Here is a 56,590-nt window from a genome sequence, read left to right on the forward strand (position 1 = left end):
CATCGTGGACAGCCGATACCGCAGCCGGAAACCACTGATCGTCACCACCAACTTGACGCTGGACGAGATACGCCACCCACAGGATACCCCTCATGCCCGCATCTATGACCGCCTGCTGGAAATATGCGTCCCAATCTCCTGTATCGGTGTAAGTTTCCGCAAGGAAACTGCGCAGGAAAAGCTGGAACGCATGAAACGCTTGATCGGATAAACTGAAAACATTGGAAAACAAAAATTGCCGGGTGCAAAAGTCACCCGGCTACAAGGAATTGGAGGTCTGCCTATGAATTTGAATCGGCCTGACATGACCGAAACTGTGAAATCTGAAAATTATACGAATAAGTTCTTGCAAAAGGACTCGAATCCCACTACAATGGAAGTGGTCACTCAAACCAATGCCGTCAAGTCTCCAACTGACAGCCCGGCAACCACGAAACTGGTGTACACGGTGGAAGAGATCGCGCGAATGCTGGCCATCAGCCTGCGCTCTGCTTACAACCTGTGCAACAGCACCACCGAATTCCGTGTTCTGCGGGTAGGCGGAAGCATCCGTGTACCGAAGGACAGCTTCGATGCGTGGCTCAACCGGGCAGCTTGATAAGGAGGCAACAGTATGGCATATATTACAAAACGCGGCAACTCTTACAGCGTCCGCTACACCTATCAGGACGAGCACGGCAAGAGCTGCGACAAATGGGAAAGCTTTCCCACCAAAGAGGAGGCAACAAACCGTAAGAAACAGATCGAGCATGAGCTGGCGGCTGGAACCTTCCTGATTCCGTCCTCGGTGACGGTGGCAGAGTTCCTCATGGATTGGCTGCCCAAGCAGTGCAGCAAGCACAAGTGGGCACCCAAAACCTACGAATCTAACCTTTCCACCATCCAGAACCTTATTATCCCCTATATCGGCAGCATGGAGATGCAAAAACTCAAGCCCTACCACATGGAAAACCTCTACACGACCCTGAGCAAAACACCCTGCGGTTCGTATATTGAGGGCAAGAAGCAGGAACTGACCGAAAAGCAGAAGCAGCGGTTTCTATCCGGCACCACCATCCACGAGGTTCATCGGCTGCTGGGTACAGCCTTCCAGTATGCCGTAGAGTGGGGCATCCTTGTCAAAAGCCCGGTTCCCGTGGACAGCCCCAAGAAGTCCACGCAGGAGCGTACCATCTGGACGGTAGAGGAAATGCGGGCGGCTCTGGACAGCATGGAGGACCCCATCCTGCATCTGGCAGTCCATCTCACACTGGTGGGCGCGCTGCGAGAAGGCGAGATCGTTGGTCTGACCCCAGAGGATATTGACTTTGATGCTGCGGACGGTATCGGAACCTTCCGTATCAACAAATCCATGCAGCGGGTGCGAAAAGAAGCCCTGAACCAAGTGGACGATGGCTGCATCATCAAGGTATTCCCGGACAAGCTGGAGCGCAGCACCACTTCCCTCATCCTGAAAAGCACCAAAACCGCATCCTCCTGCCGCACCATCTTCATGACCTCTGCACTAAAAGAAGAATTGAAGAAGTGGCTGAATCAGCTGGCGACAGACGAGAGAAAAGACCCGACACGCTACCATGACAGTGGGATGCTGTTCCGTCTGCCCAACGGTCTGGCGGTGGAGCCGGTGCTCATTCGCAAAAAGTTCCTCAAGTGGCAGGATGCCCACCCGGAGTTCCCCCGCATTGTCTTTCACGGTTTGCGGCATTCCAGTGCCACCTATCAGCTGATGATCTCCGGCGGCGATGTGAAAGCCGTTCAGGGCACCACAGGGCACGCCACGGCGGATATGCTGGTGAACACCTACGCTCATATCCAGCAGTCCTCTCGTGTAGAACTGGGCAGGAAATTTGAGGAAGGGTTCTATGCTAAACAGGAAAGCCCCAGCCCGCAGGCTGTACCCGCCGCAGGCGAACCCACCATCTCCATGACGGCTCTCTTGGAATTGCTGAAGAATGCAGACCCCGAAGTAAAGGCGCAGCTCCGTCTGGCTCTGCTGACCTAATGCAAAATTTACCACGCATTTCAAAGTAATTCCAGCCCATGCAGAAGATTCCTATGAAAACACCAACCGTGCAAAAACCGTGCATTGACCGTGCAAGCCCCGATTTCTCGGGGTTACATAACAAAAAAGAACGCCAAATCTTACGATTTGGCGTTCAATATCTGGTGCACCTCCAGGGACTCGAACCCTGGGCCCACTGAACAAGAGTCAGTGCGCCGCACAGCAGAGAGATCAGGCCGTGGTACGCAGGGTTGGCCGAGTGGAAAAGTGCATCACGGTAAGATGCCAGTCCCTGCTTGTTCAGGAATCGAATCATGAGGATGGACAGGACGGCACTGATGATCTGGATGCCCCAGAACCATGCAACTGCATTCTTATCGCCAACTGGGCGAAGGTCCTGCTCTCCATTGTCGGCACACTGGAATGTCTTGACGGAGCTGACCAGCCAGACCATCAGAGACCCGGCAAACAGCAGCAGACCGGACAGGGCGATGATCTTGAAGATGTTCCAGATGGTATAGGTGTAGCTGCTGGCGCTCAGAGCAGTGCCAGTGGGCATAACACGGTTAAAGAAGGTCAACACACGGTTCATGACCAGCGGGGACCACCAACCAGCCATATGCGTCTCGTTAGAAACAAAGATCTGGCGGCTTCCGGTCTTTCCGCCGTAATCCTGCTCATAAACGGTCTCTGCCACGCGCTGTTCACTGGTGGTTGCGGGGTCGATACCGAAATACAGGAAGGACTGTGCACTGTTGTTGATCACATATTCTGCCGGGCTGGAAAGGTTGGCTGCATACTTGTTGGCGTCGTTGGAATAGGTACCGTTATCATTAGCTTTTTCCGAGAAGAAGAACTCGTCGTTCTTGTCTGCGAGAACTGCGACATCTCGGGCACCGTAAACATCGGTGTAGCCCTCGCTGTTACGCACGATGGGATCGCTGTGGATCAGGAAAATGGCCTTGACAACATTCAGACTGTCGTTATCGCACTGCAGTGCTTCGCCAGCTGCCTTGCCACCGCGGGAGTAGCCCAGCAGCGAAACTCGGTCGGTATCAACGTAGGGCAGAGTCACGCCGTAGCGTACCGCATCATAAAGGCCGCGGCCCTGGGTGAGCCATTCGGAGTCCGGCAGAGGTTCGCTTTCGCCCATGCCGTACATATCCACGCCGATCGCAACATAGCCGCGGCGGGCGAGCTCAATGCAGTAGTGCTGCATTTCTTCTTTGTTGTTGTTTCCGCCATGCTGTACAAAAATAGCGGGCGCAGGCGTTTCAGCGGTGGCGTTTTCCGGAATATAAACATCCATCGCAAGGGTATGACCGGATTCGGATTCAATGGTAACGTTCCGGATGGTCGTTTTGCCGGAGTTCGTCTGTAAAATGAAAGAACCGGCAATGCCTACGATGATGAGCGCGATGCTGACGATGAGACTGATCAGCGGCCTTGAAAGTTTTTTCTCGTTCATATGGGGGACCTCCTTTTTGAATCTGATTTTTCCGTAATAAAAATGGGGACACACTGCATCTGGACGATACAGTGCATCCCCATCTCACTTCTCTTGGGATGCTTCTAGTATAGCGTTTTGTAACAAAATGTCAATAGAAAATAAACAATTAAAAAATATTTTGTGCGCGAACCATAAAGTCGGGCGAAAACTATCAATGCTCTGCCCAGTCGCAGCTGCGGCCCACAGCCTTGTGCCAGCCGGAGAGCAGACGGGTGCGCTCAGCCTCGTCCATCTGCGGGGCAAAGGTCATGTTGCAGTGCCACAGGCTGCGGATCTCGTCCCGGTCCTTCCATACGCCGGTGGCAAGGCCCGCCAGATAGGCAGCGCCCAGAGCGGTCGTCTCCCGGATGGCAGGGCGCAGCACGGTCTTGTTCAGGATGTCGGCCTGGAACTGCATCAGGAACTGGTCACGGGATGCACCGCCGTCCACCTTCAACGAGGTGATGGGCACGCCGGTGTCCTTTTCCATAGCAGCCACGAGGTCTGCGCTCTGGTAGGCAATGGACTCCTCTGCCGCGCGGATGATGTGGTTCTGGGTGGTGCCGCGGGTGATGCCCACAATGGCACCGCGGGCATACATATCCCAGTACGGTGCACCCAGACCAGTAAAGGCCGGCACGATGTAAATGCCGCCGTTATCCGGCACCTTCTGGGCATAGTATTCCGCATCGCGGCTCTCCTGGATCATGCGCAGGCCGTCGCGCACCCACTGGATGACGGCACCGCCCACAAAGACGCTGCCCTCCAGCGCGTACTCCACCTTACCGTTCAGGCTGATGGCGATGGTAGAGATCAGGCCGTTCCGGCTGCGGCAGATGGTGTCGCCGGTGTTCATCAGTAAAAAGCAGCCGGTGCCGTAGGTGTTCTTGGCCTCCCCCTTGCCAAAGCAGCTCTGTCCGAACAGCGCAGCCTGCTGGTCACCGGCAATGCCGGCCACCGGGATCTGCACACCGCACAGATCGGTGGTGCCGTAGACCTCGCTGGAATCCGTCACGCGGGGCAGGATGCAGCGCGGGATATCCAGCGCTTTGAGTAGGGTGTCGTCCCAGTCCAGCGTGCGGATGTTATACAGCATGGTGCGGCTGGCGTTGGTGCGGTCGGTGACATGCACTCTGCCGCCGGTCAGCTTCCAGACCAGCCATGTGTCCACAGTGCCGAACAGGATCTCCCCTGCCTCGGCCCGCTCCCGCGCACCGGGCACATTGTCCAGGATCCACTTGATCTTCGTTGCGGAGAAATAGGCATCGGGCATCAGGCCGGTGTTCTCCCGGATGTAGTCTGCCATGCCGGGCTGCTGCAGCAGTTCATCCACCAGCGGAGCCGTGCGGCGGCACTGCCAGACGATGGCATTGTAGATGGGGCGGCCGGTGGCCTTTTCCCACAGGATGGTGGTCTCCCGCTGGTTGGTGATGCCAATGGCGGCGATATCGTGGGCATCGACACCGCTCTGGGCCACCACCTCGTTCATGACTCCATACTGGGTGGACCAGATCTCCATGGGGTTGTGCTCCACCCAGCCCTGCTGCGGATAGATCTGCTCAAACTCGCGCTGCTGCACCGCAATGATATTCTGCTCATTGTCGAACAGGATGGCACGGCTGCTGGTGGTTCCCTGATCCAACGCCAGAACATATTTTGTACTCATGCTTTTGCTACCTCCGTATCGTTTCAGGAGTGTGTATCACAGATTTCGCGTCGCCACAACGTCCACGCCGGTGCCGCACACATCTGCCAGCACCACCTGCCCGGTGCGGACGGGGGCGTGCAGGGTGACGCGGTCCAGCGCAGCCATGACCTCGGTCATCTTCTCTTTGGGCACGGCCTGCGCAGTTTTTACCGGGCAGCGCGGGTACAGCCCACCCTCTACCCGCACGGTGCTGGTGAGGATGCGGGTGGGATGGGTCAGCTCTTCCCTGCCGTAGGCGGCACCGTTGGGGCAGGCGTTTCCAGTTACATTATAATCATTTTCCGGGTCCACCTGCAAGTGGCAGCCGCAGGGACAGCAGATGCAAATGACTTCTTTGATGCTGCTCATTCTGCAATAACCTCCTCTACCGCAACGGTCAGCGGGCCGTCTGCTTTTTCCAGCAGGACTTTGGGCAGGGCGATGTGCTCCATCTCGCCGGGAGCCATGCGCTGGCGCTTGAACCGGGCCAGCTGCCTGCCGCCGCAGGTCACGGTGATCTGGCTGGGGCCGTAGTTCTGCCGCACACGGAAGGAAATGTTCACGCTCCTGTCCACATCAGCGGGGCGCACCCGCTGCGGCACGGTGTAGCCCACGCCATTGCCCGGAACAAGGTCAAGCACAACCGTATCGGAGGCTTCGCCCTTCAAAACATAGGCCGCCGCAGAAGCACCGGCAAGGTCGCTCTCGCCCGAAACGAAGTCCACCAGATCATGCACGTGCACCACATTGCCGCAGGCGAACACGCCGGGGATGCCGGTCTCCATATTCTCGTAGACCACAGCGCCCTTGGTGTGAGGGTCCATGGGGATGCCCGCCTGCCGGGTCAGCTCATTTTCCGGGATCAGGCCGACGCTGAGCAGGATGGTGTCCACATCAAATTCCATCTCGGTGCCCGGGATGGGGCGGCGGTTTTCGTCCACCTTGGCAACGGTGGCCTTTTCCACGCGGGCCTTGCCCTGAATATCCACGATGGTATGGGACAGATACAGGGGGATGTCGAAGTCCTGCAGGCACTGCACGATGTTGCGGGTCAGGCCGCCGGAATACGGCATGACCTCCACGCAGGCCAGTACTTTGGCACCTTCCAGCGTCATGCGGCGGGCCATGATCAGGCCGATGTCGCCGCTGCCGAGGATGAGCACCCGCTTGCCTACCAGATAGCCCTCCATGTTGACATAGCGCTGGGCCGCACCGGCGGTGTAGATACCGGCAGGGCGGCTGCCCGGGATGCCAATGGCACCGCGGGTGCGCTCCCGGCAGCCCATGCAGAGAATGATGCTTCTGGCTTCCAAAATCTGATAACCCTTTTCCCGGCTGACACAGTGGATCTTTTTGTCCGGGGTGACGTCCAGCACCATCGTGCCCAGCTCCACCCGGACACCGGTGGAGCGCAGCAGTTCAATGCAGCGGCCTGCGTATTCCGGGCCGGTGAGCTGCTCGCCAAAGCGGTGCAGGCCGAAGCCGTTGTGGATGCACTGGTTCAGGATGCCGCCTAGCTCGTTGTCGCGCTCTAAGATAAGGATATCGCGCAGACCATGCTGCCATGCGCTGTAAGCTGCGGCAAGGCCTGCAGGGCCGCCGCCGACGATGACCAGATCAATCATGGTGCTCTCCCTCCTGCTTGGTTTCGCACAGTAAGACGTTGGTGCCGGCCTTATCCTGCAGCACGTCCAGCGGACTGATGCCCAGCGTTTTGCTGATCAGTTCCAGCACCCGCGGCCCGCAAAAGCCGCCCTGACAGCGGCCCATACCGGCACCGCAGCGGCGCTTGACACCGTCAATGGTGGTGGCGGGGATCTCTTCGTGCAGAGCATCCAGAATTTCGCCCTCGGTGATCGTCTCGCAGCGGCAGATCACGCGGCCATAGGCGGGTTCCTTTGCAATGAGCCGGGCTTTTTCTTCGGGCGGAAGCTCCTTGAAGCGCACCCGGGTGCGGCCATCCCTGTAATCCGCCTTGGGGGCGGGCAGATCGCCGTGAGCTTCCAGAATTTTGACGGCTTCTCTGGCAACGGCCGGTGCACTGGAAAGGCCGGGCGATTTCATGCCTGCCAGATCAATGAAACCGGGCGCGCCCTCTGCTTCGCCGATAACGAAGTCGCCCGTGTCCACATTGGCACGGACACCCGCAAAGTTGCGGATGGACTCGCTGAAGCGGATGTTCGGCACGCTGCGGCGCGCTGCGGCGCTGACGAAGGCCAGCCCGGCGGCAGTGCAGGCGGTATCGTCCCCTTCCACGGGGTCGGCGTTCGGGCCGACGATCAGGTTGCCGTGGACGGTGGGGGCCACCAGAACGCCCTTGCCGTTTTCGTTGGGGCACTGGAAGATGACGTGGTGCACACGGCTGCCCTCGGATTTATCCAGCAGGTAGTATTCGCCCCGGGTGGGCTGGATGGTAAATTTGTGGGGTGCGGCCATGTCGTGCACGGCCTGCGCCGAGATGCCTGCCGCATTGATGATATAGCGCGTTTCCACAATTCCGGAGGGGGTGGTCAGTGCCCAGCCGCCGGCGGTCTTTTCGATGTGGGTCACAGGGCAGCTGCGGTGCAGCTCCACGCCGTTGCGCACAGCCACTTCTGCCATTGCCAGCGCAAACTCCCACGGGCTGACGATGGCGGCGCTGGGCGCATACAGCGCGCCAACGACAGTGGGGGCCAGATTCGGTTCCATGGCAAACGTTTCCTCTGCGGAAAGCAGCCGGATGCCCGGCACACCGTTGGCGATGCCGTTCTCATACAGTTTCTGCAGGTGGGGCAGCTCTTCCGGGCTGAGGGCCAGCACCAGACTGCCGCACTGCAGGTACGGCACATCCAGCCGGGCGCAGATCTCCTTGGCCAGTGCGGACCCCTCCACGTTGAGCCGCGCCATCCGGGTGCCCGGTTCGGGGTCGTAGCCAGCGTGCAGAATGGCACTGTTGGCCTTGGTGGTGCAGTCTGCCACGTCATTTTCAGCCTCAAAAATGGCGGTCTGCAGCGGGTAATGGGACAGCTCATAGGCGGCTGCCGCACCAATGACACCGCAGCCGATAATTGCTACATCCAGCATAAAAACCTCCTGATCGCTCCGTTTGCCGAATAAAAGAAAAAGAGCAGGACAAACAAAAGGGCCTTTCGACTCTCCCCTTGCTTGTTCTGCTCGATCCTCTGAACAAACCTTTATTGTCTTTATGATAATGCGATCTGCACAAGATGTCAAGCTTTTGTTGAAAATTTAAAGCTCATTTTTACCTGTGCGGCTTTTTCCTGCTCTTTGCGGGCGCGGAGGCTTTTGGCAGAGCACGGCCTGCTGCAGCATGGCCTGCAGCGCTGCGCCCGGCCACAAGGCCGGAGCCGAACGCCCAGTGCAGATTAAAACCGCCGCAGCTGCCTGCGCAGTCCAGCGTTTCGCCCACAAAGTAAAGGCCCGGACAGCCCTTGAACTGGAAGTGTTGATCCACCTCCCGCAGGGCCAGCCCGCCGCCGGTGGTCTGGGCCTGCTTCCAGCTGCAGGGGGTCAGCCCCTCAAAGCGCCAGTGCTTGGCGGTGTGGGCCAGCTTCTGCCACTGTGCGGCGGTGAGCACGGCAGGCGCGTCGCTGTCCTGCAGCCCGGCGGCAGACCACACAGTACAGCCCAGCTTCTGGTTCAGCAGGCCCAGCCAGAAGTCAGCGGCGCTGCCCCCTGCCGTCTGGGCGGCGTGGGCCGCAAACAGGCTGGCAAGTGCGGTTTCGTCCACTGCCGGGAAGAGGTCCAGCTCCACAGCAGGAGCCTTGGGGCCGCGGCCCGGGGCCAGCAGGCCGGACAGCTGCATGATGCAGATGCCGGAAAGGCCGTAATCGGTGAACTGTACCTCGCCGTTCTCGCAGGCAAGCACACGGGCACCGTCCAGCAGGGATGCTGCTGCCTTGGCACGGATGCCAGCCAGCGCTTTGCGGGGCTTTGCGCACTGCAGGGCGGTCAGGCAGGGGTACAGCGGCTCCACCCTGCCGCCGCACTGGGCGGCGAACCGGGTGCCAAAGCCGTCGGTGCCGAACTGCGGCCCTGCCTCACCGCCCATGGCGCAGATGACGGCATCGGCGCGCAGCGTTTCGGCAGAGCCGCCTGCCGTCTCGAACTGCACGGCGTAGCCGCTGCGGCTCTGGTTCAGGGTGCGCACGGTGCAGCCGGTGCGCAGCTGCACATGGTGCTGCGCAAGGTGATGCTCCAGCAGGGCCAGCACGTCCGCCGCCTGATTGGAGTACGGATACACCCGGCCCGCCTCGTCGGTGCGGGTATAAAGCCCCAGCGCATGGAACCAGCGCAGCGGGTCGGCGGTATTTACGGCATCCAGCAGCGGACGAAGTGCTGCCGGGTCGGCAGTGAAATACAGCTCCGGTGCAATGCCGGTGTTATCCAGATTGCAACGGCCATTGCCGGTGGCAAGCAGCTTTTTGCCCGGCTTCGGGTTGCGCTCCAGCACAATGACCTGTGCAGCGGGGGCACTTTGTGCCGCCGCCAGCGCGGCTGCAAGACCGGCGGCACCGCCGCCCAGAATGAGGATGTTCGGCATCCGGACACCTGCCTTTCTCAGTAGAATTTTAGGAGCTGTCTTCATAAGCGGGGTGCTGTGCTTATGAAAACGGCTTTTTGTATCATTGTAGCAGAACCCTGCCGGAAACGCAACGAAGAGGCAGCTTTCCGTGCAGGTCTTTTTGCGCGGGGGCGGCAGGTATAAATGGCCCGGCCTGACAGATACTAGTGCTGCAGGCATTTTTAAGGAAACGGAGGAGCAAAAACATGAAAGCAACAGGAATCGTGCGCCGCATCGACGAGCTGGGCCGGGTGGTGATCCCCAAGGAGATCCGCCGCACCCAGCGCATCCGCCGCGGCGACCCGCTGGAGATCTTCACCACGGGCGACGGCGAGGTGATCTTTAAAAAGTATTCGCCCATTGGCGAGATGAACGCAGTAGCGGCCCAGTATACCGAGGTGCTCAGCAAAAGCTTTGCGCTGACCACACTGGTGGCCGACCGCGACCGCATCCTTACGGTGAGCGGCTCCGGCCGGCGGGAGCTGGCCGACCGCAGCATCAGCCAGCCGCTGGAAAAGCTGATGGATGGCCGCAGGCTGTACCAGAGCGAGGGCATTGCCGAAAAGTGCATCCTGCCCTGCGAAGGCTCGCCCCGGGTGGTGTTGTGCGCCGCACCCATCATTGCGGCGGGCGATGTGACCGGCGTGGTGGCCCTGCTGACCGAAGACCGCACGGCCACGCCGGATGCTGCCCAGCTCAAGGCCGTGAATGTGGCAGCGGCATTTCTGGCAAGGCAGATGGAAGAGTGAAAACACCGCCGCCCGGCCTGTGGAAGCAAGCCGGGCGGCGGTGTACATGAAAGGATGAATGTGAGGATGATTATTTGATGGTCACGGGCACTTTTTTCAGGCTGTTCCATGCGCGGATGATGCGTGCATTGGTCACCTTGGTGTCCGGGCCAAAGGTTTCGCCGTGGTCGGAGAGCAGACCCTGCTCTGCGCACCAGCGGGCGGCTTTCTGCTGCTCGATAGCGTCAGCGGGGATATCGGTATACAGGGCGGTGCTTACGGGGTCGGGCTTACCGGCAGTCGTCCACAGGACGGTGGCCAGCTCCTGCCGGGTGGAGGGGATAAAGCCGTCCGGCAAAACATAGTGCAGGTACAGGGAAGAACCGCAGACATAGGTGACATAACCCAGACCTGCAGTGCCCAGCACGATGCCGAGCGCGGCTGCGCCGGAGGAGAACTCCGGGTCAAGCTCGCCGCCGGGTTCGCCCGGCGCGGGCTCCGCGGTCACCAGCACGATGGACGTCGGCTGGTATACCTCAATGGTGTAACTGCCGTCATTATTTAGCTGTACTTTATCGGTTCCCATAATGGATACGTCGCCTGCAAGGCAGTCGGTCAGTGGGGCAGCGGTCTTTACGGTAATGGTGTTGGGCTGCGCAGGTGATCCGCTGGGCACATAAAGCGTTTCGTAGCCTTCAGACCAGCCTTTGTTTACAGGCACTTGGAAGGCTCTGCCATCCTGATCGCTCACCGTGGTAAAGCGGGTGTCGCTGCCTACCGGCAGAGAGGGTTTGTTCACAAAGTAGCCGCCGTTGATGCTAAGCATGCCGGAGTAACCTTCTGCGGCAGAAACCTCGCCGTCAAACAGGCCGTCTTTGATGGTGATGGAAGAGCCAAAATTCTCGAGCTTCATACCCTTTTCAAAGGTCCCGCCCTCGATCCCAGCCGGCTTGGAGTCGGCGTATACCTCAACAGCTTCCTTAAAGGTGCCGCCGGAGATGGTGCCCCAGTTGTGCACCTCCCCTTGGAAGATGCCACCGGAGATGGTGCCCCAGTTGTGCACCTGTTCTTTGAAGATGCCGTCAAGGATGAACCCCTGATTGTTGGGGGTGGCGTCGTTGTGCACCGCTTTTTGGAAGGTGCCACCGGAGATAGTGCCGTTGTTGAAGGTTGTGCTGCCGACGGTGCCGCTGTTAAATTCGGCATCTTTATAAATATAGAGAGTGTCCTGCAATGCGCTTTCCGCCCCGGCCTCCGAGGAGGGCTGCAGGGTGAAGATGCCTTGATACAATTTCAGGTCATAGCTTGTTACGCCGCTATGTACCCAATGCTCAAGGTCGTCGCTGTCTGCGGGCTTGCCTTCGGCGTTCAGCTGGATGGTAATGCTATCGGCGGTGCCGTTTTCTGCGTCCAGATCACGGCTGCTGCGGGTGGCGGCTTCCTCCTCGGTGCTGCGGGAGGCGTCGGCCTCCTGTACAAGGGGTGCAGCCTTTTTGGCCGTGGTCTGGGCGGGTGCATCGAACACCGGGGCGGCTGCCAGTGCAGACACCGGCAGCAGGGACAGCAGCATACTGCCGGTCAGCAGGATGCTTACAATGCGTTTGGCTTTCATAGGGGTTCGCTCCTTTCGTGTGGTTTTTATACGGGGGTCTCGTTACTATAAATATACCATAAACTGGGCAAAAACAAAAGAAATTCTGCACGAATGGGGGTCGAAACTGCGCGAATGGCTGAAAAAGAGGGAAAACTAAAACACTGCTGCCCGGGGATGTTCTCTTTTGACACCAAAAGAGAACCAGAAAAGTGCCAGCGATTTCGACGCGCTGGAGCCACGAAAAAAGGGGCTGCTCGCCCCTTTTAACCCCAAAGGGGTGGGCTGCACCGGAAAAAACTGAAGATTCACGCCTGTTCGGCGTGAAGATCTTTTAACCGTTTTTTCCGGCTCCGCCGATTTGAAGCCCCTCAGTCGCTGCGCGACAGCTCCCCCAAGGGGGAGCGGGCACGCCCGCAAACTTTGCGCTTGAGCCGGAAACTGTGCCACCATGCCAAAGGCTCCCTCCCAGAGGGAGCTGGCAAAGCCGCAGGCTTTGACTGAGGGAGTTCACACCCCTTTATGACAGAATTATGAATCTTTTAAAACATTTTTCCAAGGGGCTTGACAGCACCGGAAAATTGGCTATAATGGTCTTAGCACTCAGGAACAAGGAGTGCTAAACAAACAAAGCGAACGCAAAAAGGAGGCAGGCGCTATGACGATGGATGCACGCAAGCAGCGAGTCTTGCAGGCGATCGTGGCGCTGTATGGTCTCGAAGGCGAGCCCGTTGGCAGCAGCGTGCTGGCAAACTACTTTGACATGGCAGTTTCCAGCGCAACGCTTCGCAATGAGATGGCGGCGCTGACAAAGCTGGGCCTGCTGGAGCAACCCCACACCAGCGCGGGCCGTGTGCCCAGCGCCAAGGGCTACCGTTACTACCTTGATAATCTGCTGACCGACGATCAGCCGCTGGATCGTGTGAGCCGCGCCCGTGTGGATGCGGTGTTCGCAAGCCTCGACCATGAGCCGGAAAAGCTGGCCGCAGGTGCCGCCAAGGCGCTGGCCGCCATCAGCGGCTGCACCGCCGCCATCAGCACCCCGTGCGCCGAGGATCTGTGCATCGCCCACTATGAAGTGGTTCAGGTGGGCCGCAGCGCAGCGGCTGTGCTGGCCGTTACCACGGCCGGTTACGTTCGTACCCGTGTGGCACGGGTGCGCACCGGTCTTTCCCGCGAGAATGCGGCAGCACTTGCCGCACTGCTCAACCGCAACCTTACCTTTGTAGCGCCGGTGGATCTTTCCACCCGGCTGCTGGCAGAGCTGTGCAGCCAGATCGACCCGGAGCTGGTGCCCGTTATCAGTGCAGCGGCTGCCATCCTGCAGGATTCCGTCAAGCCCCATGTATTTCTGGGCGGTGAGCAGTACCTGCTGGACTGGCCCCAGCTGGACGGCAAGGTGGGCGACATCCTCACACTGCTGAACGACGAGGAGCAGGCCGCTGGCCTGATCGCACCTCCGGCAGAACGCAGTGAGAGCGTGCTGCTGGGCGAGGATCTGGAACCGCAGATCCCGGGCCTGTGCATCGTGAGCGACCGGTATCTGGTGGGCGGAGGCCTGTGGGGCTCCATTGCATTGATCGGCCCCACCCGGATGCCCTTCCAGAAACTGATGCCGCTGCTGCATTACTTTGCAGATCAGCTGGGCGAGGGCATGAGCGGCAAACGAAAAGACACCCCGCAGGCTGCCGTACCGCGGCGGACTGTGATCTATAAGGAGGATCTGGAATGAGCGAAGAAGCAAAAAAGACGGCTCCGGCTCAGGAAGCTGAGCAGCCCGAAACGGCTCCCGAGGAAAAGGCCCAGCAGGCAGCACCCGAACAGGAACCTGCTGCTGAAGCTGCCGACCCGAAGGATGACAAGAAGAAGGATGGCGGCTGGTTCAACAAGAAGGCCCGTGAGCTGGAAGCCGTCAAGGCAAAGCTGGACGCGGCCGAAGCCAACGCTGCACAGGCCAAAGACCAGCTGCTGCGCATGGCAGCGGAGTACGAGAACTACCGCAAGCGCTCCACCCGCGAAGCCGACCAGAAGTTCAACGATGGCATTTCCTTTGCGGTGAACCAGATCATTCCCATTCTGGATACGCTGGAGATGGCAGCAAATGCCCCCACCACCGACGAGAACTACAAAAAGGGCGTGACCATGACGCTGGACAAGGCCGCCAAGGCGCTGGATGCTCTCCATGTGGAGGAGATCGAGGCGCTGGGCAAGCCCTTTGACCCCAACTTCATGAATGCAGTGCAGCAGATCCCCGCCCCGGACGGACAGGAGAGCGGCACCGTCATCACGGTCTACCAGAAGGGCTACAAGCTGGGCGATAAGATCGTCCGCCATGCGACCGTTGTAGTGGCCGAATAACAAAGCAGAAACCCGAAAGGGTTTTGAATATAACATCCGCTTACAAACATTTGAGCATCACATAAACAATACGATTTGTTCTTTCGAGAGGAGTTTTCATTATGAGTAAGATCATTGGTATCGACCTTGGTACTACCAACAGCTGCGTGGCTGTCATGGAGGGCGGCGAGCCCGTTGTTATCGCAAACTCTGAGGGTGCACGCACCACCCCGTCTGTGGTGGGCTTCACCAAGACCGGCGACCGTCTGGTGGGTCAGGTGGCAAAGCGTCAGGCCATCACCAACCCCGAGAACACCGTTGCTTCCATCAAGCGCTTCATGGGCACCGATCACAAGGTGACCCTGAACGGCAAGGAGTACACTCCCCAGCAGGTCAGCGCTATGATCCTGCAGAAGCTGAAGGCTGATGCCGAGGCTTATCTGGGCGAGCCTGTTACCGAGGCTGTCATTACCGTTCCTGCATACTTCAACGACAGCCAGCGTCAGGCTACCAAGGACGCAGGCACCATTGCAGGCCTGAACGTCAAGCGTATCATCAACGAGCCTACTGCCGCTTCTCTGGCATATGGCATCGATAAGGAAGAAGACCAGAAGATCATGGTCTACGATCTGGGCGGCGGCACCTTCGATGTGTCCATCATCGAGATGGGCGACGGCGTTACCGAGGTTCTGGCCACCAACGGTGATACCCATCTGGGCGGCGATGACTTCGATGAGCGCATCATCAACTGGATGGCAGATGCCTTCCAGACCGAGAACGGCATCGACCTGCGCAAGGACAAGATGGCTGCGCAGCGTTTGAAGGAAGCTGCCGAGAAGGCAAAGATCGAACTGTCCAGCGCAATGAGCAGCCAGATCAACCTGCCCTTCATCACTGCTGATGCTACCGGCCCCAAGCACTTGGATATGACCCTGACCCGCGCAAAGTTCAACGAGCTGACCGCTGATCTGGTCGATCGCACCATGGGCCCCGTCCGCAAGGCTCTGCAGGATGCAGGCCTGCGTCCCTCTGACCTGAAGAAGGTCCTGATGGTCGGTGGTTCCACCCGTATCCCCGCTGTCTACGATGCAGTCAAGAAGGAACTGAACTGCGAGCCCTTCAAGGGCATCAACCCCGATGAGTGCGTGGCCGTGGGTGCTGCCATTCAGGGCGGCGTGCTGCAGGGCGATGTCAAGGGCCTGCTGCTGCTGGATGTCACCCCGCTGAGCCTGGGCATTGAGACTCTGGGCGGCGTGTGCACCAAGATCATCGACCGCAATACCACCATCCCCACCCACAAGAGTCAGGTGTTCTCCACCGCTGCAGACAACCAGCCCTCTGTTGAGGTCAACGTTCTGCAGGGCGAGCGTGAGTTCGCACGCGACAACAAGAGCCTGGGTGTCTTCCATCTGGACGGCATCGCTCCGGCTCCCCGTGGTGTGCCTCAGATCGAAGTTACCTTCGATATCGATGCAAACGGCATCGTGAAGGTCAGCGCAAAGGATCTGGGCACCGGCAAGGAGCAGAACATCACCATTACCGCTTCCACCAACATGTCCAAGGAGGACATCGACAAGGCTGTGAAGGAAGCTGAGCAGTTTGCTGCCGACGATAAGAAGAAGCGTGAAGAGGTCGATATCCGCAACGGTGCCGACCAGATGGTGTTCCAGACTGAGAAGATGCTGAAGGAGAACGGCGACAAGCTGCCCGCCGACGTGAAGAGCGAGGCCGAGAGCAAGCTGGCCGACCTGAAGACCGCTGTTCAGTCCGGCAACGTGGACGACATCAAGGCAAAGCAGGAAGCTCTGAGCCAGGTGTTCGAGAAGATGTATCAGGCAGCCGCTGCCGCACAGCAGGCCGCCGGTGCACAGCCCGGCCCCGACGCAGGTGCAAACAACCAGCAGAAGCCGGGTGATGACGGCGTTGTGGATGCCGACTTCAAGGAAGTCTGATAAAAAACACAGCAGTGTGTGCCCGGCCAAACCGGCGGACGCACGCGTGGAATAGCAAAAGCCGCTCCGGTTTTGCCGGAGCGGCTCTTGCTGGTTATAGAGCGAGGAACCAACCGGGGCGTTTCCCGGATCAAACGTTCCCGGAGAGGTGAGTGGATATGGCACAGGAAAAGCGTGATTACTACGAAGTGCTGGGGGTATCTAAGACTGCGACCGATGCCGAGATCAAAAAGGCATACCGCAAGCTTGCAATGAAATACCACCCGGACTATAACCCCGGCGATAAGGACGCCGAGGAAAAGTTCAAGGAAGTAAACGAAGCAAACGAGGTGCTTTCGGACCCGAAGAAGCGCCAGCTGTACGACCAGTACGGCTTTGCAGGTGTTGACCCTGCCTATGCAGCACAGAACGGCGGCGGCCCCGGTGCGGGCGGCTTTGGCGGTTTTGGCGGCGACGGCGTGGATCTGGGCGACATTTTCGGCGATATCTTTGGCGGCGGCTTCGGCGGCTTTGGCGGCTCGTCCCGTCGGGCGAACCCCAACGCACCGCGCAAGGGTCAGGATATCCGCGTGCGCATCACCCTGAGCTTTGACGAGGCCGTGCACGGCTGCAAGAAGAACATCACCATCACCCGCCAGCAGGAGTGCACCGAGTGCCACGGCAGCGGCTGTGCCGCCGGTTCCAGCCCCGAGACCTGCCCGGACTGCGGCGGCCGCGGCTTCGTGATCCGTCAGCAGCGCACCCCCTTTGGTGTGATGCAGACCCAGCAGCCCTGCTCCCGCTGTGGCGGCAAGGGCAAGCTGGTCAAGAATCCCTGCAAGGTCTGCCATGGCAGCGGCAAGGTGGCTGCTAAAAAGACGCTGGAGGTGTCCATCCCCATGGGCATCGACGACGACCAGAGCTTTGCACTGCGCGGCATGGGCGATGCCGGTGCAAACGGCGGTCCTTCCGGTGATGTGATCGTCATGGTTACGGTGCGCCCCAGCGAGGTGTTCCAGCGCGACGGCTACGATGTGTGGGTCACCGTGCCCATCACTTACAGTCAGGCCGTGCTGGGCGACACCGTGCAGGTGCCCTCCATTGACGGCAAGGTGGAGTACACCGTGCCCGAGGGCACCCAGAGCGGCACCACCTTCCGCCTGCGCGGCAAGGGCATCCAGTACCTGAATGGCCGCGGCCGCGGTGATATGTACGTCAAGTGCGAGGTGGAGATCCCCAAGAAGCTGAACAAGACCCAGCGGGAGGCCCTGAAGAAGTTCGAGGGCACCCTGAAAGAAGAAAACTACGAAAAGCGCAAGGGCTTCTTCAAAAAGCTGAAGGACATGTTCAACAACTGAGACTGAAAACCGCATGACATAAAAAGCGGCGGCACTTCCCAAACGGGAGGTGCCGCCGCTTTTGCTTTTTCAGAACAGAGACCGGGACTTAGTTGCCGAAGATCAACAGGGCGTTGGGCACAAGGCCGATGATGGTTGCGCAGGAACCAATGAACCAGAAGCTGCAGCCGATGTCATGGATGGTGTTCGTGGGGCTTTTTTCAGCATGGGCAACCAGAGCGTTCATGCCGTTTTCCACCCAGTTGGAGTTGATATTTGCCTTGCGGTAATCGTGGATGGCAGAAACAGCCTTGTACCAGCCGTACAGCGGGAACCATGCCATGGCGGCTTCCACAACACCTACGCCGCCCTCGGTGTAGGTCATTTCTTCGCAGGACAAAACATTGTATGCAGCAGGATAAGTAATGGCGTTCGTCATAAAGCAAAACTCCTTTTTTAGGTTTGATAAAAAAAGCGGCGGCTCTTCCGTTGAAGAGCCGCCGCAAAAAGCCCTTTGGTGTACTCCTGAAAATTAGAAGTAGATGATGCCCAGAGACATAACGGCAGAAAGGCCAAAGCTGCTGATGGTCGATGCAGCATTCCAGAAGATCATGCCGGCATGGTAGAAGGTGTTGGTCACATTGCCCTTGCAGTCGGCTTTGATATCGCTCCAGACGTTGGATGCCCAGTTGTCGTGATCCTTCTTGCGTGCTTCACGGCAGGTGTTGATGCCGATAACCGTAGCGTAGCCGGGCCACAGCCATGCAGCGACAGCCTGACCGACGGTAGCACCGCCTTCGGTGTAGGTCATTTCTTCGCAGGACAGAACGTTGTAGGAAGCAGGCATCATGATTTTGTTTTCCATAATAACACTCCTTTGAATCAAAGCTATCCAGACAGTGCAAGATCGCACTGTTTAAAACCCAAAAATAAACCGGGATATGCGCTTGGAGATCGTTCTCATAAAGCAGGGCGCGCCGCCGCATGACGCGAGTAGTTGCTTGCAGGAAAAGGAAAGCAGTGCTGTTCTCTGCAGGCAAAAGACCGTTCAGACGGTATACAGTGCTCAGGCAGCCGATTTCTTATTTCTGCTTGATGAAAAGCCCGCGGCCCTCTCTGGCGGAAAAGGCCGCGGGTAAAGGGGTCTTTGGTCTCTCCGGACGGATCTTATGAGCAGGGTCAGAGCAGGACGATGGCAGCATTGACCAGAAAACCAACGCCGGTAGCGCTGGTCGCGGTGACCCAGACGATGCGTCCCAGATCACGCAGCATGTTCTGCGCACTGGAATCCATATCGCGGCTCAGAGCATCCAGACCGGTATCCAGCCAGTCGTTGGGGTGGCTCTTGCGGTAGTTGCGCATGGCGGTAACACCCATGTACCAGCCAATGGGCGGAATCCAGTTCAGCAGAGCTTCCGTAAAGGTAGCACCGCCCTCGGTGTAGGTCATCTCTTCGCAGGAAAGAACGTTGTAGGAAGCAGGCATCATGATCTTGTTTTCCATAATAACACTCCTTTGAATCAAAGATCGTATCAGCACATTCTATGCACTGTTCACACCAGATCGAACCATCGATGAAGAACAACTGCTCTATATCGCCATTGTACAACACCCGTTGATTTTTTGCAAGGGGTGAATGGGCAGAGTGCGCAAAAACTGGAGAGACTTCCGAAAAGAACTAGAAAAATTTGTGAAAAAAGACTGCAATAATTTGACATAAAACAACAGCGCCCTTTCCTTTGCGGAAAAGGCGCTGCCATGTTTACCCGGCCACACCGGCACGGTAGAGGTACGGGTCGCTCTTGAAGCTGTCAAAACTGTAGAGCACAAGGATCTGGTCATAATCGTTATCCGCGATCAGCTGATCCAGACCGTAGTTGTAGTTGCGGAAGTCCACCACATCGATCTGGGCGTAGTTTGCCGTCAGATACGGTGCAAAGCAGTTGGCGTAGCTGTCCTTGATCACCAGAATGCGCCCGATGCCGTCGCCCTCAATGCGGCTCAGGCCGTTGTTGCCATGCAGGAACATGGCGTACTTATCGTACACGTTCAGCTTGTCCGTGTCGTACAGGCCGGTGGTCTGGCCGTCTGCGGGCTGACCTGCAGCGGTGACATTATAGATGGTCAGGCTGTTCGGCAGGTCGTAGTAGGTGATAGTATCCGGCACGGCATTCCATGTGCGTGCCTTGGAGTAGTGGGTGCCGTAGAAATTTTCGGCGGTCAGAGCCGTGTGCGCGGCGGGGTCGAAGGGGGTCAGGCTCAGCGTACCGCACAGCTGCTGGTAGGCGTAGTATGCGCCAAGGCTCGTCCAGTGATGGTCGGTGCGGTAGTAGATATATTCGTCCTTGTGCTCGGCAAGGGTCTGCCGCACATCCACAAAGCGCCCTCCGGCGGCCTGTACGGCGGCGGAAAGCTGGTCGAGATAGGCATCCTCATCCAGCAACGGCGCGTTTGCAGGCACGTTTTCCGGGTAAATGACCGATGCTGCCGGGGCCAGCAGCACATCCACCTTACCCGGGTGGCGCTGGCACAGTGCTTCCACGGCGGCGGTGTTCTTGGGCAGGGTGCGGTTCTCGCTGTCCAGCAGGCCGAAGGTGCGGGGGAACATCATGTGCTCTTTGCCCAGCAGGATGCCGCCGTTCTGCTCCTTCTGCAGCAGGGTGGTCTCCACTACGCTCTGCAGGCTGATCCACTCATCGCGGCCGAACACCTGATCCTTCACGTACTTTGTGTAGGCGGTAAAGTAGCTGTTCAGCCCCTTGGCGGAAAGCTGGGTCAGCGCCGGGCGCTGGGAAAGGGTGGTGTTTTCCATCTCGCTGTAGGCGCGGTCCGGTGTAATAAGGTCCAGTGCGAACAGACCAATAAAGAACAGGCTGAACACCACCAGCACCGGGTAGTGCAGGAGCGAGGAAGATTTTTTGGAATGCTTGTCCATCTTCACGCCTCCTTAAAAGTTGAAATAGAGGAACGGGCTGTTGGTGCTGCCCACCACATAGGCGGTGGAGACCACCAGCAGCGCCAGAATGGCGGCACAGCGGGTGACGGCATTCTTTTTGAGCAGGTTCCAAATCTTCTCAATGAACGGGGTGCAGCAGAGGATGCTGACCACCAGCAGCACACCGTAGTTGCGCAGGAAGTACAGCGGCGAAACACCGCCGGAAGGAACGAACAGCTTGTGGAACAGCAGACCGAAGCTTACGCCCGTATCGTTGCCCACGAACATGGCCCAGCCCACCACAACGAGGAACAGGGTGTAGATGTGGGGCCACACTCTGCCCTTTTGCAGGTGGGGCAGTAGGAACAGCTTTTCTACAGCCAGCAGCACAAAGTAGTACAGGCCCCAGCAGATAAAGTTCCAGTTCGCGCCGTGCCAGATGCCGGTGAGCAGCTCCACCACGAACAGGTTGAAGATCTGGCGCTTCAGGCCCTTGCGGTTGCCGCCGAGAGGGATATACACATACTCCCGGAACCAGCCGGAAAGGGTCATGTGCCAGCGCCGCCAGAACTCGGTGATGGATGCGGAGATATAAGGGTAGTTGAAGTTTGCGGGGAAGTCGAAGCCCAGCATCTTGCCCATGCCAATGCCCATCATGGAGTAGCCGGAAAAGTCAAAGTAGAGCTGCAGGCTGTAGGCGATGATGCCCAGCCACACCAGCGGGGTGGATGCATTGGCAAGGCCCACAAAGGTGGTGGAAGGGCTGTTCGCAACGCCGATGATGTCTGTCCACAAAGCACCGATGGCATCCGCCAGCAGCACCTTTTTGGCAAGGCCAAAGGTGAACAGGGTCATGCCCTCTTCGATCTGCTGCAGGCTGTAGCGGTGCCGGTATACGTGCAGCTGGTTCGAGACATCGCGGTATTTCACGATGGGGCCGGCAATCAGCTGAGGGAACATGACCACATAGGCACCAAAGTCGATGATATTACGCTCTGCCTTTACATCCCGGCGGTAAACATCGATGGAGTAGGAAAGGGTCTGGAAGGTGTAAAAGCTGATGCCCAGCGGCAGAGTGCCAATGCCCTGGATCTCGGCAAAGGCGGTGCCCAGCAGGGCGTTTGCGCTGCGCAGCACAAAGTTTGCGTATTTGAAGTAGAACAGCATCCCAAGGCTGCCAATGAGGGCCACCAGCAGAAATGTCCTGCGCAGGGCCGGCTTTTGGTCGAAGTGCTCGATGCACAGGCCGCTGATGTAGTTGATGAGGATGAGGGCCACCATGACCGGGAAAAACCGTACCTCGCCCCAGCAGTAGAACACCAGACTGCAGAGGAACAGCACGGTGTTCTTGAGCTTTGCGGGCGCAAGGTAATACAGCGCCAGCGTGATGGGCAGAAACCGGAACAGAAAGATGATGGTGCTGAAAACCAAAGCGTCAGCCTCCTTTTAGCCGAAAAAAGCCGATGCCGCAAATGGCACCGGCCTTGGGTGGATCCAGATTCAGTCTGCCAGTGCGCTGTCCACGGCGCTGTCCAGATCGGCAGTGCACTCGTTGGATGCGATCACCATGACAATGGTGTTGCCCTTGAAGGCGATGACAGCGTTCTCCACGTTATCCTGCGCCTGAGCAAACTCGGCGTAGTTGCCGTAGAAGGCCACCTGATCCTGCTGGTAGGAAGCCAGCTGGTTGGCTACGTCCTCGGCCTTGCCGTCGGCAGCTTCGAGCACCAGCACCAGACCGGCATCGCCGTTGTCGTTGCTCTTCACGCCCTTGTAGCTTACCACATCATCTGCCTGCAGGCCGAAATCGTACTCAATGTTCATGGCTGCGATCTCGAACTGGTTGGAGATGGGGTCGGCTTCCAGCAGAGCATTGAAAACACCGTCCAGTGCATCAGAGCCGTTCTCGGCAGCATTGTCCACAACAGCGGATGCGGCGGCGCTGGAAGCGGGAGATTCCGCAGCAGTGGTGGAAACGGAGGAGGGAGCGGCCGAAGAGCTGGCGGAACCGCCGCAGCCGGTAAGAGCGACAGCAGCCAGCGCGCCGGTGAGAGCAATTGTAAAGATTTTTGTGCGATTTATCATAAAATATTCCTTCTTTTGTTCAAAACATTTTTGCAGCTGCCCAAAGCGGTCCTGCATCAGGGCAGACTATTGTTATCTTACCATAACTGTGTGCAAAATGCAACGAAAAGCCCCTCGGTTTTACGGATTTTTAACCGGTGATCTTCTCCCCTGCAGCAAGCTTCTGCAGCACGGCAACGGCATCCTCAAAGCACAGGCCGCTCTGCTGGATCAGGGCCGCATTTTCCGGCCCCACATAGCGCCAGTGCCACGGCTCGTAGGTGATCTCGGTAACGGCTTCTGCGTTTTTGGGGTACCGCAGGATGAAGCCGTATTCCACGGCATGGGCGCTCAGCCAGCGGAAGGCCTCGGTGTTTTCAAAGCCCTCGGTCAGGTCGGTGTGCTCCGGGCTGTTCAGGTCGGCAGCAAGGCCGCAGTTGTGCTCCGAGTAGCCCGGCGGGTTCACGATATTTGCCGCCTGCTTTTTCGCTTCGGCTTCGCTCAGGCCCTTATTGCGGAAATACTGGGTCTTTTGGTCGTAGAGGTTCTTCTGGTAGTCCACGCTGCGGTAGCCGCTCTGCATCCAGATGGTCACGCCGTCCTTTGCGGCGGCGGCCTGCATGGCGAGGAACGCATCGGCGGCTTCGGTCTGCAGGGTCTTGTTCACAGCGGTGGCCGAGCCGCACGCCTTGGTGGTAAAGGTATGATCGTCCGGCATTTTGTTCGTGTGGTTCACCAGCACCATGCGGGGATCATCCAGAATGGCCTGCGCCTGCCGGGCGGTCAGCAGACTGCTTTCTGCCTCTGATGCTGCCGAGGCGCTGGACGTGGAAGTTGCCGAGGCGGCAGGCACAGCGGAACGGCTGTGCAGCACGAACGAGGCCCCGCCCACGGCAATGCAGGCCACGACGGTAACGGTGAGCACGCGCCGCACGGCGGGCCGCAGATGGCGGCGGTGATGAGGATGGACAGACGGATTCATCTGGAATACCTTCTTTCCGGTGGATGTGCATAGAGTTTGCTTCCTATGGGCAAGCTATGCCCGGAGGGGAAACAATATGAAAATGACAGCACAGGAATATGCGCGCCGGGTGCGGCGCATCGGGCCGCACTCGCCTTTGGGGCTGGACTGCCTGTGGGCTTTTGGCGTGGGCGGCGGCATCTGCCTGCTGGGCGAAGTGCTGCGCCAGAGCTATCTTGCCATGGGCGTGGAAGCCGACCTTGCCGGCACCCTGACCAGCTGCAGCCTGATCGTGCTCTCAGCGGTGCTTACCACGCTGGGCTGGTACCAGAAGCTGGCCGCAAAGGCCGGGGCCGGGTCGCTGGTGCCCATCACAGGCTTTGCCAATGCGGTGGTCAGCGCGGCCATCGAGTTCAAGGCCGAGGGCCGGGTGCTGGGTACCGGGGCCAAGATGTTCACCATTGCCGGGCCGGTGATCGTGTACGGCACGCTGGCGGCGGTGGTGTACGGCGCGGTGCTGTGGGTGCTGGGCATGGCGGGTGTGCCTGTGCTGTCATAAACACGGGCAAGTGTGCCATAAGATTGCAGCATGATGTTATTATACAACATTTTATGGAACGTTTTTCATCTATTTTCCACGAAGGAGAAATTTTGCCTATGACGGTCCGGTGCGGGGATACCCTGCTGTTCCAGACACTGCCGGTGATCGCTGCGGGTGCAGCGGTGGGCGGCAAAAAAGAGAGCGAAGGCCCGCTGGCGGCAGAGTTCGACGAGCTGAGCGCAGACAACCGCTTTGGCCAGTCCAGCTGGGAAGCTGCGGAAAAATATCTGCAGCTGCGCGCTGCGCGGCTGTGCCTGCAAAAGGCGGCGCTTCCGCAGGAAAAGGTGCAGCTGGCCCTCGCCGGGGATCTGCAGGCCCAGTGCACGGCATCCAGCTATGCCATGCGGGAGCTGGGCGTGCCCTTTGCCGGGCTGTTCGGGGCCTGCAGCACCATGGCCGAGGGCCTTGCGCTGGGCGCTGCTCTGTGCGAGGGCGGTGCTGCGCGCAATCTGCTGGCCATGGCTTCCAGCCACTTCTGCGCGGCAGAGCGGCAGTTCCGCACGCCGCTGAGCTACGGCGCGGTGCGCACGCCCACGGCCCAGTGGACTGCCACCGCTGCCGGATGCTGCCTTTTGCAGCCGCAGGGCGAAGGCGTTGGCATTGCCGCTGCCACCTTTGGCCGTGTGCAGGATTATCAGGTAAAGGACATCAACAATATGGGGGCTGCCATGGCCCCGGCAGCGGCTTCCACCCTGCTGCACTATTTTAAGGATACCGGCACCGAACCGCAGGAGTTCGACTGCATCTATACCGGCGACCTTGGGCAGGTGGGCAGTCAGCTGCTGCGGGAGCTGCTGGCCGCAGAAGGCTTGCTGATCAAAAACCATGTGGACTGCGGGTGCATCCTGTTCGATGCAAACGAGCAGAGCGTAAAGAGCGGCGGCTCCGGCCCGGGCTGCTGCGCGGCGGTGCTGTGCGGGCACATCCTGCCGCGCCTGCGCCGGGGCAGCCAGAAGCGGGTGCTGTTCACAGCCACCGGGGCCCTGATGAGCCAGACCACCTTTTTGCAGAAGGAGACCATCCCGGCGGTGGCGCATCTGGTGGAGCTGCGTGCGCCGGAAAAGGAGAAGTAAGATGAACTATTTCTGGGCTTTCTGTGTGGGCGGGGCCATCTGCGTGGCGGGACAGCTGCTCATCGACCTGACCGGCCTGACCCCGGCCCGCATCCTGACCGGATATGTGGTGGCGGGCGTGGTGCTTTCGGCCATTGGGTGGTATGCCCCGCTGGCCGAGTTTGCCGGGTGCGGGGCCACGGTTCCCCTGCTGGGCTTCGGCCATCTGCTGGCAAAGGGCGTGCGCACTGCGCTGCAGGAAGAAGGCGCTGTGGGCATCCTCACCGGCGGGCTGACCGCCGCTGCGGCCGGTGTTACCACCAGCCTTGTGTGCGGCGTGGTGTGCAGCTGGGTGGGCAAAAGTCACGACCAGAACTGAAGAAGAAATACACCAGAACATTGTCACTTTGTCCGCCACCCTTCGCCCTGTTTTTCCACCGCACTGCGGTAAACTGTGCAAAACGGGAGGTGATGCGGATGAAGCACCGCTGGACGACCCTTTTGTGGGAGCTTTGGGCTGCACAGGCCTTGTGCGCGGTGGCAGCCCTGCCGCCGGGCAGTGCGTTCCATACATGCCCGGCACTGGCGCTGCCGGGGCTGGCCCTTGCGGCGGCGGTGCCCACGGCATGGGCTGCGTGGGCGCTGCTGGCCGAGCCGCCCGACGGCCTGCCGCCGGAGCAGCTTCTGGAGCAGGCACCGGGGTTCGATTTTGCCACCCTGTGCGATTTTGAGCGGCCTGCTGCCGTGCTCTGAAAAGCGGGCAAAACAAAAACCCCTGTGCCGGGAACCCGGTACAGAGGTTTTGTTCGTCAATCAGAAAGCGATCAAGCGTTCTTGTTAGCACGCTTTGCCATACGGCTGATCTTGCGGCTGGCGGTGTTCTTTTTGATGACACCCTTAGCGCGAGCCTTGTCGATCGCGGAAACAGCAGCCAGGACGGTTGCGTCCTTGTCAGCGGCATTCGCATCGATGGCAGCGTCTGCCTTCTTGACGACTGTTTTCAGGTTGGTCTTAATGGCCTTGTTGTGAGCCTGCTCTGCAGCAGCCTGCACGACGCGGTCCTTCTGAGATTTGATGTTAGGCATTCGTTCCACCTCCTTGGCTACCTATAACAGCGCACCCTATGATACCATATTTCGCGTACCAGCGCAAGCGTTTTTTTGATTTTTGTTTAGAAAAGTTTTATTTTTTCCATACTTTCTGCGTGCAGAGGGGGCATTTGGCCCCGAAACAGGCAGGAGGAGCAGAAAAATGCGTTTTACCGATATGGCAGACGAGATGTTTGGCGCGGCACAGGGGGCGCTGCCTGCCGGGGTAAGGCTTGCCACAGCAAAGCGCGGCGGGGTCACAATAACGCGGGTGGAGATCGCGCGCGAAGGGCTGGCGAAGCCCCGCGGACGGTATGTCACGCTGGAAATGCCCAGCGTCAGCGTGCTGGATGAGCGGGACGCTGCGGTGATCGAGACCTGTGCGGCAGAACTGCGCGCCCTGCTGCCGCCGGAAGGGCCGGTGTTGGTGCTGGGCATCGGGAACCGGCGTGTCACGGCGGATGCCCTCGGCCCGCGCACGGCGCAGAAGATTTTAGTCACCATGGGGCCGCAGCACACGCTGCCGGTAAAAGGCATCCGGCCGGTGGCCGCCATTGCGCCGGGGGTGTCGGCCTCCACCGGGCTGACTCTGCGCCAGCTGGCCGGGGCCATGGTGGAAGCGGTGCGGCCGGCGGCCCTGATCTGCGTGGACAGCCTTTGCAGTGCCGAGGGTGCGCGGCTGGGCCGCAGCGTGCAGTTCTCCGACACCGGGCTGTACCCGGCGCAGGCGGATCATGCAAAGCATCTGGACGCGGCAGCGCTGGGCGTGCCGGTGATCGCGGCGGGCATCCCCACCTTGATGGATTCGGACGAAGGAGCAGATCTTGTGGTCACGCCCCGGGCGCTGGACAGCGTGATCGCCCACGGCTCGGCTCTTCTGGCCGGTGCCATCAACCGGGCCTTGCAGCCAAGGCTCAGCGTGGCGCAGCTGTTCTGGCTGGCGGGGTAACACCGGTGGGCCGGAAGGGAGGTTATTTTATGCGCAGCAAAGCACTGCCGCCCGCCCGGGCGCAGGGGCATATCGTGCCGTTTCTGGAAGCGGCTGCTCTGTTTGCCGCACTGTGCATCTTTGCCCGCACGGCGGCACTGATGCTGGCTGCGGCCATTACTGCACCGCTGCCAATGGCCGAAACTCTTTTCTGGCTGGGGCGGCAGTCCGCACAGGAGCAGCCCGCATCATCTGTGCAGGTGGAAGCCGCACCGGACAGCACACCGGAAGCGGCGGCATCCTCTCTGCCGCAGGCCGTGCAGGCGCTGACCGGGAACATTGAGGACTACCTTGTGCCGCTGCTGGGCGAGGAAGCCCGCCCGGCGGATGCGGGTACTGTCATTGAAAAAAATTATCCGCAGGGCAGCGGCGAAAAGTACATTCCCTGCGGGGCGGGCAGCATCAAAAACAATACCCGGCAGACGGCGGCAGACATTGCGGCGGAGATCGAGAATCCGCTGCCCTTTGCCATTGAGCCGAACAGTCCCGACCCGCAGGTGCTGGTGATGCACACTCACGCCACCGAGGACTACCGCCTTTCGGCCGGGCTGTGGTTTGCCCCCGGCGATGGTGCCCGCAGCACCGACTGCAGCGTGAACATGTGCGCGGTGGGCCGTGTGGTGGCCGATACCCTCAATGCGGCAGGCATCAACACCCTGCACGACGAGACCCTGAACGACTACCCCAGCTACACCGGCAGCTATGCCAACAGCCGGGCCGTGGTGCAGCAGTATCTGGCCCGGTATCCCAGCATCAAGGTGGTGCTGGATGTCCACCGGGATGCCATCGAGACGGAAAGCGGCAGCCGCTATGCCCCGGTGTGCACGGTGGACGGGAGGCAGGCCGCACAGGTCATGATCATCTGCGGGTGCGACAACGGCACCACCGTTCAGCTGCCGGGCTGGCGGCAGAACCTGCGCTTTGCCGCTGCGTGGGAGCGCAGCATGGAAGGAATGTACCCCGGTTTTACCCGGCCGGTGCTGTTCAGCTACCGGTTCTACAATCAGGATCTGACCACCGGCAGCCTGCTCATTGAGATCGGCGGGCACGGCAATAACCTGAACGAGGCTCTTTATGCCGGGCAGCTGGCGGCAAAGGGCCTTGCTGCCGCATTGCTGGGCGGTGCTTGACAAAACGCCGCCAAAGTGCTATTTTTTAAAGGTAAAATGCAAAGATCGGGAAAAGTAGCGCGGGCCGTCCGGCCCAGAGAGTGCGGCACAGCTGAGAGCCGCGCCCGCACGCCGCGTGAACGAACACCCGGGAGCAGCAAACTGAACATGGCAGCTGCCATTAGTAGGTGCGCCGCAGGCCCTGCGTTACAGGGGCAGCGCTTTTATTGAGCGCGTGAGCGACCGGACACTTCCGGTAATTCAGGTGGCACCGCGGACATTACAAGACAGCTTGTTCGCCCTGAACTTTCAGGGAGAACAAAGCTGTCTTTTTCATTTTATATCGAAAGGGAGAACAAACACTATGGAACGCACTGAGATCGTTTCGCTGTTCAAAAACACCCCCGCCGACGGCACCGAGATCACCGTCTGCGGCTGGGCAAAGAACATCCGCGACTCCAAGAACATCGGCTTCATCGCCCTGTCGGACGGCGGCTGCTTCAAGACCCTGCAGGTCGTGCTGGAAGCAGGCAAGCTGGCAAACTACGATGAGGTGATCCACACCGGTCTGTACAGCAGCCTGCGCGTCAAGGGCAAGCTGGTGCTCACCCCGCAGGCAAAGCAGCCCTTTGAGCTGAATGCCGACAGTGTGGAGATCCTGGGCGACTGCCCGGCGGACGAGTATCCGCTGCAGAAAAAGAAGATGAGCATGGAATATCTGCGCACCATGCCCACCCTGCGCCCCCGCACCAACACCTTCAACGCCGCTTTCCGCGTGCGCAGCGCCGCTGCCTACGCCATCCACAAGTTCTTCCAGGAGAACGGCTTCGTTTACTCTCACTCTCCGCTGCTCACCTCTTCCGACTGTGAGGGCGCAGGCGAGATGTTCCGCGTGACCACGCTGGATCTGGAGAATGTGCCCAAGAACGAGGACGGCACTGTGGATTACACCCAGGACTTCTTCGAGAAGCCGGTCAATCTGACCGTTTCCGGCCAGCTGGAAGCCGAGGCCATGGCCATGGCATTCGGCAAGGTGTACACCTTCGGCCCCACCTTCCGTGCCGAGAAGAGCTTTACCACCCGTCACGCCGCCGAGTTCTGGATGATCGAGCCGGAGATGGCATTCTGCGACCTGTCCGGCTACATGGACACCGCCGAGGCCATGACCAAGTACGTCATCCGCTATGTGCTGGACAACTGCCCGGATGAAATGGCCTTCTTCAACCAGTTCATCGACAAGGGCCTCATCGAGCGTCTGGAGCTGGTGGCAAACTGCGAGTTTGGCCGCATCAGCTACACCGAGGCCATCGAGATCCTGAAGAAGAACAACAAGAAGTTCCAGTTCCCTGTGGAGTGGGGCGTGGACATCCAGACCGAGCACGAGCGCTACCTGACCGAGGTGGTGTTCAAGAAGCCTGTGTTCGTCACCGACTACCCGAAGGAGATCAAGAGCTTCTACATGAAGCAGAACCCGGACGGCAAGACCGTGGCAGCCGCAGATATGCTGGTGCCCGGCATCGGCGAGCTGATCGGCGGCAGCCAGCGTGAAGAGAACTACGACAAGCTGGTGGCCCGCATGGACGAGCTGGGCATGGACAAGACCAACTACGACTGGTACCTGAATCTGCGCAAGTTCGGCGGCGTGGAGCACGCCGGCTACGGCTTGGGCTTCGAGCGCATGATCATGTACCTCACGGGCATCCAGAACATCCGTGACGTGCTGCCCTTCCCCCGCACTGCATACGGCTTCTGAGTATGACGATTTGAATGCCCTCCGCTTGCGCTTTGGGCATATTCAGCGGAATGAATTTTTAATATTCGTGTTTGTCGCGGCCTGCGGGCCGCTCCAAACACATTTTCACGCAAGGGGCCGTATCCGGAAACTGCTGCTTTAAAATGATACAGCTGTTGACCGCGGCGGCCTTACCTGTGAAAGTGCGATCCCGGAAAGTCCGCAGACTTTCCGGGATCGCTTTCTATAAAAATTTTACCGCTATGATTGCCAGAGCAAAGCGGAGGCAATTCTAAATCAGAAAGATGCCCGACTTTTCAACAAGGAGCACAAAAGAAGTGGAAAACATTTCCTCTGCCCTGCTGGACTGGTTTTACAAAAACCACCGCATCCTGCCCTTCCGCACCGACCCCAGCCCCTACCATGTGTGGCTCAGCGAGATCATGCTGCAGCAGACCCGGGTCTCGGCGGCACTGCCCTACTACGAACGCTTTCTCGCCGCCCTGCCGGACATTCCGGCCCTTGCCGCCTGCGAAGAGGAAAAGCTGCACAAGCTCTGGGAGGGTCTTGGCTACTACAGCCGGGTGCGCAACCTGCAAAAGGCTGCACGCATCGTCTGCGAGCAGTACGGCGGACAGCTGCCCGCCGACTATGATGCCCTGCGGGCCCTGCCCGGCATCGGGGACTACACGGCGGGAGCCGTTGCGTCCATCAGCTTCGGCATCCCGGTGCCCGCCGTGGACGGCAATGTGCTGCGGGTGTTCTCCCGTTTGTACAACGACCCCGCTGCCGTCACGGAACCAGCAGTGAAAAAAGCGTTCACCGCCCGCGTGATGGAGCACCAGCCGCCGGATGCGCCCGGCGACTACAATCAGGCCCTTATGGAGCTGGGAGCGCTGGTCTGCGTGCCGAACGGTGCGCCCCTGTGCGAAAAATGCCCGCTTGCCCACCTGTGCGCCGCCCGTGCTGCGGGCACTGCATTGGAGCTGCCCCGCAAAGCAGCGCCCAAGCCCCGCAGACTGCAGCCTGTGACGCTGGCCCTGCTGGAAAGCCCGGCAGGCTTCCTTTTGCAGCAGCGGCCCCAAAAGGGCCTGCTTGCCGGGCTGTGGCAGCCGGTACTGTGGGAGGGTGAAACCCTTGCCGCCGGAGAGGTCCTTGCCCGCCTGCAGGCCATGGGAGTGGATACCGGCACCGCCGCGCCGGAAGCGCTGCCCGCTGCAAAGCACATCTTCAGCCACATCGAGTGGCATATGAACGGCATCCTGCTGCATGTGCCCGCCCAAGATGCCCCGGCAGGCTGCGTGTGGGCAAGCCGGGAAGCCCTGCAGGCCGAGTATACGCTGCCCGGCGCATTCAAGGCATACAGGAAGCTTATAGTATGAAATTTTGGCCTTTTTGACCTGAATGGTTGTAATTTTTGACAGGAACGGGTATAATAAAAGCCAACAAGCACTGGAATGAAAGCTGAAACATCGTTTCAACGAAAAAAGGAGTGTATTGAACCTATGAAGAAATCTTGTCTGGTCGCTGTGATCACTGTTCTGGCCGCTGTTGCCGGTGCCCTTGCTGCTGTTGCTGTTTACCTGCACCGCCGTGAGAAGGAGCTGGACGAGTACGAGCGTCTGCTGTTCGGCGAGGACGATGCTGCAACGGTGGAGCCGGAGGCTGCTGCCGAAGAGGCTGCCCCTGCAGAGGATGCTGCAGAATAAAAACACGAACCGTAAACCTTCGGGCGCACCGGCAGTCTGCAAAAGGCTGTGCCGGTGCGCCCTTTTTGCTACATAGAAGGAGTGCATCATGAAGCGTTTTCTGCTCTGGCTCGTGGGTGTGGTGCTGGGCGTAGGCATCTTTCTGGGCGCGGTGATGGGCGTGAGCTATGCCTTTACCACCGAGGGCGGCTGCCCGGACAGCACCGCGCAGTTTGGCACCGAAGCGCTGGAACCCAACGGCTGGTGCTGGCAGGTGCCGCTCATCGGCGGAAAGCTCGATAAGGTGTTTGCCAGCCCCGCCACCCTCACGGTGCAGAAGCTGGGCACGCTGTACACGGCCCACCCGGCCATCACCCTGCCGGACTGGGCCAGCTACACCACCCTCACCATCCAGAACGCCTATGGCAGCATTGTATTTGTGGGCAGTGTAAGCGATTATCAAAGCTTTTTGTTCCCGACCAACGGCGAATATAAGGCAGAGCTATCGGTCTGGCGGGTGCCGGAGGGCGGCATGGCCACCCAATTTGAGGGCGGCAGCACCGGCTCAGTGCGCAAAAATCTGGGGCTGGAAAAGCCCGCAAAGCCCACCGGCTGGTATCGTTATGCCTTCCGGTTCACCCTGCAGGCCAGCGCGGAGGTGGAGCTTTCCGCCGAGCGGGTGGAGCAGGGCGGCATTGTGGGCCTGCGCATCTCCGGCATGACCGGCGATGCAGCACCCACTGTGGAGACCGACCTTGGCAATGTGCAGTGCGTGCGTGCAGCCGATGGCTGGCGGGCCTACATCCCGGCGGCATACAACGCTTCCTCCGGCGGGCATGAGGTGAACATTACCGTGAATGGCGAGACCATCACCCGCAGCATCATCGTGCTGCCCAAGGATTTTGGCACGGTGGACGTGGAGCCGGAACCGGATGCATCGGATGCGGCAAACACCCAGTTCCGCAATGCAGTCTGGGGCCTGTACGAAGCGCCCGCCCGGGAAAAAATGTGGCAGGGCGGTTTTGTGAACCCTGTGGAAAGCTACACCACGCTGGTGGATTACGGTCAGGTCAGGGTGGTCAACGGCCGGCAGGGCAGCCGTTCCAACTCCACAAAGCTTTATACCATCCCCGGTGAACCCTGCCGTGCCCCTGCAAACGGTGTGGTGGTGCTGGCCGCAGAGCTGGCCCTTACCGGCAACACGGTGGTCATCGACCATGGCTGCGGGATGCGCAGCTACCTGTACGGGCTGCAGACTCTTTCCGTCTCTGCCGGGCAGACGGTGGAAAAGGGGCAGGCTGTAGGCGTGCTGGGCGAGGAGCTGACCATGGACTTCAAGCTTGGCAGCAAGAGCGTGAACCCGTGGATGCTGTTCCAGACCAGCGGCGGATTGTTCTGGAAGGAGAACAGCTGACGATTTTAAATGGCCTCCGCTTTGCTCTGGCAATGTTTATAGGAACTATTCTTTTATCTGGGGTTCTGAAAAGCCTGCGGGCTTTTCAGAACCCCCCTTTTCACGCAAAAGGTCGAAACCGGCAGATGATGCTGTTTTTCTTTACGCCCCTTTCTGTGAAAATGCAATGCCGGACAGCCCGCAGGCTGTCCGGCATTGCTCTTATAAAAATAAAAATTCCGCTGTTTATGGCCAGAGCGAAGCGGAGGCTGTTCCGATGGTCAAACCATCAGGAAATGGCATCCACGTCCCACTTCATGCGGACGGCATCGGCACCGTCCAGTTTGATGTTCAGCGCACCGGCGTTGTCCATCACCTGCTGCGGGGTGCGGGCACCGCACAGCACATGCAGGCCGGGGATCATGCGGGCGGTCAGGGCGATCACCAGCTGTGCCAGAGAGCAGTCGTATTTCTCGGTCAGGTCGCCCCACTTTGCCAGCATGTCCAGCGCCTGTGCCCGGCGGGCGGGCTGGAAGCTGGGGTTGGAGTTGCGGGTGCTGCCCTCGGGATAGGTGGTGTCCATGGTCACCTTGCCGGTCAGCAGGCCCTGCTCCAGCGGAGAGTATGCCTGCACGGATACGCCCAGCTCCCTGCAGGTGGGCAGCAGCTGCTTTTCCACACGGCGGGTGAGCAGGCTGTACTTTTCCTGAATGACATCCAGCTGACCATACTTGCAGTAGCCGCGGATGATGTCCGCAGTGACGTTGGATGCACCGATGGCACGGATCTTGCCCTGCTCCTTCAGCTTCATCATGGCCTCCACCGTCTCTTCCAGCGGGTAGATGCCGAAATCGGGGGTCTGCCAGTGGGTGTACAGCACATCCAGATGATCGGTGTGCAGGCGGCGCAGGCTGTCCTCCACATCCTCGATGATGCTCTTTGCAGAAAGGTCGCGGTAAACGGTGGTGCCGTCCACGACCTTGTGCAGCACCGGTGTTTCATGCCGCCACTCCAGACCGCACTTGGTGGAAAGCACCACCTTGTCGCGGTCGATGTGCTTCATGGCTTCGCCCACCACGGTCTCGCTGTGGTACAGGCCGTAGATGGGCGCGGTGTCGATCCACTGGATGCCCTGCTCCACAGCAGTCTGGATGGCCTTGACTGAAAGGCTGTCGTCGTTGTCGCCCCACCAGGAGCCGCCGCCGATGGCCCAGGTGCCCATGCCGAGAAATGGCACCTGAATGCCGCTTTTGCCAATATTGATATTCTGCATATACTTTACCCTCCATGCCAGCAGTGTTCCCCGCAATGGGAACCTCTCATTCAAAAGCTGGCATTTTTCGTTGTATTTTTTGTGTTTTATAAAAAAGAGCCGCAGCCGCGGGACATTCCCGCACCGCAGCTCTCTTTCAACTCAGATATTACCGAACTCGCTCAGTTTCAGCGTTTCGTTGTGGGTCTCAGCCCAGCGCACCGCCCAGTCGGAGGTGAACAGCAGCAGGCGGTTGCCCTTCATATCCTCCACAGCCTTGGTGTCGCTGGTCAGGTCCAGATCCCGCAGGTTGTAGGTGTCGGGGTCGTTCTGCACCCAGCGCAGCTGCTCAAAGGGCAGCTGCTGCATCCGGATCTCCACGTTGTACTCGGTGTTCAGGCGGTACTCCAGCACTTCCAGCTGCAGCACGCCGACCACGCCGACCACCACTTCTTCCATGCCGCCGCCCACTTCGCGGAAGATCTGGATGGCACCCTCCTGCGCGATCTGCTCCATGCCCTTCACGAACTGCTTGCGCTTCATGGTGTCCTTCTGCTCAATGCGGGCAAAGTGCTCCGGCGAGAAGGTGGGGATGCCTGCGAACTGGACCTTCTTTTTGCCGGTGCACAAGGTGTCGCCGATGGAGAAGATGCCCGGGTCGAACAGGCCAATGATGTCGCCGGCGTAGGCCTCGTCCACGATGGCGCGGTCCTGCGCCATCAGCTGGGTGCCGGTGGCCAGCTTGATGTTCTTGCCCTCCTGCACATGGAAGGCCTCCATGCCGCGCTCGAACTTGCCGGAGCAGATGCGCATAAAGGCGATGCGGTCGCGGTGGGCCTTGTTCATGTTGGCCTGAATTTTAAAGATGAAGGCAGAGAACTCGTCGCGGCAGGGGTCCACGGTCTCGCCGGTCAGGCTGTCCACGCGGGCCAGCGGGGTGGGGGTGAGCCGCAGGAAGTTCTCCAGAAAGGGCTCCACGCCGAAGTTGGTCAGAGCGGAACCAAAGAACACAGGGCTCAGCTCGCCGCGCAGCACTTTGTCGAGGTCAAATTCCTCGGCAGCGCCGTCCAACAGCTCGATCTCATCCACCAGCTGCTGGTGCAGATACGGGGTGAGCAGCTCGTCCAGTGCGGGATCGCCCAGCTCGGCCTCGGTCTCATCCACCTTCTTCACGCCGTTGGCGCGGCCATCGCTGGAAAATGCCAGCACCTTGCGGGTGTTGCGGTCGAACACGCCCTTGAACTCCTTGCCGCAGCCGATGGGCCAGTTCATGGGGTAGGTCTTGATGCCCAAAATCTCCTCAATGTTCTCCATCAGCTCAAAGGGGTCGCGGGCTTCGCGGTCCATCTTGTTGATGAAGGTGAAGATGGGGATGTGGCGCAGGGTGCACACCTTGAACAGCTTGATGGTCTGGGCCTCAACGCCCTTTGCGGCATCGATGACCATGACGGCAGAGTCTGCCGCCATCAGGGTGCGGTAGGTGTCCTCCGAGAAGTCCTGATGGCCCGGGGTGTCCAGAATGTTCACGCACTTGCCCGCGTAGTTGAACTGCAGGACAGAAGAGGTGACGGAAATACCGCGCTGCTTCTCAATGTCCATCCAGTCGGACACGGCGTGCTTTGCGCTCTGCTTGCCCTTGACGGAGCCTGCCTGATTGATGGCTCCGCCGTACAGCAGCAGCTTTTCGGTCAGAGTGGTCTTACCGGCGTCGGGATGGCTGATGATCGCAAACGTCCGGCGGCGCTCGATTTCTTCACGATTTGTCATAAACTAGTATTTCTCCTATACGGATAAAACTCCTTCCGTCATCGCTCCGCGATGCCACTGCTCCCCTTTTTGTCACTTGCGTGACATCTTCCCCCGACCGGGGAAAGTCTTTCTCAAGGAGGGAGGCTTTTGCCTTCCCGCAGCGTCAAAGGCTCCCTCCCAGAGGGAGCTGTCGAGCGAATGCGAGACTGAAGGAGTTCGTTTTTACACATACGTACCCTATTTTATCCGAAAACGCTCCATAATGCAAGTGTTTTCGTTATTTTTTCAGGATGATGCAGGGCAGAGGGGCGGTTTCGGCCCAGTTGGCAAAATCACACACCAGAACGGTAAAACTTTTGAGCGGAAGTGCCCGGAGATATTCCAGCACCGTCTGCTTTTCATCCGTGCCGATGACCTGCCCGCTGTAGAGGATGGCGCTCACCACGCCGCCGGGGCGCACGGCTTCCAAAGCCGCCTGCAGGGCGGGGATGCTGCTCTGCGCGGTGGAGAACACTGCGTGGTCGGCCCCGGGCAGCCAGCCAAAGTTGAACATCACCGCATCTGCCGTGCCGGGCTGCACAATCTGTAAAAGGTCTGCGTGGCTTTGGCAGTGCAGCTCATACCGGGCGGCAGGCACGCCCAGCTGCTCCAGATGCTTCCGGGTGGATGCAATGGCAGCTTCCTGCACGTCAAAGCCGACTACCTTTCCTTCCGGCGCGGTGATGCCGCACAGGAAGGCCGTGTCGCCGCCGTTGCCGCAGGTAGCATCGATGCAAAGGCGCGGCTGTGCCAGCCGCGCGGCCAGAAAGTCCTGCACGAACTTGACGGCGGTCAGGTCCGGCGTGCGGCGGCGCACCAGCTGCCTGTCTTCTGCCGCAAAGCCGAACTTTGCCCAGAACGCAAGCTCTGCGGCATCGGCGGGCAGCGGGGCGGTAAATACGGTAGCCGTTTCGCGGTCGTATCCGGCGTAGGCGCGCAAAGCTTCTTTTAATAGATAGGAGCCGTAGCCTTTGCGCCGCCACTGCGGTTCGATGCCAAACGCGGTGATGGCAGCCCCCTTTGCGGCGGGCGTGAGCGCGCAGAAGCCGATCTGTGTTTTTTCCTTATAGAGGGCAAAGCCCTCGTCTGTGCGGTGCAGTTCCATGGTGTGTTCCTCCTGAATTTACGCTTTTACAATAGCAAGCGCAAAGGCCGCTGTCAAGGGCGGAAAGCGCGTCTTTATTTCACAGTTTCTTCACGGCGCGCGCGATTGATTTTCACAATTGACGGTTACAATAGGAGCAGTTCAAAGGAACAGGGCTCCTGTGGACGTATCCCTTACGGAAAGGAAGTATCAGCATGGACAATGAGAACAAATGGGAATATGATTATTCCTCTCAGGATAAAAACGAAAGCGGAGATACCGGTTATCCCAATGTGGGCAGCAGCGGCATGAACACCGCCAACCAGTACAACGACCCGCAGCCGGAACCGGAGACCGCTTACACCGCCCCGCAGACAGACAACGGCGCAGGCGGTGCAACGCCGCCGGTACATCCAGTACAGCCGCAGGACGCGCAGCCCCCTAAAAAGAAGAAAAAGTTTAATGGCAAGCGCGTTGCACGCAGCGCCGTGGCGCTGGTGCTGGCCGCAGCCATGGGCTTTGCGGGCGGCTTTGTGGGGGCAAAGTTTGGCGGCAGCGGCAAGGTGGTCATTCAGCAGGTGGCACCTTCCTCTACGGCCGACAGTGCATCCGGTTCGGATAGTTCCATCACCGCAGCATCCAGCAGCGGCAGCAGCCTGACCACTGAACAGGTGGCTGATCTGGTCAGCCCCAGCGTGGTGGTCATCACTACGGAGCAGGTGGTCTACTCTCAGTGGTCGTGGTACGGCCAGAATCAGGTGGAGAGCGGTGCCGGCAGCGGCGTGATCATCAGCTCGGACGGCTACATCCTCACCTGTGCACATGTGGTGGACGGCGCTTCCACCATCACCGTTACCATTGGTGACAAGGACTACACCGCCACCCTCGTGGGCGAAGATACCACCAGCGATATCGCGGTCATCAAGATCGATGCTGACGGCCTGACCCCCGCCACCGTGGGCAACAGCGACAGCCTGAAGGTGGGCCAGAGCGTGATGGCTGTGGGCAACCCGCTGGGTGAGCTGGGCGGCACCGTGACCGGCGGCATGATCAGCGCTTTGAACCGCAGCGTCACCATTCAGGGCAGCAGCTCTGTGAACACCATGTCCCTGATCCAGATGGATGCTTCGGTCAGCCCCGGCAACTCCGGCGGCGGCCTGTTCAATATGAACGGTGAGCTGGTCGGCATTGTGAATGCAAAATCCTCTTCCAGCGATGCAGAGGGTCTGGGCTTTGCCATCCCCATCAACGATGCCATCAAGGTGGCACAGGAACTGCTGGAGAACGGCTATGTGACCGGACGGCCTTATTTGGGCATCACCTATCTGGCCGTGACCGACGCACAGACTGCTTCTCAACTGGGCGTGAATGCCTACGGCGTTTACGTTGTGGAGGTGGTCAAGGGCGGCCCTGCCGAAAAGGCAGGCCTGCAGGCCGGTGACCGCATCGTGAGCGTGGACGGCACCGAGATCGCCTCCAAGGACGACCTTGGCACCCTGATGCAGAAGCACGCAGCAGGCGATACGCTTTCCATCACCATTGCGCGTGAAGGCCAGATGCAGACGGTCAATGTGACGCTGGGCGAAAAGACGGCTTCCAACAGCTGAACAAAATAGAAAACAGGAGCGGATGAGAACTTTCCATCCGCTCCTGTTTTTATATCTGTCCAAAGATGGTGGCACTGTAAGGCATCAGCACGGCCTCGTGCTCATACACTCTTGCCGGGCCGCGCCACAGGCTGGACGAGATGCCGTCGCTCAGCATCTGCCAGCGCCCAACCGGCAGCGGCACGACCTTGCTGGTCTCGGTAGGGTTATAGAACACGCACAGCGCCTGCCATGCTGCGCCGTCGCCCCACTGGGCGGGCAGCTGCCAGCCCACCAGCGGCTGCTCCAGTGAGAAAAAATACAGGGCATCCGGCGCGTGGGGGTCGGTGCTGGAAAGCTGCGGGAATCTTGCCCGCAGCGCCAGCAGGCCGCGGTAGTAGTCCACCAGTGCATGATATTTTTCGGCCCGCTCCCAGTCCAGCCGGTTCAGCGCAGGCGAAGAGCAGTAGCTGTTGCCCTTCCCTTTTTTGGTGCGGGCAAACTCCTCGCCCGCCTGCAGGAAAGGCAGGCCGAAGCTGGTCAGGTAAATGCCCGCCGCCAGCCGGTTCTGGGCAAGGGCTGTGCTGTCTGCCGCCGTGAACTCCGGCTTTTCGTACCGCACCAGCAGCAGCTTGTCCCACAGGGTGAAGTTGTCGTGGGCGGAAACATAGCTCACGATCTGGCTGGGCGCGTGGGGCGGCAGACGGTCGCTGCGGCACCATGCCGCCACCGCGCCGCCGATGTCCCAGAAACTGCCGGGCCTGCCCTCCACATAGCCCGGCTCCCGGGCGTTGAAGCAGCCGCCCTTGATGGTGTCGCGGGTGTCGTCGCAGAAGATGCCCACCTGCTCGTCCAGCATCGCCAGATTGGCCTTGTTGGCCTCGTACCGGTGCAGCTGGCTCCCGCCGCCCTGCCACGGCTCGCCGTACATCAGGATATCCCGCCCGCCGGGCAGAGCATCCAGCGCGGCACGCACTGCGTTGATGGTCTCCACGTCGTACAGACCCATCAGGTCAAACCGGAAGCCGTCGATGTGGTATTCCTGCGCCCAGTAGAGGATGGAATCAATCATATACCGCCGGGCCATGGGACGCTCGCTGGCAAATTCGTTGCCGCAGCCGCTGCCGTTGGAAAAGCTGCCGTCCTCGTTCTGGCGGAAAAAGTAGCAGGGCACGGTGTCGTTCAGCGGGTTCTTATTGCGGTACATGTGGTTATACACCACATCCATCACCACACCGATGCCCGCCGCGTGCAGGGCTGCGATCATTTCCCTGCACTCCCGGATGCGCACCTCGCCGCGGGTGGGGTCGGTGGAATAGCTGCCTTCGGGCACATTGTAGTTGGTGGGGTCATAGCCCCAGTTGTACTGCCGCAGCAGCGGCTTTGCCTCGTCCACGCTGCCAAAATCAAAAATGGGCATCAGCTGCACATACTTCACGCCCAGACGCCGGAGGTAGTTCAGGCAGGTGGGGTGGATGCCGTCCCCGTGCAGGGTGGTGCCCTGCTGGGTAAAGGCCATGAACTTGCCCCGCCATGCCGGGCGCACGCCGCTGGCAGCGTCCTGCGAGAAGTCGCGCACGCTCACCTCCCACACCGCGCGCTGCTCCGGCGGGATGACCGGACGCACATCATGCTCCCACCCGGAGGGGGCGATGCGGGCAAGATCTACGATCATGCTGCGGGTGCCGTTCACGCCTGCCGCCCGGGCATAGGGGTCGCCGGTCTGGCGCGAAATGCCATCCACCGTGACCGTATAGGTATAGTATCGTCCGTGCTGGTCGCCGGGCAGATAGATGCTCCACACCCCCTGCTGCCCCCGCTCCAGCGGCAGAGTGCCTATGGGCTCACCGCCGCTGCCTTTGCGGTAAAGGCTGACCTCCACCCTCTGCGCCGTGGGTGCCCACAGGCGCAGATGGGTGCCGGAAACAGCATATTCCTGCCCCAGCGGGCCGGTGTAGGTGGTTTGAAGGTCAAAGGAGATGCTCTCGTACAGCGTTTTCAGTTCGGCGGGCGTTTTGACGGTCATAGTTTCTTCATTCCTTCTTGCAGATTTCCTATCAGATATAAGTGTAAACACCGGCGGTCTTTTTTGCAAGAGGGAATTGCAAAACCTGTCCGGGTACACTATACTGGAAGAAAACGACAAAAACGGAGGGCAAACCATGGCATATACCGACGATTGGGAAAACCTTATGAACGGTGTGTTCGGTGCAGGGGGCAGGCCGCGCTTTGGCGGCACCGCCCAGCCGGAGGCAAAGCCACAGAAATCCGGGACCTCAGCCGTGCCGGACCTGAACGCTGCTCTGCTGGAAAACCAGAAGCAGCTGGATGCCCTGCTCAAAAAACAGAACGCCCAGCTGAAAACGCAGGACACTGCGGTGCAGTCTGCTCTGGAGGACAGCCGCCAGATGCTGCGGGATATGGAAGCGGACGGCCTGCTTGCCAAGGGCACTGCCGATGTGACCGCAGAGCACCTTGGCAGCTTTGAGGGCCTTGCCGCCGAGGTGAAAAAGACCGTTCTCGGGCAGGATGCCTTTGTGGACAGCGTGGTGCGCGCCATGCGCCGGCCCTTTGTGCTGGGCACCGAGCGCCCGGCAGCACGCAATGTGATCCTGCTGTGCGGCGGAGCCGGTACGGGGCGGCATTTTGCGCTGGCAGAGACCGCCCGCATCATGGCGGCGCGGGGCCTTTTGCAGAGCGACAAAACCGCGGTGGTGGACCTTGCCCTCTACCCCAATTCCGGTGCGGAAAAGCTGTTTTTGCAGGATCTGTATGCGGCCCTGCACGCCCCCGGGGAGATCGTGATTTTTGAGCATTACGAGAGCTGCCATGCGGCCTTCCTCAAGACCCTTGCAGACCTTGCTGTGAAGGGCAGCGCACCGCTTTCCAGCCGGTATCTTGTGAACAAGGAGGGCATCCTTGTGGATGCAGGCACGGCGCTGGCACCGGGCGCTGTGAGCAGTATCACGCCCTGCGGCAAGTACCTCATCTTCTTTTCCCGCAAGGGCCGGGACGTGCTGGCAGATAAGTTCGGTGCGCCCTTTGTGGCGGCGGTGGGCGATGTGTGCGAGACCAGCGCCTTTGCCCGCGGGGACCTTGCAGCGCTGGCGGCGCAGCAGCTGAATGCGCTGGCCCAGAAGGTGAGCGCACGCCTTGGCCTGACCCTCTCTGCCGGGGCCGATGTGCGGGACTATGTAGCCGCCCAGTGCTCTAAGGAAAAGGGTGCGGCGGGCCTTGCGGAAGCCTGTGATGAGATCTTCCGTGCCCTGAGTGAATACTGCCTGCAGACCGATGCAAAGCTTACCGGCACCGTCACCCTGACCGCAAAGCCGGAGGGCGTATGGTTCAGCCTGAACGACCAGCCCGAGCAGGAGCTGTCTGCCCTGCTGCCTGCCGAGTACACGGGCGCTGTAGATGAAATCCGCGCCGAACTCAACGGCCTTGTGGGCCTTGGGGCGGTCAAGGAGTATGTGTTCGGTCTGGCGGATAACCTGCAGGTGCAGCAGCGCCGCGCGGCGGCAGGTTTCAAGACCGCCAGCCTTTCCATGCACATGATCTTCACCGGCAACCCGGGCACCGGCAAGACCACCATTGCCCGGCTGGTGGCAAAGTACCTCAAGGCCATCGGCGCGCTGAAGGGCGGCCAGCTGGTGGAAGTGACCCGCGCCGACCTTGTGGGCCGCTACACCGGTCACACCGCCCCGCTGACCAATAGCGTCATCGAGAGTGCCCTCGGCGGTGTGCTGTTTATCGATGAAGCCTACAGCCTCTACCGCGGCGAGCAGGACAGCTTTGGGCTCGAAGCCATCGACACCCTTGTGAAGGGCATGGAGGACCACCGGGACGAGCTGGTGGTGATCCTTGCAGGCTACACCCGGGAGATGGAGACTTTTCTCACTGCCAACAGCGGCCTTGCCAGCCGCTTCCCCAACAAGATCGAGTTCCCGGACTACACGGCAGACGAGCTGCTGGACATCACCAACGTGCTGGCAAAGGGCAAGGGCTACCGCCTTGCCGAGGGCTGTACCTTCCCGCTTTTGGGCTACTACAAGCGCCGTCAGGCGCTGGACAGCCGCACCGCCGGCAACGGCCGTCTTGCCCGCAACACGCTGGAAAAGGCCATCTTCCACCAGAGCCGCCGCCTTGTGGCAGAACCTGCCGCCGAGCTGGATCTGATTTTGCCCGGCGATCTGGAATTTGAGGAGTGAGAGATTCAGAATGGCCTCCGCTTCGCTCTGGCCATGCTCAGCGGAAGAATTATTTATAGGAACAGCAAACCCCGGCAGGCTGCGGCCTGCCGGGGTTTGCATTTTTCACGGATGGAGTCGTATCGGAAAGCAGCATCTGGCGCTCTGGCTCCACAGGGCAGGACGGTGCCGTGAAATTATTTCCTGCCGGAAACGCTGCATCTCCCGGTCCGGGCCTTCCCTGTGAAAAAAGGTTCCGGAAAAATCCGCAGATTTTTCCGGAACCTGATTATAAATATCATTTCATCTGATGATGGCCAGAGCGAAGCGGAGGCCATTTTAATCGTGCTGCTTCGCAAGGGCCTGCACCATATCGTGTATCCCCTTGCGCACCTCGGCGGGAGCCGTTACTTCTACCTTGCCGCCAAAGCCGCACACCCAGCCGTAGAACTGGGGGCTGACGCATACCGGCACATCAAAGTGAAAATATGCACCGTCTTCCTCCGGCACGAACAGCGGCGTTTTGCCAAAGCGGTCGCGCATGGCGCTTTCCAGGTCGGCGGTGCAGCGCAGAGTGACCCGGTACTCCGGCCCGCCGAACATGTTGAAGTGCTTGCGCAGATAGGCGGGCAGGTCGAACTGGCGGAACTCGGCCTTGCCCCGGCGGGCATCGCCCAGCACCGTCACGGAAGACATGCGGTCCACGCGGTAGTTGCGGATGCCCGCAGGCTCTTTCTCGTCCTGATAAGCGATAAGGTAGTAGCAGCCGTTTTCCCATGCCAGCTGCCACGGGCTGACGGCGCGGGTGCCGCCGTCCTTGTAGCGGAACCGCACCATTCTGCCCGCATTGATGGCGCTGTGCAGCGCATCGATGCTGTAAAGCAGGGTGTGGCTGTCGCTTTTGGGGCGGCCATCCACGTACACCTGACGCTGCAGCTGGGTGCCCTCGTAGTCGGAGCAGAGGGCTTCCAGTTTATGGATGAGTTTACTGCTGGTGCGTGCCGACACAACCTTGCTGGCCTGTACGGCATCCACCAGCAGCTTCAGCTCAGAAAGCTCAAAGGTGCGGCTGGCCAGCCAGTAGCCGCCGCCGCGCCCGCGCCGCAGCTGGATGTCATACCCCAGACTGCGCAGGGTGTCGATATCGCTGTAGATGCTTTTGCGCTCGGCAAGAATGTCCTGCTGTTCCAGCAGCTCTACCAGCTGCGGTACATTGAGCAGGTGTTCTTCATCGGTCTTTTGTTCCAGAATACGCAAAAGGGTCAAAAGCTTGGATTTCTGGCCTTCCTGCTTGGGCATGGGAGCACCTCCGGTTTATTCGGGCAGTTTTTTGTCGAACGCCGCGCGGCGTTGGGTGGAAAGACGGAACATCTCTTCCAGCTTGTTCCGGTCGTCGGCCACAAGGGCAGCGCGCATCTGCTGCAGCGCAGCATCGAACTGGTCAATCTCGCTGATGAGGTTTTCCTTATTCCACAAAAACAGCTCTGCCCACATTTTATCGTTGATGCGTGCAATGCGGGTCAGGTCACGGAAGGAGTCGCCGGTGTACTCGCACAGCGAAGAGTTATCGTTGGCGCACATCAGGCTCACGGCGATGGCGTGGCACAGCTGGCTCACATAGCCGATCATCTTGTCGTGCTCCTGCACCGTCAGGGTGCAGATGTGGTGGAAGCCCAGCACTTCGGCCAGGTCCTTTGCCCACTGAATGGCCTCTGGCGTGTTCTTTTCCGTGGGGGTGATGATGAAGTTGGCCGGGGCAAAGTTCACCTCGGCGGCGTGCTCCACGCTGGAAGTCTCACGCCCTGCCATCGGGTGGCTGGCAATGAACTCCACGCCCGCCGGGCACATGGCCTGCACCGGCTCCACAAGGCCGGTCTTTACGCCGGAAACATCGGTAAAGATGCAGCCGGGCTTGAGCAGATGGCCGTAGGTGCGGAACCACTCGATGAGGGCCGTGGGGTACAGACCAAAGATGATGTGGTCGGCGCTGCTCACAAGGTCCTCAAAATCGTGGGTCTTGCCGCTGGCGATATAGCCGTGCTCTAGCGCGTACTGCAAATGCCCTTCGCTGCGGTTGATGCCGTCCACATGGAAACCGGCTTTCGTCAGTTCCAGCGCGTATTTGCCGCCCAGCAGGCCAAGGCCCACCACGAGATAACGTTTTGTTTTATCAAGCATATTCCACCTCCGCGCCCAAGGGCTTGATGGCTTCAAAGAAATTCGGCCAGCTTTTTGTAATGGCTTCGGCATCGTCCACGGTCAGGGGGATGCCCGTACTCAGGGCCAGCACCGCAAGGCTCATGACCACACGGTGGTCATTGTGCCCATGCAGAACACCTGCCGGGGCGTGCAGCCTGTTCGCGCAGCCGTGCACCGTAATGGTGCCGCCCTCGCTTTCCAGCACGCCGCCGCAGGCACGCAGCTCGGCCTCCATGGCAGCGATGCGGTCACTCTCCTTCAGGCGTAAACGCTCTGCGTTGCGGATGACTGTAGTGCCCTCGCACAGCAGGCCCAGCACCATGAGCACAGGGCCAAGGTCCGGGCAGTCCGCAAGGTCAATGTCCACACCGTGCAGGGGGGCCTTTTCAAAAGAGATGCCCTCTGCCGTGCGGGTAAACACCGCGCCGCACCGGCGCAGGATGTCCAGAATGGCGGCATCGCCCTGCAGCGTTTCCGGGGCAAGGCCGGTGATGGTCACGCCGCCGCACGCGGCCCCCAGCACCGCCGGGAACGCGGCCTGACTGTAATCGCCCTCCACGGTGTAATCGCAGGGGCGATAGTGCTGCCCGCCCGGGATGGCAAGAGTGTTTTCGTCCAGCCAATGGCTCTGCACACCGAAGGCTGCCTGCACAGAGCGGGTCATATCGATGTAGCTGCGGCTCTCCACCGGCGGAATGAGGTGCAGCGTGCTGTCTCCGGCCAGCAGCGGCAGAGCAAACAGCAGCCCGCTGATGAACTGGCTGGATACATTGCCTGCAAGGCGGTATTCGCCGGGGGTCAGTGCCCCTTCCACGGTCAGCCCGGCAGCGCTCTGCTCAAACCGCAGGCCCTGCTCCCGGTACAGAGCTTCATACACCGACTGAGGCCGCTCCATCAGCCGCCCGCGGCCGGTGAAGGAAACTGCCTGTCCGGTCAGGCTGGCGATGGGGATGAGAAAGCGCAGGGTGCTGCCGCTCTCGCAGCAGTCCACCGGCGCGGCAAGGGGCACAAAATGCCCCAGCCCTTCCACCACAGCATCGTCTGCGCCGGTGCGCACACGGGCGCACAGCTGTGCCGCTGCGCCCAGCGTGGCAGAGATGTCCTTGCTGAATTCCAGATTGGTGATGTGGCTGCGGCCCTCGGCCAGTGCCGCACAGAGCACAGCACGGTGAGCCATGCTCTTGCTGGGTGGGGCAGTGATGGTGCCGCCCACGGAACGCGCGTTCTGAATCGTTACCAGCATAGGCCGTTACATATCCCGGCCAATGGCCCATGCCACCTGACGGCACTTTGCCATGGCCTGTGCGAAGGAATCCGGGGTCAGGCACTGTGCGCCGTCGCTCCATGCGTGCTGCGGGTCGTAGTGGACCTCCACTTCCAGACCATCGGCACCGGCGGCCACGGCAGCGATCATCATGGGCTCGACCAGATTGGCCTTGCCGGTGGCGTGGCTGGGGTCCACGATGATGGGCAGGTGGGTCTTTTCGTGGATGATGGGCACTGCAGAGAGATCGAGGGTGTTGCGGGTGTACTTCTCGAAGGTGCGGATGCCGCGCTCGCACAGAATGACCTGCTCGTTGCCGCCGGCCATGATATACTCAGCGCTCATGATCCACTCCTCGATGGTGTTGCACAGGCCGCGCTTGAGCAGCACCGGCTTGTGCATCTTGCCCACGGCCTTGAGCAGCTGGAAGTTCTGCATGTTGCGGGCACCGATCTGCACCACGTCCACGTACTCCTCAAACTCCGGGATGCGGTCCTCGCTCATCAGCTCGGAGACGATGGGCATGCCGGTGGCCTCGCGGGCCTTTACCATATCCAGAATGCCCTCGGTCTCAAGGCCCTGGAAGGAGTAGGGAGAGGTGCGGGGCTTGTAGGCACCGCCGCGGAACAGGGTGGCACCGCCGGCCTTCACGCCCTGTGCAATGCGCAGAGCCTGCTCTGCGCCCTCGATGCTGCAGGGGCCTGCCATGACGGCGATCTTTTCCTTGCCGCCGATCTTCACGCCGCCGCAGTCGATCACGGAATCTGCCGGGTGGAACAGGCGGTTTGCACGCTTATAGGGCGCGGACACGCGGGTGACGTTGTCGATCCACGGGTTTGCCAGCACATCCCGTTCGTCGATCTTGGTGGTGTCGCCCACCAGACCGAACACGTTGTAGTCCTTGCCGGTGATCAGGGTCACGTCCAGACCCTGCTTCTCGAATTTGTCAACGATCTTTTCCAGTTCGTCCTTCGGAGTCCCTTTTTTGGTGGAGATGATCATAGTGATAATTTCCTTTCGTTTTTACATCACGATATGCGCCTTGCTGGAGCCGTCGGTGCGCAGCAGCTGGGCCAGATAGATGCAGGCGTGCAGGTAGCCCTGCGGGCCTTCCCCGATGAAGTGGCCCTGACAGCCAAAGGACACCACGTCCGTCTTGCGGAAGGGCTCCCGCTCGTCCGGGGCGTGCAGCATCACTTCCACGGCGGGTACGCCGCACAGGCGCAGCGCGTCCAGAATGGCCACGCTGTAGTGGGCGTAGGCCCCGGGGTTGAGCACGATGCCGTCCACCCGGCCCGCTGCAGCCTGAATTTCGTCCACGAGGTCGCCCTCGTGGTTGGACTGGCAGCAGTCGGTCTCAATGCCCAGCTGTTCGCAGCCTGCCTGCACATAGTCCATGATGGCGTTATAATCCAGCTCACCGGGTACGCCCGGCTCCGACCAGCGCATGATGTTGAGGTTCGGGCCGTTAAGAATCAAAAATTTCATCCAGTGCCTCCATGGCGGCATGCAGGGCATCGTCCAGCGTGCCGTTGTTGGGAATGACGGCATCTGCCGCTGCCAGATACAGCGGACGGCGCTGTGCTTCCATCTGGCGCAGTGCGTCCATGCTGGAAGAAAGCGGCCTGCCGCCGCCCACGGCTAGCGCATCCACCGGCCGGTCGATGAACAGAATGACACCGTTCTGGTGCAGAGCACGCAGATTCTCCGGCTTTTTTACAATGCCGCCGCCGCAGGAAATGAGCTGCCGGCCCTCTTTGCCAAAGCGCTGTGTTTCGGCAGTTTCCTTTGTGCGGAAGCCGTCCTCGCCCTCGGCTGCAAAGATATCCGGGATGCTGCGGCCATCGGTCTTTACGATCTCCTCATCCAGATCCACAAAGGTACGGCCAAGGCTCTTTGCCAGCATCCTGCCGAGGGTGGTCTTGCCGGAAGAGGGCATCCCGATCAGGGCAATGTTCAGCATATCCCGGCGCAGTGCGGCAGTGATGCGCCGAATTTCAACCGGCGCATCCTCGAACTTGCGGTCCAGAAAATATTCTGCGGCATACACCGCCTGCGCCACCAGCATTTCAAGGCCGCCCACAGCCACCGGCACGCCCGCTTCCTCGGCGCGGAGGATGAGCTCGGTCTTGTCGGGGTTGTACACCACATCCACTACAGCCTCGAGGTCCGGCATGGCGGCAACGTCCAGATTGCACACACCTACATTCGGGTACATGCCCGCCGGGGTGGTGTTGATCACAATCTGCGCCCCGCTGGAAACGGCCTCTGCATAGCTCAGTTCGCCCTTTTCCGGGTCCGGATGGCGGCTGACGGTGAGCACCTTTGCCGCGCCCTTGTCCCGGGCCACAGCGCTGGTGGTGTTGTGGGTGCCGCCGGTGCCCAGAATGAGCACGGTTCTGCCTGCAAAATTCACGCCGTGGGCGTCGCACAGGTGGGCAAAGCCCATATAATCGGTGTTATAGCCGTAGAGCAGGCCGTTTTTGTTCACCACCGTGTTCACCGCCCCGATGGCCTTGGCCCGCGGGTCAATGTAGGAGCAGTATTCCATCACCAGCTTTTTATAGGGGATGGTCACATTGATGGCCTTGAACTGCCGCTTTGCCAGAAAGGCCCGGGCCTCTTCCTCGGTGGGCAGAGGGCACAGGTCGTAGTGGTAGCCGCAGAGCATCTCGTGGATGATCTTGGAGTAGGAGTGGCCGAGTTTTGCGCCGATGAGTCCGTATTCCATTTTACTCGTCCTCCTTCCGGAAGCTGGTGGGGTGGGTCATCCATGCCGCGCCGTAGCGTGCCGTGAGCAGGTCGCCCACAGCCAGTGCGGCGGCGCAGGTCTGTACGATGGCGGCTCTGGGCACGATGCAGGGGTCGTGACGGCCCTGAATGGACAGCTGTGCGTCCTTTTTGGCAAGATAGTCTACTGTATCCTGCTGCTTGTAGATGCTGGGTGTGGGTTTGACCACGGTGCGGAACACCACCGGCATCCCGTTGGCGATGCCGCCGTTGATGCCCGCATTGTGGTTGGTGGCAGTGACGACTGCTCCCTGCGGCGTCATGCGGAAGGCGTCGTTTGCTTCGGAGCCGCGCATTCCGGCAAAGCCGAAGCCGGTGCCGAACTCGATGCCCTTGACGGCGGGCACCGAGAACGCCAGATGTGCGATCTCGCTTTCCACGCTGTCGAAATAGGGCTCACCGATGCCTGCCGGCAGGCCGAGGATGGCGGTTTCCAGCATCCCGCCCACGCTGTCGCCATCCGCACCGGCGGCACGGATGGCGGCTTTCATGGGTTCTTCTACGGTTTCATCCAGCACCGCAAAGCCCTCGGGCTTGCTGGCAAGGGCTTCCACCTGAGCAGAGAGCTGTGCGGCATCATCCTGTGCAAAGCGGGTGTCCGCAATGCCAGCGCACTCTGCGATATGGGTGGTGATGTCGATGCCCGCACGGCGCAGTGCGCTCAGCACAATGGCACCGCCCGCCACAAGGGCGGCCGTCACCCGGCCGGAGAAGTGCCCGCCGCCGCGCGCATCCTGAAAGCCGTGGTACTTGGCGTAGGCGGTGTAGTCTGCATGGCCGGGGCGCAGAAGGTCTGCCGTTTTGGCGTAATCGCCGCTGCGGGTGTTGGTATTTTCGATCATCAGGGCAATGGCGGTGCCGGTGGTGCGGCCGTTCACCACGCCGGACAGCAGCTGCACGGCATCTGCCTCCACCCGGGGGGTGGACAGGCCGTCGCCCCGGGCACGGCGCTTGTCCATGCAGGCGGCGAGAAATGCCTCGTCCACCGGCAGGCCTGCGGCCATGCCGTCCAACACCGCGCCGATGGCGCGGCCATGGCTCTCGCCGAAAATGGTCAGCGAAAGGTCGCTGCCGAATGTATTTTTCATGGCTTACTCCTCAATGCCCAGCAGGGGACGCAGACCCTCCACCGGGATGGTCTCGGCGCGCCAGCAGCCCAGACCCGGCACCTTGATAATGGTGATCTGGCCGCTCTGTGCCTTTTTGTCGTGCAGCATTTCAGCCAGCACCTTTTCCTTATCGTAAGTAGTGCGGGTGGGCAGGCCGAGGCGGCGGTACACCGCGCGCACCCGCTTCTGCAGTGCCTTGGATTCGATCATGGGCAGCATGCCCAGAGCCACGCACTCGCCGTGGTAAAGGCCCACGGTGCGGCGGCCCTTGATGCCCTTGACGGCCTCGATGCCGTGGCCGATGGTGTGGCCGAAGTTGAGGGCCTTGCGCATGCCCTGCTCAGTCTCGTCCTGCTCCACGATGTTCTTCTTGAACCGCAGGCTGCGGCAGATGATCTCGCCGATCTGGGCATCCACGTCGCCATTTTCAAAGATCGCGAACAGCTCGGGGTCTGCCAGCAGGCTTGCCTTGACGGCTTCTGCCAGACCGTTGATGAAGTGGCGGCGGGGCAGGGTGGAAAGGGTGTCCGGATCCACGATGACGAGCTTGGGCTGCCAGAAAGCGCCCACGATGTTTTTGGTATCGCCCAGATCCACGGCGGTCTTGCCGCCGATAGAGGAATCGATCATGGAAAGGGTGGTGGTGGGGCAGTTGATGAAGTCGATGCCCCGCATGTAGATGGAAGCGGCAAAACCGGCCAGATCGCCCACCACGCCGCCGCCCACGGCGATCACCAGATCGCCGCGGCCCATGCCGAATTCCAGCATCTGCTTGAGGACGGATTCCAGAATTTTAAAGCTCTTGCTGGCTTCGCCCTGCGGCACCGTGATGATGTGGGCATCCTTGCACTGGTCGGCCACCATCTGGGCGTACTGTGCGGGCACACCACTGTCGGTCACAACGGCCACACGGCGGTCCAGCCGGGCGAACTGGTACAGGTTTTCCAGCGAGCCGCTCTTGACGATGATGTCATAGCTGCGCTCGCCCAGATTCATGGTCAGCTTGGTTCCGATAAATTCACTCATTTGGTATACACTCCTAACAGCCGCACGGTACGGCAGGTGCGGTCAAGCTCACGCAGCAGCGCGGCGGTCTCGTCGGCGGTGGGGTCGCCCACCAGCTCCACGTAAAAATAATATTCAAACGGCACATGAGGCATGGGCCGGCTCTTGATGGACTCCATATTGAAGCCGCTGGCACCGATGATCTGGATCACCTCGCCCAGCTTGCCGGGTTTGTTGTCCACCGTGAACAGCAGCGAGAACCGGTTGCCGCCGGTAGGCTTTTCGCGGCTGAGCACGATAAAGCGGGTGGTGTTGTCGCCGTCGGTGTTGATGCTGGGCACCAGCACCTCCAGCCCGTACAGTGCCGCCGTCTCCACGCTTGCAATGGCCGCTTTGGAGGAGTCGCCGCTTTCGGCCACGAACTTTGCGGCCATGGCGGTGTTGGCCATGGCGGTGGCGGGCAGGCCGAACTGCCTTAAAAAGGTTTCGCTCTGGGCGATGGCCTGCTGGTGGCTGTAGACGCTTTTGATCTGGTCGAGTTTTGTACCCGGCAGCACCAGAAGATTCTGGGAGATGGGCAGATCGTACACATCCACCACCCACAGCGCCGGATGGTTATAGCACAGATCCAGCACGGCGGAAACATCGCCCGCATGGCTGTTCTCAAAGGGAACGACGCCCCGGGCAGCATCGCCGCGTTCCACCGCGTCAAATACCTCGTCCCAGGTGGGATAGCTCACAGCCTCGGCGTGGGGGAACAGCGCCCGGAGGGCAATGTGGGCAAAGGCGCCCTCCACGCCCTGATAGGCGGCGCGGTTTTGGCCCAGCACCACGGCTTCGTACTGCTTTGCCACGTCCATCAGGTTCTGCACGTGGTCTTTATAGTAGGGCCGCAGGGCCGGGTCCTGAATGCGGGCCGCAGCCTTTTCCAGCACTGCCGTCTCGCGGGCGGCATCGTAAACGGGCAGGCCATGGGCTCTTTTGTATTCGGCCACCTGCAGCACGGCGGCCATCCGCCGCTCAAACAGCGCAGCCAGCTGGGCATCCACCGTGTCGATCTCGGCGCGCGCCTGTTCCAGTGCGTCCATGGGTTCACATCCTTTTGTATGTATGATAAATACCATCAAGATAATAGATACCCAGTAAGTATACCATAACTGGGACGGAGAAACAACAAAACCTCCGGCGTTTCAAAGGGGAGAATATTTCAAATCAGATATGTGTAAAAAGAACAAAATAGAAAACGAACTCCCTCAGTCAAACCCTTGCGGGTTTGCCAGCTCCCTCAAAGAGGGAGCCTTTGACAAAGCGGAAAAGTTTCCGGTTCTGCCAAAGGCCCCATCCCCGAGGGGGCTGTCGCCGAAGGCGACTGGGGGAGTTCTATTTGCATATTATCTGTTTTTCAGCAGTTCTTCCCGGCTCCTTGCTTTGCCGTAATATCTCCCATAGGGATTATCCAGCGCCTGTGCAAGGGAGACCGGCTTTTCCGGCTCTGGCCTTTGCACCGGCTTTGCTGTGCGGTCAAATGTGAACCCGGCGGCAGGCCCGCCGCGCTTTACCCGGAACCGCATGGCTCAGCCCTCTGCACTGGCGGTAGAAACAGCCCCGGCGGTCAGCTTGTTCCACAGTTCTTCGCCGCCCTCAAGCAGGCCGGCGGAGTCCTTGTTCCATGCGCCGCGGATGCCGATATAGTACCGGCTCATCAGCTCCTGACTGGAGCCGCTTTCGCTCTGCACAGCATCAGAAGCGTAATCGCCCAGATCAAGGCCCGCCAGCACCGGGCAGTCGGTCCAGCGGTAGACCATGTTCCACCAGTCACTGTCTGCGTCGGACTGCGGCAGGCTGCCGTCGAGGTAGCGCAGGGTGCCGGTGGTCTGCTGGAACCCGGCTGGGTCGTACAGGATGAAGATGGAACTCAGCGCGCCCTGAATGTCGGTGGAAAGTTTGGTGGTGCCTGCCATGTCAAGGTAGGCATCCGAGTCCTCGTTGCCAAAGTCCATGGTGTAGAGGTTCAGCTTTACCACCACCTTGCCGTCACCGTTCCGGTCTTCGCCGTAGGCGGCAAGGGCGTCCTGCAGGGCGGTCTGGGTGGCTTCCGGCAGGTAGTGGGGTGCCACAACGGCCACGTTATAGTCTGCATGGACGGTAAAGAAATACTGCCCGATGAAGTTGTAGCCGAAGAACACCACGATGATGCCGATGATGATGACCCACTTGAGGTTATAATCCCACCAGTTGGCCCAGCGTTCCTTGCGGGTGTACTGGCGCTGTTTGCGGGGCTGGAGGTCTTTGGGGTCGATATCGCGTTCGTAACGGTAGCTTGCCATGGGGCAGTTCCCTCCAAGTTCTGATTTACAGCTGTGCCAGAATGGCCTGACGCACAGCGTCCGGCAGCTGCTTCTGCTCGGCCTTGCTCATGCCTGCAGTCCGGATGGGCGGCAGCACCTTGATATGCACGCTGCCCGGATGGCACAGGTTGCCATTGTTCTCGAACAGGGCACGTGCACCGGTAATGGCCACCGGAACCACCGGTGCGCCGGTCTTGACGGCAATGCGGAATGCACCGGCCTTGAACTCACCGGCACCGCCCTCTTCCCCTTTGTAGCGGGTGCCCTCCGGGAAAATGACGAAGCTCTTGCCGCTCTCCACAATGGCAGTGGCATCGTTCAGGGCGCGCACGGATGCCCGCAGGTCGTCGCGCTGCACGAACACGCAGCCCAGCAGCTTCATCCAGCGGTTCAGCAGCGGGATCTTTTCCAGCTCTTCCTTGGCAAGGATGCCGTGGGGCTTATCCAGACTGGCCAGCAAAAGCGGGATGTCGTAGTAGCTGCGGTGGTTGCCCACGAACACGCAGGCCGTATCTTTGGGGATATTCTCAAGGCCCTCCACGCTCAGGAAAACGCCGGTCACCTTTAAAATGCCCCGGCTCCAGTGCGGGATATGCTTGTTGACGAGCTCTTCCACCAGCTGCATGTCGCCTGCAGCCAGAGCGCGTTCCGCCCGGCGCAGCACGCCATAATGGACGATCATATAACCAAATAAGTAAATAAACATCGCAATCGTGCGAAAAATGCTCATTGCGTTTTCCTCCCTTCGGCAAAATATGCCATTGTCATTGTATCACACTTTTTGTAAAAAGGGGAGAAATAACACTTTTTTTACAAATCGGAGGATCTGCGGTCTTGCAAAATTGACAAAATGCGGGTATATTTATAGTTGTAAAGCCAGCACAATGGCACTTTCTGCACGAAATGCTTTCTGCCGGCCCAATGGATGAAGAGAGAGGTACCATACGAACATGGGTTTATTTCCTTCCGCAAATGACTTCAAGGCCGGTAAGGGCGTTGAAAAGGATGCTCCCCGCAAGACCGGCATAGGCCGTTTTTTTGAGCTTGTGGGCCGCGATATGAACGGCATGTTCCTTGCAAACCTGCTGGCCTGCATCGGCTTTCTGCCGGTGATCTGTCTGGTGTACATCGGCTTTCTGGCAAACAGCCTGCCTGTCATGCTGGCAAGCGCGGTGGTAGGCGGAATTCTGGCCGGGCCTGCGCTGGCCGGCATGTACGATACCGTGCTGCGTGCCCTGCGTGACGAAGCCGGTTACTGGTGGGTGACCTATCGCCGTGCCTTCAAGCGCAACTTCAAGGCCAGCATTGCGCCGGGCATCTTCTACTGTGTGGTGGTCACGGCGCAGATCTTCCTTGTGTATTTCTGCTTCAATATGCTGAGCAAGGGCATCAATGTGGGCGTGCCGCTGTGGGTGGCCACGGTGCTGAACCTGCTCATCTTCCAGATGCTGTTCGCCTACATGTGGCCGCAGGTGGTGCTGCTGGATCAGCCCTTCAGCCTGACCGTGAAAAACAGCATCAACTGCATGATCGCGTTCCTGCCCCATGCACTGGCGGCGGCCATCGTGCAGATCCTGTTCTGGGGCGTGGTGATCCTGTGCATGCCGCTGGGCCTGCTGCTCATGCTGATCTTCGGCTTCTGGTTCGTGACCGAAGTATCCTGCCAGATCATCTACGGCGATATTGAAAAGGTGTTCCACATTGAGGAGAGCATCCGCAAAATGAAGGATGCCGAGCTGGAAGCCGCCCTCAAAGAGGACTACGGCGAAAGCACCGACGACACCGAAGAGTAAATTTGAACTTCCGCAAAGGAGAGGTGCTCCATGGAACAACGGAATAATCTGGTTTTGCAGGGCACCGAGACCTTCTCCCGCGGGCAGCTGGACAATGTGGCACTGGACGGCGGTGCACTGGTGCTGGACAGCGTGGCGGGCCGCTGCCTGCAATACGGCAGCTACACCACGCCGGAATTTGCCATGCCGGCCTTCTGCAACCTGAATGTCAGCTGGAACGCCTTTGCGCCCCACAACACCATGGTGGAGGTGCGCTGCCGGGTATATGCCGGAGGAAACTGGACCGGCTGGATGAGCTTTGGCAAGTGGGCACCGGGCTACCCCCGCTGCAGCTGCAATTCCCAGAGTGACGACGGCATGATCTTCCTCATGGGCGATACCGTGACCGTGGCAACGCCCGGCGGCGGCACCGGCGTGCAGCTGCAGGTGAACCTTTCCACCAACGATGACAAGGTCTCGCCCGCAGTGCGCCTGCTGGCCGCGGCAGTGCGGCCGCTGGCGTGGGAGAAGCACAACGGCCACCCGCTGAACCGGCAGCTCTATCTGCCGGAATACTGCCTTGCGGCCCACGATCCCAGCTTTGGGCGCACCATGGATCTGCCGCTGGTCATGGCGGCACTGATGAACTGCTGGGGCGAGGATGTCCTGCCCGAAGAAGTGGCCTATGTGATGGAGGACATGGCCCACAGCACCACCGCCAATGCGGCCTTTGCGGCTGCAGCCGCCGGCTGCTGCGGCTACCCCTGCTGGCAGGCATGGATGGACCTTGCCGACCTGCGTGCCCAGATCCACGATGACTGTTGTGTGGCAGTGCAGGTGGAGCGGCGCATCCGCGGCCAGCGGGACCCGGTGCGGGTCTGGATGGGCCTGCGCGGCTTTGGCCACGACGATGCCGTAATGGCAGATTA

The 56,590-nt window shown here is 60.0% G+C and carries 52 protein-coding genes, 1 tRNA gene and 1 pseudogene (1 of these 54 cut by a window edge); 23 read left to right on the forward strand and 31 right to left on the reverse strand.

Annotated elements, in window-relative coordinates; all coding sequences use genetic code 11:
• The 3 genes and pseudogenes from GKG36_RS10090 to GKG36_RS10100 all read left to right on the forward strand — a co-directional run.
• A pseudogene (locus GKG36_RS10090) lies at positions 1–211 on the forward strand (DNA helicase); the annotation flags it as partial.
• 72 nt (positions 212–283) lie between these two features.
• Positions 284–598, forward strand: a complete 315-nt coding sequence (locus GKG36_RS10095) for a helix-turn-helix domain-containing protein (protein ID WP_097773129.1) — start codon at positions 284–286, stop codon at positions 596–598.
• A 15-nt stretch (positions 599–613) separates the two neighbouring features.
• A complete protein-coding gene (locus tag GKG36_RS10100) occupies positions 614–2,002 on the forward strand; it encodes a site-specific integrase (RefSeq protein WP_154260536.1) in 1,389 nt (462 codons plus the stop codon).
• 162 nt (positions 2,003–2,164) lie between these two features.
• Here GKG36_RS10100 and GKG36_RS10105 read toward each other — a convergent pair.
• A tRNA-OTHER gene (locus GKG36_RS10105) sits at positions 2,165–2,230 on the reverse strand.
• Positions 2,231–2,261: 31 nt separating this feature from the next.
• Between GKG36_RS10105 and GKG36_RS14860 the strand changes: the two genes are divergently transcribed.
• On the forward strand, positions 2,262–3,383 hold the full coding sequence (locus GKG36_RS14860; protein WP_243139053.1) for a hypothetical protein: 1,122 nt from the start codon (positions 2,262–2,264) through the stop codon (positions 3,381–3,383).
• 280 nt (positions 3,384–3,663) lie between these two features.
• Here GKG36_RS14860 and glpK read toward each other — a convergent pair whose 3' ends face one another.
• The 5 genes from glpK to GKG36_RS10135 form a co-directional block, all read right to left on the reverse strand.
• Entirely contained in the window at positions 3,664–5,157 is a 1,494-nt protein-coding gene (glpK, locus tag GKG36_RS10115; RefSeq protein ID WP_120080356.1) for a glycerol kinase GlpK, read from the reverse strand.
• 36 nt (positions 5,158–5,193) lie between these two features.
• Positions 5,194–5,547, reverse strand: coding sequence for a DUF1667 domain-containing protein (locus GKG36_RS10120; RefSeq protein ID WP_005943592.1), 354 nt, complete (start codon positions 5,545–5,547; stop codon positions 5,194–5,196).
• A complete protein-coding gene (locus GKG36_RS10125; RefSeq protein WP_097781179.1) occupies positions 5,544–6,803 on the reverse strand; it encodes an FAD-dependent oxidoreductase in 1,260 nt (419 codons plus the stop codon). The genes GKG36_RS10120 and GKG36_RS10125 overlap by 4 nt, the downstream gene beginning before the upstream one ends.
• Positions 6,796–8,241, reverse strand: coding sequence for an NAD(P)/FAD-dependent oxidoreductase (locus GKG36_RS10130; RefSeq protein WP_154260538.1), 1,446 nt, complete (start codon positions 8,239–8,241; stop codon positions 6,796–6,798). Before GKG36_RS10130 ends, GKG36_RS10125 begins: the two co-directional genes overlap by 8 nt.
• 178 nt (positions 8,242–8,419) lie before the next feature.
• A complete protein-coding gene (locus GKG36_RS10135) occupies positions 8,420–9,721 on the reverse strand; it encodes an aminoacetone oxidase family FAD-binding enzyme (RefSeq protein ID WP_154260540.1) in 1,302 nt (433 codons plus the stop codon).
• Positions 9,722–9,948: 227 nt separating this feature from the next.
• On the opposite strand from GKG36_RS10135, the gene GKG36_RS10140 reads away from it, so the two are divergent.
• Complete coding sequence (locus tag GKG36_RS10140; RefSeq protein ID WP_005943582.1) at positions 9,949–10,491, forward strand: stage V sporulation T C-terminal domain-containing protein; 543 nt, start codon at positions 9,949–9,951, stop codon at positions 10,489–10,491.
• 70 nt (positions 10,492–10,561) lie between these two features.
• Here the strand turns inward: GKG36_RS10140 and GKG36_RS10145 are convergent, their stop codons facing one another.
• Positions 10,562–12,082 carry a hypothetical protein gene (locus GKG36_RS10145; protein WP_154260542.1) on the reverse strand — a complete coding sequence of 507 codons (1,521 nt, stop codon included), beginning with the start codon at positions 12,080–12,082 and terminating at the stop codon, positions 10,562–10,564.
• Positions 12,083–12,719: 637 nt separating this feature from the next.
• On the opposite strand from GKG36_RS10145, the gene hrcA reads away from it, so the two are divergent.
• The 4 genes from hrcA to dnaJ all read left to right on the forward strand — a co-directional run bounded on the left by hrcA (position 12,720) and on the right by dnaJ (position 17,687).
• Complete coding sequence (gene hrcA, locus GKG36_RS10150; RefSeq protein WP_120120417.1) at positions 12,720–13,793, forward strand: heat-inducible transcriptional repressor HrcA; 1,074 nt, start codon at positions 12,720–12,722, stop codon at positions 13,791–13,793.
• Positions 13,790–14,419 (forward strand): nucleotide exchange factor GrpE, encoded by a 630-nt coding sequence (locus GKG36_RS10155; RefSeq protein ID WP_005943579.1) that lies wholly within the window; start codon positions 13,790–13,792, stop codon positions 14,417–14,419. The genes hrcA and GKG36_RS10155 overlap by 4 nt, the downstream gene beginning before the upstream one ends.
• A 101-nt stretch (positions 14,420–14,520) precedes the next feature.
• Positions 14,521–16,350, forward strand: a complete 1,830-nt coding sequence (gene dnaK / locus GKG36_RS10160; protein ID WP_005943578.1) for a molecular chaperone DnaK — start codon at positions 14,521–14,523, stop codon at positions 16,348–16,350.
• A 158-nt stretch (positions 16,351–16,508) separates the two neighbouring features.
• Positions 16,509–17,687, forward strand: coding sequence for a molecular chaperone DnaJ (gene dnaJ / locus GKG36_RS10165; RefSeq protein ID WP_005943577.1), 1,179 nt, complete (start codon positions 16,509–16,511; stop codon positions 17,685–17,687).
• A gap of 88 nt (positions 17,688–17,775) precedes the next feature.
• Here the strand turns inward: dnaJ and GKG36_RS10170 are convergent, their stop codons facing one another.
• The 7 genes from GKG36_RS10170 to GKG36_RS10200 form a co-directional block, all read right to left on the reverse strand.
• Positions 17,776–18,105 carry a hypothetical protein gene (locus GKG36_RS10170; RefSeq protein WP_005943576.1) on the reverse strand — a complete coding sequence of 110 codons (330 nt, stop codon included), beginning with the start codon at positions 18,103–18,105 and terminating at the stop codon, positions 17,776–17,778.
• A 93-nt stretch (positions 18,106–18,198) separates the two neighbouring features.
• On the reverse strand, positions 18,199–18,531 hold the full coding sequence (locus GKG36_RS10175; RefSeq protein WP_097781182.1) for a hypothetical protein: 333 nt from the start codon (positions 18,529–18,531) through the stop codon (positions 18,199–18,201).
• A gap of 314 nt (positions 18,532–18,845) precedes the next feature.
• Entirely contained in the window at positions 18,846–19,169 is a 324-nt protein-coding gene (locus tag GKG36_RS10180) for a hypothetical protein (RefSeq protein WP_005943572.1), read from the reverse strand.
• Positions 19,170–19,428: 259 nt separating this feature from the next.
• Positions 19,429–20,601 carry a DHHW family protein gene (locus GKG36_RS10185; RefSeq protein ID WP_154260544.1) on the reverse strand — a complete coding sequence of 391 codons (1,173 nt, stop codon included), beginning with the start codon at positions 20,599–20,601 and terminating at the stop codon, positions 19,429–19,431.
• Positions 20,602–20,613: 12 nt separating this feature from the next.
• Complete coding sequence (locus GKG36_RS10190) at positions 20,614–22,032, reverse strand: MBOAT family O-acyltransferase (RefSeq protein WP_154260545.1); 1,419 nt, start codon at positions 22,030–22,032, stop codon at positions 20,614–20,616.
• Positions 22,033–22,101: 69 nt separating this feature from the next.
• Positions 22,102–22,686, reverse strand: a complete 585-nt coding sequence (locus tag GKG36_RS10195; RefSeq protein ID WP_173012952.1) for a DUF4358 domain-containing protein — start codon at positions 22,684–22,686, stop codon at positions 22,102–22,104.
• Positions 22,687–22,816: 130 nt separating this feature from the next.
• Positions 22,817–23,647, reverse strand: coding sequence for a M15 family metallopeptidase (locus GKG36_RS10200; RefSeq protein ID WP_120020013.1), 831 nt, complete (start codon positions 23,645–23,647; stop codon positions 22,817–22,819).
• 76 nt (positions 23,648–23,723) lie between these two features.
• On the opposite strand from GKG36_RS10200, the gene GKG36_RS10205 reads away from it, so the two are divergent.
• The 4 genes from GKG36_RS10205 (at position 23,724) to GKG36_RS10220 (ending at position 26,032) form a co-directional block, all read left to right on the forward strand.
• Positions 23,724–24,185 (forward strand): SpoVA/SpoVAEb family sporulation membrane protein, encoded by a 462-nt coding sequence (locus tag GKG36_RS10205; protein ID WP_097774624.1) that lies wholly within the window; start codon positions 23,724–23,726, stop codon positions 24,183–24,185.
• A gap of 98 nt (positions 24,186–24,283) precedes the next feature.
• A complete protein-coding gene (locus GKG36_RS10210) occupies positions 24,284–25,300 on the forward strand; it encodes a stage V sporulation protein AD (RefSeq protein ID WP_044953883.1) in 1,017 nt (338 codons plus the stop codon).
• A gap of 1 nt (position 25,301) precedes the next feature.
• Entirely contained in the window at positions 25,302–25,658 is a 357-nt protein-coding gene (locus GKG36_RS10215; protein ID WP_005943559.1) for a SpoVA/SpoVAEb family sporulation membrane protein, read from the forward strand.
• A 98-nt stretch (positions 25,659–25,756) separates the two neighbouring features.
• A complete protein-coding gene (locus tag GKG36_RS10220) occupies positions 25,757–26,032 on the forward strand; it encodes a peptidoglycan synthetase (protein WP_243139054.1) in 276 nt (91 codons plus the stop codon).
• A gap of 71 nt (positions 26,033–26,103) precedes the next feature.
• Here GKG36_RS10220 and rpsT read toward each other — a convergent pair whose 3' ends face one another.
• Positions 26,104–26,364, reverse strand: a complete 261-nt coding sequence (rpsT, locus tag GKG36_RS10225) for a 30S ribosomal protein S20 (RefSeq protein ID WP_005943554.1) — start codon at positions 26,362–26,364, stop codon at positions 26,104–26,106.
• A gap of 166 nt (positions 26,365–26,530) precedes the next feature.
• Here rpsT and gpr point away from each other — a divergent pair, with 166 nt between their 5' ends.
• The 6 genes from gpr to GKG36_RS10255 all read left to right on the forward strand — a co-directional run bounded on the left by gpr (position 26,531) and on the right by GKG36_RS10255 (position 33,298).
• Positions 26,531–27,316: a GPR endopeptidase gene (gene gpr, locus GKG36_RS10230; RefSeq protein ID WP_005943552.1), complete on the forward strand. Its 786-nt coding sequence runs from the start codon at positions 26,531–26,533 to the stop codon at positions 27,314–27,316.
• Between the two features lie 29 nt (positions 27,317–27,345).
• Positions 27,346–28,485 (forward strand): stage II sporulation protein P, encoded by a 1,140-nt coding sequence (locus tag GKG36_RS10235; protein ID WP_005943550.1) that lies wholly within the window; start codon positions 27,346–27,348, stop codon positions 28,483–28,485.
• A gap of 343 nt (positions 28,486–28,828) precedes the next feature.
• Positions 28,829–30,217 carry an asparagine--tRNA ligase gene (asnS, locus tag GKG36_RS10240; RefSeq protein ID WP_005943546.1) on the forward strand — a complete coding sequence of 463 codons (1,389 nt, stop codon included), beginning with the start codon at positions 28,829–28,831 and terminating at the stop codon, positions 30,215–30,217.
• 317 nt (positions 30,218–30,534) lie between these two features.
• On the forward strand, positions 30,535–31,578 hold the full coding sequence (locus GKG36_RS10245) for an A/G-specific adenine glycosylase (RefSeq protein ID WP_173012953.1): 1,044 nt from the start codon (positions 30,535–30,537) through the stop codon (positions 31,576–31,578).
• 123 nt (positions 31,579–31,701) lie between these two features.
• Positions 31,702–31,905 (forward strand): hypothetical protein, encoded by a 204-nt coding sequence (locus GKG36_RS10250; protein ID WP_044953882.1) that lies wholly within the window; start codon positions 31,702–31,704, stop codon positions 31,903–31,905.
• A gap of 88 nt (positions 31,906–31,993) precedes the next feature.
• A complete protein-coding gene (locus tag GKG36_RS10255; protein ID WP_154260553.1) occupies positions 31,994–33,298 on the forward strand; it encodes a M23 family metallopeptidase in 1,305 nt (434 codons plus the stop codon).
• Positions 33,299–33,566: 268 nt separating this feature from the next.
• Here the strand turns inward: GKG36_RS10255 and GKG36_RS10260 are convergent, their stop codons facing one another.
• The 3 genes from GKG36_RS10260 to GKG36_RS10270 all read right to left on the reverse strand — a co-directional run bounded on the left by GKG36_RS10260 (position 33,567) and on the right by GKG36_RS10270 (position 37,422).
• Positions 33,567–34,550, reverse strand: a complete 984-nt coding sequence (locus GKG36_RS10260) for an aldo/keto reductase (protein WP_154260555.1) — start codon at positions 34,548–34,550, stop codon at positions 33,567–33,569.
• Between the two features lie 141 nt (positions 34,551–34,691).
• Positions 34,692–36,296, reverse strand: coding sequence for a peptide chain release factor 3 (locus tag GKG36_RS10265; protein WP_005943533.1), 1,605 nt, complete (start codon positions 36,294–36,296; stop codon positions 34,692–34,694).
• 259 nt (positions 36,297–36,555) lie between these two features.
• A complete protein-coding gene (locus GKG36_RS10270; protein ID WP_154260557.1) occupies positions 36,556–37,422 on the reverse strand; it encodes a GNAT family N-acetyltransferase in 867 nt (288 codons plus the stop codon).
• A 194-nt stretch (positions 37,423–37,616) separates the two neighbouring features.
• On the opposite strand from GKG36_RS10270, the gene GKG36_RS10275 reads away from it, so the two are divergent.
• Entirely contained in the window at positions 37,617–39,008 is a 1,392-nt protein-coding gene (locus GKG36_RS10275) for a trypsin-like peptidase domain-containing protein (protein WP_097774629.1), read from the forward strand.
• 49 nt (positions 39,009–39,057) lie between these two features.
• On the opposite strand, the gene pulA is transcribed toward GKG36_RS10275, so the two are convergent.
• Entirely contained in the window at positions 39,058–41,013 is a 1,956-nt protein-coding gene (gene pulA, locus GKG36_RS10280; protein ID WP_154260558.1) for a type I pullulanase, read from the reverse strand.
• Between the two features lie 136 nt (positions 41,014–41,149).
• On the opposite strand from pulA, the gene GKG36_RS10285 reads away from it, so the two are divergent.
• Positions 41,150–43,195: an AAA family ATPase gene (locus GKG36_RS10285; RefSeq protein WP_154260560.1), complete on the forward strand. Its 2,046-nt coding sequence runs from the start codon at positions 41,150–41,152 to the stop codon at positions 43,193–43,195.
• A gap of 318 nt (positions 43,196–43,513) precedes the next feature.
• Here the strand turns inward: GKG36_RS10285 and GKG36_RS10290 are convergent, their stop codons facing one another.
• The 12 genes from GKG36_RS10290 to GKG36_RS10345 form a co-directional block, all read right to left on the reverse strand.
• Positions 43,514–44,473: a WYL domain-containing transcriptional regulator gene (locus GKG36_RS10290; protein ID WP_154260562.1), complete on the reverse strand. Its 960-nt coding sequence runs from the start codon at positions 44,471–44,473 to the stop codon at positions 43,514–43,516.
• Between the two features lie 15 nt (positions 44,474–44,488).
• Positions 44,489–45,352, reverse strand: a complete 864-nt coding sequence (locus GKG36_RS10295) for a prephenate dehydrogenase (RefSeq protein WP_097774633.1) — start codon at positions 45,350–45,352, stop codon at positions 44,489–44,491.
• Positions 45,345–46,616, reverse strand: a complete 1,272-nt coding sequence (gene aroA / locus GKG36_RS10300) for a 3-phosphoshikimate 1-carboxyvinyltransferase (protein WP_154260564.1) — start codon at positions 46,614–46,616, stop codon at positions 45,345–45,347. Before aroA ends, GKG36_RS10295 begins: the two co-directional genes overlap by 8 nt.
• A 6-nt stretch (positions 46,617–46,622) precedes the next feature.
• Entirely contained in the window at positions 46,623–47,639 is a 1,017-nt protein-coding gene (gene aroF, locus GKG36_RS10305; protein ID WP_097781196.1) for a 3-deoxy-7-phosphoheptulonate synthase, read from the reverse strand.
• A 21-nt stretch (positions 47,640–47,660) separates the two neighbouring features.
• Positions 47,661–48,125, reverse strand: coding sequence for a type II 3-dehydroquinate dehydratase (locus GKG36_RS10310; protein WP_097774636.1), 465 nt, complete (start codon positions 48,123–48,125; stop codon positions 47,661–47,663).
• Positions 48,106–49,368 carry a shikimate kinase gene (locus tag GKG36_RS10315; protein WP_154260566.1) on the reverse strand — a complete coding sequence of 421 codons (1,263 nt, stop codon included), beginning with the start codon at positions 49,366–49,368 and terminating at the stop codon, positions 48,106–48,108. The genes GKG36_RS10310 and GKG36_RS10315 overlap by 20 nt, the downstream gene beginning before the upstream one ends.
• Before the next feature lies 1 nt (position 49,369).
• On the reverse strand, positions 49,370–50,515 hold the full coding sequence (gene aroC / locus GKG36_RS10320) for a chorismate synthase (protein ID WP_154260569.1): 1,146 nt from the start codon (positions 50,513–50,515) through the stop codon (positions 49,370–49,372).
• A 3-nt stretch (positions 50,516–50,518) separates the two neighbouring features.
• Positions 50,519–51,562 carry a 3-dehydroquinate synthase gene (gene aroB / locus GKG36_RS10325; RefSeq protein ID WP_097776946.1) on the reverse strand — a complete coding sequence of 348 codons (1,044 nt, stop codon included), beginning with the start codon at positions 51,560–51,562 and terminating at the stop codon, positions 50,519–50,521.
• Positions 51,559–52,629, reverse strand: a complete 1,071-nt coding sequence (locus tag GKG36_RS10330; RefSeq protein ID WP_120020030.1) for a prephenate dehydratase domain-containing protein — start codon at positions 52,627–52,629, stop codon at positions 51,559–51,561. The genes aroB and GKG36_RS10330 overlap by 4 nt, the downstream gene beginning before the upstream one ends.
• A gap of 303 nt (positions 52,630–52,932) precedes the next feature.
• A complete protein-coding gene (locus GKG36_RS10335) occupies positions 52,933–53,112 on the reverse strand; it encodes a hypothetical protein (RefSeq protein WP_005943509.1) in 180 nt (59 codons plus the stop codon).
• Between the two features lie 3 nt (positions 53,113–53,115).
• Positions 53,116–53,868, reverse strand: coding sequence for a hypothetical protein (locus GKG36_RS10340; protein ID WP_154260570.1), 753 nt, complete (start codon positions 53,866–53,868; stop codon positions 53,116–53,118).
• 25 nt (positions 53,869–53,893) lie between these two features.
• Entirely contained in the window at positions 53,894–54,619 is a 726-nt protein-coding gene (locus GKG36_RS10345; RefSeq protein ID WP_154260572.1) for a lysophospholipid acyltransferase family protein, read from the reverse strand.
• Positions 54,620–54,839: 220 nt separating this feature from the next.
• On the opposite strand from GKG36_RS10345, the gene GKG36_RS10350 reads away from it, so the two are divergent.
• Together GKG36_RS10350 and GKG36_RS10355 are read left to right on the forward strand one after the other, a co-directional pair.
• The gene (locus GKG36_RS10350) at positions 54,840–55,682 is read left to right on the forward strand and encodes a DUF624 domain-containing protein (protein ID WP_154260574.1); all 843 of its coding nucleotides are present in this window, start codon (positions 54,840–54,842) and stop codon (positions 55,680–55,682) included.
• A 30-nt stretch (positions 55,683–55,712) separates the two neighbouring features.
• Positions 55,713–56,590 carry the 5' portion of a hypothetical protein gene (locus GKG36_RS10355; protein ID WP_154260576.1) on the forward strand. Its footprint extends 487 nt past the window's final position, so only the first 878 of its 1,365 coding nucleotides appear in the window; the start codon lies at positions 55,713–55,715; its stop codon lies beyond the right edge, outside the window.

This window comes from Faecalibacterium sp. BIOML-A1 (assembly GCF_009679715.1).
Taxonomy (GTDB): domain Bacteria; phylum Bacillota; class Clostridia; order Oscillospirales; family Ruminococcaceae; genus Faecalibacterium; species Faecalibacterium taiwanense.

Bases quoted from the DNA above. Each gene is read 5' to 3' on its own strand.
- GKG36_RS10095 (WP_097773129.1), top strand. From the start codon at position 284: ATGAATTTGAATCGGCCTGACATGACCGAAACTGTGAAATCTGAAAAT.
- GKG36_RS10100 (WP_154260536.1), top strand. From the start codon at position 614: ATGGCATATATTACAAAACGCGGCAACTCTTACAGCGTCCGCTACACC.
- glpK (WP_120080356.1), bottom strand. From the start codon at position 5,157: ATGAGTACAAAATATGTTCTGGCGTTGGATCAGGGAACCACCAGCAGC.
- GKG36_RS10120 (WP_005943592.1), bottom strand. From the start codon at position 5,547: ATGAGCAGCATCAAAGAAGTCATTTGCATCTGCTGTCCCTGCGGCTGC.
- GKG36_RS10125 (WP_097781179.1), bottom strand. From the start codon at position 6,803: ATGATTGATCTGGTCATCGTCGGCGGCGGCCCTGCAGGCCTTGCCGCA.
- GKG36_RS10130 (WP_154260538.1), bottom strand. From the start codon at position 8,241: ATGCTGGATGTAGCAATTATCGGCTGCGGTGTCATTGGTGCGGCAGCC.
- GKG36_RS10135 (WP_154260540.1), bottom strand. From the start codon at position 9,721: ATGCCGAACATCCTCATTCTGGGCGGCGGTGCCGCCGGTCTTGCAGCC.
- GKG36_RS10140 (WP_005943582.1), top strand. From the start codon at position 9,949: ATGAAAGCAACAGGAATCGTGCGCCGCATCGACGAGCTGGGCCGGGTG.
- GKG36_RS10145 (WP_154260542.1), bottom strand. From the start codon at position 12,082: ATGAAAGCCAAACGCATTGTAAGCATCCTGCTGACCGGCAGTATGCTG.
- hrcA (WP_120120417.1), top strand. From the start codon at position 12,720: ATGACGATGGATGCACGCAAGCAGCGAGTCTTGCAGGCGATCGTGGCG.
- GKG36_RS10155 (WP_005943579.1), top strand. From the start codon at position 13,790: ATGAGCGAAGAAGCAAAAAAGACGGCTCCGGCTCAGGAAGCTGAGCAG.
- dnaK (WP_005943578.1), top strand. From the start codon at position 14,521: ATGAGTAAGATCATTGGTATCGACCTTGGTACTACCAACAGCTGCGTG.
- dnaJ (WP_005943577.1), top strand. From the start codon at position 16,509: ATGGCACAGGAAAAGCGTGATTACTACGAAGTGCTGGGGGTATCTAAG.
- GKG36_RS10170 (WP_005943576.1), bottom strand. From the start codon at position 18,105: ATGACGAACGCCATTACTTATCCTGCTGCATACAATGTTTTGTCCTGC.
- GKG36_RS10175 (WP_097781182.1), bottom strand. From the start codon at position 18,531: ATGGAAAACAAAATCATGATGCCTGCTTCCTACAACGTTCTGTCCTGC.
- GKG36_RS10180 (WP_005943572.1), bottom strand. From the start codon at position 19,169: ATGGAAAACAAGATCATGATGCCTGCTTCCTACAACGTTCTTTCCTGC.
- GKG36_RS10185 (WP_154260544.1), bottom strand. From the start codon at position 20,601: ATGGACAAGCATTCCAAAAAATCTTCCTCGCTCCTGCACTACCCGGTG.
- GKG36_RS10195 (WP_173012952.1), bottom strand. From the start codon at position 22,686: ATGATAAATCGCACAAAAATCTTTACAATTGCTCTCACCGGCGCGCTG.
- GKG36_RS10200 (WP_120020013.1), bottom strand. From the start codon at position 23,647: ATGAATCCGTCTGTCCATCCTCATCACCGCCGCCATCTGCGGCCCGCC.
- GKG36_RS10205 (WP_097774624.1), top strand. From the start codon at position 23,724: ATGAAAATGACAGCACAGGAATATGCGCGCCGGGTGCGGCGCATCGGG.
- GKG36_RS10210 (WP_044953883.1), top strand. From the start codon at position 24,284: ATGACGGTCCGGTGCGGGGATACCCTGCTGTTCCAGACACTGCCGGTG.
- GKG36_RS10215 (WP_005943559.1), top strand. From the start codon at position 25,302: ATGAACTATTTCTGGGCTTTCTGTGTGGGCGGGGCCATCTGCGTGGCG.
- GKG36_RS10220 (WP_243139054.1), top strand. From the start codon at position 25,757: ATGAAGCACCGCTGGACGACCCTTTTGTGGGAGCTTTGGGCTGCACAG.
- rpsT (WP_005943554.1), bottom strand. From the start codon at position 26,364: ATGCCTAACATCAAATCTCAGAAGGACCGCGTCGTGCAGGCTGCTGCA.
- gpr (WP_005943552.1), top strand. From the start codon at position 26,531: ATGCGTTTTACCGATATGGCAGACGAGATGTTTGGCGCGGCACAGGGG.
- GKG36_RS10235 (WP_005943550.1), top strand. From the start codon at position 27,346: ATGCGCAGCAAAGCACTGCCGCCCGCCCGGGCGCAGGGGCATATCGTG.
- asnS (WP_005943546.1), top strand. From the start codon at position 28,829: ATGGAACGCACTGAGATCGTTTCGCTGTTCAAAAACACCCCCGCCGAC.
- GKG36_RS10250 (WP_044953882.1), top strand. From the start codon at position 31,702: ATGAAGAAATCTTGTCTGGTCGCTGTGATCACTGTTCTGGCCGCTGTT.
- GKG36_RS10255 (WP_154260553.1), top strand. From the start codon at position 31,994: ATGAAGCGTTTTCTGCTCTGGCTCGTGGGTGTGGTGCTGGGCGTAGGC.
- GKG36_RS10260 (WP_154260555.1), bottom strand. From the start codon at position 34,550: ATGCAGAATATCAATATTGGCAAAAGCGGCATTCAGGTGCCATTTCTC.
- GKG36_RS10265 (WP_005943533.1), bottom strand. From the start codon at position 36,296: ATGACAAATCGTGAAGAAATCGAGCGCCGCCGGACGTTTGCGATCATC.
- GKG36_RS10270 (WP_154260557.1), bottom strand. From the start codon at position 37,422: ATGGAACTGCACCGCACAGACGAGGGCTTTGCCCTCTATAAGGAAAAA.
- GKG36_RS10275 (WP_097774629.1), top strand. From the start codon at position 37,617: ATGGACAATGAGAACAAATGGGAATATGATTATTCCTCTCAGGATAAA.
- pulA (WP_154260558.1), bottom strand. From the start codon at position 41,013: ATGACCGTCAAAACGCCCGCCGAACTGAAAACGCTGTACGAGAGCATC.
- GKG36_RS10285 (WP_154260560.1), top strand. From the start codon at position 41,150: ATGGCATATACCGACGATTGGGAAAACCTTATGAACGGTGTGTTCGGT.
- GKG36_RS10290 (WP_154260562.1), bottom strand. From the start codon at position 44,473: ATGCCCAAGCAGGAAGGCCAGAAATCCAAGCTTTTGACCCTTTTGCGT.
- GKG36_RS10295 (WP_097774633.1), bottom strand. From the start codon at position 45,352: ATGCTTGATAAAACAAAACGTTATCTCGTGGTGGGCCTTGGCCTGCTG.
- aroA (WP_154260564.1), bottom strand. From the start codon at position 46,616: ATGCTGGTAACGATTCAGAACGCGCGTTCCGTGGGCGGCACCATCACT.
- aroF (WP_097781196.1), bottom strand. From the start codon at position 47,639: ATGATCATCTCCACCAAAAAAGGGACTCCGAAGGACGAACTGGAAAAG.
- GKG36_RS10310 (WP_097774636.1), bottom strand. From the start codon at position 48,125: ATGAAATTTTTGATTCTTAACGGCCCGAACCTCAACATCATGCGCTGG.
- GKG36_RS10315 (WP_154260566.1), bottom strand. From the start codon at position 49,368: ATGGAATACGGACTCATCGGCGCAAAACTCGGCCACTCCTACTCCAAG.
- aroC (WP_154260569.1), bottom strand. From the start codon at position 50,515: ATGAAAAATACATTCGGCAGCGACCTTTCGCTGACCATTTTCGGCGAG.
- aroB (WP_097776946.1), bottom strand. From the start codon at position 51,562: ATGAGTGAATTTATCGGAACCAAGCTGACCATGAATCTGGGCGAGCGC.
- GKG36_RS10330 (WP_120020030.1), bottom strand. From the start codon at position 52,629: ATGGACGCACTGGAACAGGCGCGCGCCGAGATCGACACGGTGGATGCC.
- GKG36_RS10335 (WP_005943509.1), bottom strand. From the start codon at position 53,112: ATGCGGTTCCGGGTAAAGCGCGGCGGGCCTGCCGCCGGGTTCACATTT.
- GKG36_RS10340 (WP_154260570.1), bottom strand. From the start codon at position 53,868: ATGGCAAGCTACCGTTACGAACGCGATATCGACCCCAAAGACCTCCAG.
- GKG36_RS10345 (WP_154260572.1), bottom strand. From the start codon at position 54,619: ATGAGCATTTTTCGCACGATTGCGATGTTTATTTACTTATTTGGTTAT.
- GKG36_RS10350 (WP_154260574.1), top strand. From the start codon at position 54,840: ATGGGTTTATTTCCTTCCGCAAATGACTTCAAGGCCGGTAAGGGCGTT.